Origin of the sequence: Kitasatospora sp. NPDC057015 (genome assembly GCF_042673745.1) — a bacterium.
Classification (GTDB): domain Bacteria; phylum Actinomycetota; class Actinomycetes; order Streptomycetales; family Streptomycetaceae; genus Kitasatospora.
In genome coordinates, this window is the sequence record NZ_JBHUSG010000014.1 from 1 (window position 1) to 57671 (window position 57671).

At 72.8% G+C, this 57671-nt stretch carries 44 protein-coding genes, 1 tRNA gene and 1 riboswitch; of the genes, 21 read left to right on the forward strand and 24 right to left on the reverse strand.

The genetic code is table 11. The features are described from left to right. Positions 1-59: 59 nt before the first annotated feature. Positions 60-485 (reverse strand): hypothetical protein, encoded by a 426-nt coding sequence (locus ACFTWP_RS16060; protein ID WP_380265154.1) that lies wholly within the window; start codon positions 483-485, stop codon positions 60-62. Positions 486-535: 50 nt separating this feature from the next. Between ACFTWP_RS16060 and ACFTWP_RS16065 the strand changes: the two genes are divergently transcribed. Together ACFTWP_RS16065 and ACFTWP_RS16070 are read left to right on the forward strand one after the other, a co-directional pair. Further along, on the forward strand, positions 536-1507 hold the full coding sequence (locus ACFTWP_RS16065; protein WP_380265155.1) for a diacylglycerol/lipid kinase family protein: 972 nt from the start codon (positions 536-538) through the stop codon (positions 1505-1507). Positions 1508-1879: 372 nt separating this feature from the next. Continuing rightward, positions 1880-2131 carry a WhiB family transcriptional regulator gene (locus ACFTWP_RS16070; protein ID WP_014138019.1) on the forward strand — a complete coding sequence of 84 codons (252 nt, stop codon included), beginning with the start codon at positions 1880-1882 and terminating at the stop codon, positions 2129-2131. 504 nt (positions 2132-2635) lie between these two features. On the opposite strand, the gene ACFTWP_RS16075 is transcribed toward ACFTWP_RS16070, so the two are convergent. The 7 genes from ACFTWP_RS16075 to ACFTWP_RS16105 all read right to left on the reverse strand — a co-directional run bounded on the left by ACFTWP_RS16075 (position 2636) and on the right by ACFTWP_RS16105 (position 12551). Then, positions 2636-4156, reverse strand: coding sequence for a sensor histidine kinase (locus ACFTWP_RS16075; RefSeq protein WP_380265156.1), 1521 nt, complete (start codon positions 4154-4156; stop codon positions 2636-2638). Positions 4157-4697: 541 nt separating this feature from the next. Continuing rightward, entirely contained in the window at positions 4698-5759 is a 1062-nt protein-coding gene (locus ACFTWP_RS16080; protein ID WP_380265157.1) for an SIS domain-containing protein, read from the reverse strand. A gap of 253 nt (positions 5760-6012) precedes the next feature. After that, positions 6013-7323 (reverse strand): extracellular solute-binding protein, encoded by a 1311-nt coding sequence (locus tag ACFTWP_RS16085; RefSeq protein WP_380265158.1) that lies wholly within the window; start codon positions 7321-7323, stop codon positions 6013-6015. 387 nt (positions 7324-7710) lie between these two features. After that, entirely contained in the window at positions 7711-9264 is a 1554-nt protein-coding gene (locus ACFTWP_RS16090; protein WP_380265159.1) for a glycoside hydrolase family 3 protein, read from the reverse strand. A 5-nt stretch (positions 9265-9269) separates the two neighbouring features. Further along, entirely contained in the window at positions 9270-10097 is an 828-nt protein-coding gene (locus tag ACFTWP_RS16095; protein WP_380265160.1) for a carbohydrate ABC transporter permease, read from the reverse strand. Then, on the reverse strand, positions 10094-11116 hold the full coding sequence (locus tag ACFTWP_RS16100; RefSeq protein ID WP_380265161.1) for a carbohydrate ABC transporter permease: 1023 nt from the start codon (positions 11114-11116) through the stop codon (positions 10094-10096). Before ACFTWP_RS16100 ends, ACFTWP_RS16095 begins: the two co-directional genes overlap by 4 nt. A gap of 166 nt (positions 11117-11282) precedes the next feature. Further along, positions 11283-12551 (reverse strand): extracellular solute-binding protein, encoded by a 1269-nt coding sequence (locus ACFTWP_RS16105; protein WP_380265162.1) that lies wholly within the window; start codon positions 12549-12551, stop codon positions 11283-11285. A gap of 335 nt (positions 12552-12886) precedes the next feature. On the opposite strand from ACFTWP_RS16105, the gene ACFTWP_RS16110 reads away from it, so the two are divergent. The 4 genes from ACFTWP_RS16110 (at position 12887) to ACFTWP_RS16125 (ending at position 16778) form a co-directional block, all read left to right on the forward strand. Then, a complete protein-coding gene (locus tag ACFTWP_RS16110; protein ID WP_380265163.1) occupies positions 12887-13675 on the forward strand; it encodes a GntR family transcriptional regulator in 789 nt (262 codons plus the stop codon). A 326-nt stretch (positions 13676-14001) separates the two neighbouring features. After that, complete coding sequence (locus ACFTWP_RS16115; RefSeq protein WP_380265164.1) at positions 14002-14295, forward strand: DUF3311 domain-containing protein; 294 nt, start codon at positions 14002-14004, stop codon at positions 14293-14295. Next, the gene (gene mctP / locus ACFTWP_RS16120) at positions 14292-15908 is read left to right on the forward strand and encodes a monocarboxylate uptake permease MctP (protein WP_380265165.1); all 1617 of its coding nucleotides are present in this window, start codon (positions 14292-14294) and stop codon (positions 15906-15908) included. Before ACFTWP_RS16115 ends, mctP begins: the two co-directional genes overlap by 4 nt. A 117-nt stretch (positions 15909-16025) precedes the next feature. Continuing rightward, positions 16026-16778 carry a histidine phosphatase family protein gene (locus tag ACFTWP_RS16125; RefSeq protein ID WP_380265166.1) on the forward strand — a complete coding sequence of 251 codons (753 nt, stop codon included), beginning with the start codon at positions 16026-16028 and terminating at the stop codon, positions 16776-16778. A 61-nt stretch (positions 16779-16839) separates the two neighbouring features. Here ACFTWP_RS16125 and ACFTWP_RS16130 read toward each other — a convergent pair whose 3' ends face one another. Next, positions 16840-17817, reverse strand: coding sequence for a helix-turn-helix domain-containing protein (locus ACFTWP_RS16130; protein ID WP_380265167.1), 978 nt, complete (start codon positions 17815-17817; stop codon positions 16840-16842). Between the two features lie 355 nt (positions 17818-18172). Between ACFTWP_RS16130 and ACFTWP_RS16135 the strand changes: the two genes are divergently transcribed. Continuing rightward, positions 18173-18667: a GNAT family N-acetyltransferase gene (locus ACFTWP_RS16135; RefSeq protein WP_380265168.1), complete on the forward strand. Its 495-nt coding sequence runs from the start codon at positions 18173-18175 to the stop codon at positions 18665-18667. A 69-nt stretch (positions 18668-18736) separates the two neighbouring features. Here ACFTWP_RS16135 and ACFTWP_RS16140 read toward each other — a convergent pair whose 3' ends face one another. From ACFTWP_RS16140 to ACFTWP_RS16150, 3 genes are all read right to left on the reverse strand, one after another. After that, positions 18737-20470 carry a hypothetical protein gene (locus tag ACFTWP_RS16140; RefSeq protein ID WP_380265169.1) on the reverse strand — a complete coding sequence of 578 codons (1734 nt, stop codon included), beginning with the start codon at positions 20468-20470 and terminating at the stop codon, positions 18737-18739. 96 nt (positions 20471-20566) lie between these two features. Continuing rightward, a complete protein-coding gene (locus tag ACFTWP_RS16145; protein WP_380265170.1) occupies positions 20567-21715 on the reverse strand; it encodes a LamG domain-containing protein in 1149 nt (382 codons plus the stop codon). Positions 21716-21838: 123 nt separating this feature from the next. After that, complete coding sequence (locus tag ACFTWP_RS16150) at positions 21839-23065, reverse strand: ricin-type beta-trefoil lectin domain protein (protein ID WP_380265171.1); 1227 nt, start codon at positions 23063-23065, stop codon at positions 21839-21841. 436 nt (positions 23066-23501) lie between these two features. Here ACFTWP_RS16150 and ACFTWP_RS16155 point away from each other — a divergent pair, with 436 nt between their 5' ends. The 6 genes from ACFTWP_RS16155 to ACFTWP_RS16180 all read left to right on the forward strand — a co-directional run bounded on the left by ACFTWP_RS16155 (position 23502) and on the right by ACFTWP_RS16180 (position 33611). Beyond that, the gene (locus tag ACFTWP_RS16155; protein WP_380265291.1) at positions 23502-24920 is read left to right on the forward strand and encodes a glycosyltransferase family 2 protein; all 1419 of its coding nucleotides are present in this window, start codon (positions 23502-23504) and stop codon (positions 24918-24920) included. Further along, on the forward strand, positions 24917-26008 hold the full coding sequence (locus tag ACFTWP_RS16160; RefSeq protein ID WP_380265172.1) for a glycoside hydrolase family 26 protein: 1092 nt from the start codon (positions 24917-24919) through the stop codon (positions 26006-26008). Before ACFTWP_RS16155 ends, ACFTWP_RS16160 begins: the two co-directional genes overlap by 4 nt. Further along, positions 26005-28203 carry a glycosyltransferase family 39 protein gene (locus ACFTWP_RS16165; protein WP_380265173.1) on the forward strand — a complete coding sequence of 733 codons (2199 nt, stop codon included), beginning with the start codon at positions 26005-26007 and terminating at the stop codon, positions 28201-28203. The genes ACFTWP_RS16160 and ACFTWP_RS16165 overlap by 4 nt, the downstream gene beginning before the upstream one ends. A gap of 41 nt (positions 28204-28244) precedes the next feature. Further along, a riboswitch (cobalamin riboswitch) is annotated at positions 28245-28406 on the forward strand. Positions 28407-28566: 160 nt separating this feature from the next. After that, positions 28567-31008, forward strand: coding sequence for a ribonucleoside-diphosphate reductase subunit alpha (locus ACFTWP_RS16170; RefSeq protein ID WP_380265174.1), 2442 nt, complete (start codon positions 28567-28569; stop codon positions 31006-31008). 47 nt (positions 31009-31055) lie between these two features. Next, positions 31056-32051, forward strand: coding sequence for a ribonucleotide-diphosphate reductase subunit beta (locus tag ACFTWP_RS16175; RefSeq protein ID WP_380265292.1), 996 nt, complete (start codon positions 31056-31058; stop codon positions 32049-32051). A 258-nt stretch (positions 32052-32309) separates the two neighbouring features. Continuing rightward, on the forward strand, positions 32310-33611 hold the full coding sequence (locus ACFTWP_RS16180; protein ID WP_380265175.1) for an acyltransferase family protein: 1302 nt from the start codon (positions 32310-32312) through the stop codon (positions 33609-33611). A gap of 114 nt (positions 33612-33725) precedes the next feature. Here the strand turns inward: ACFTWP_RS16180 and def are convergent, their stop codons facing one another. The 8 genes from def to ACFTWP_RS16220 form a co-directional block, all read right to left on the reverse strand. Next, positions 33726-34370, reverse strand: a complete 645-nt coding sequence (gene def, locus ACFTWP_RS16185; protein WP_380265176.1) for a peptide deformylase — start codon at positions 34368-34370, stop codon at positions 33726-33728. A gap of 135 nt (positions 34371-34505) precedes the next feature. Beyond that, positions 34506-35495 (reverse strand): tetratricopeptide repeat protein, encoded by a 990-nt coding sequence (locus tag ACFTWP_RS16190; RefSeq protein WP_380265177.1) that lies wholly within the window; start codon positions 35493-35495, stop codon positions 34506-34508. Between the two features lie 248 nt (positions 35496-35743). After that, entirely contained in the window at positions 35744-37051 is a 1308-nt protein-coding gene (locus tag ACFTWP_RS16195; RefSeq protein WP_380265178.1) for an HD-GYP domain-containing protein, read from the reverse strand. Between the two features lie 98 nt (positions 37052-37149). Beyond that, entirely contained in the window at positions 37150-38697 is a 1548-nt protein-coding gene (locus ACFTWP_RS16200) for an HD-GYP domain-containing protein (RefSeq protein ID WP_380265293.1), read from the reverse strand. Between the two features lie 401 nt (positions 38698-39098). Beyond that, positions 39099-39482 (reverse strand): mycothiol system anti-sigma-R factor, encoded by a 384-nt coding sequence (rsrA, locus tag ACFTWP_RS16205; RefSeq protein ID WP_380265179.1) that lies wholly within the window; start codon positions 39480-39482, stop codon positions 39099-39101. Next, complete coding sequence (locus tag ACFTWP_RS16210; RefSeq protein WP_380265294.1) at positions 39479-40222, reverse strand: sigma-70 family RNA polymerase sigma factor; 744 nt, start codon at positions 40220-40222, stop codon at positions 39479-39481. Before ACFTWP_RS16210 ends, rsrA begins: the two co-directional genes overlap by 4 nt. A gap of 277 nt (positions 40223-40499) precedes the next feature. After that, positions 40500-41159, reverse strand: a complete 660-nt coding sequence (locus ACFTWP_RS16215) for an alpha/beta family hydrolase (protein ID WP_380265180.1) — start codon at positions 41157-41159, stop codon at positions 40500-40502. 229 nt (positions 41160-41388) lie between these two features. Then, positions 41389-42144 (reverse strand): SOS response-associated peptidase, encoded by a 756-nt coding sequence (locus tag ACFTWP_RS16220; RefSeq protein WP_380265181.1) that lies wholly within the window; start codon positions 42142-42144, stop codon positions 41389-41391. A gap of 192 nt (positions 42145-42336) precedes the next feature. Between ACFTWP_RS16220 and ACFTWP_RS16225 the strand changes: the two genes are divergently transcribed. The 7 genes from ACFTWP_RS16225 (at position 42337) to ACFTWP_RS16255 (ending at position 49547) form a co-directional block, all read left to right on the forward strand. Then, positions 42337-43065 (forward strand): M50 family metallopeptidase, encoded by a 729-nt coding sequence (locus tag ACFTWP_RS16225; protein WP_380265182.1) that lies wholly within the window; start codon positions 42337-42339, stop codon positions 43063-43065. Between the two features lie 40 nt (positions 43066-43105). Then, entirely contained in the window at positions 43106-44437 is a 1332-nt protein-coding gene (gene aroA / locus ACFTWP_RS16230; protein ID WP_380265183.1) for a 3-phosphoshikimate 1-carboxyvinyltransferase, read from the forward strand. A 16-nt stretch (positions 44438-44453) separates the two neighbouring features. Then, complete coding sequence (rsgA, locus tag ACFTWP_RS16235; protein ID WP_380265184.1) at positions 44454-45509, forward strand: ribosome small subunit-dependent GTPase A; 1056 nt, start codon at positions 44454-44456, stop codon at positions 45507-45509. 207 nt (positions 45510-45716) lie between these two features. Beyond that, positions 45717-46040, forward strand: a complete 324-nt coding sequence (locus ACFTWP_RS16240; RefSeq protein ID WP_329497915.1) for a multidrug efflux SMR transporter — start codon at positions 45717-45719, stop codon at positions 46038-46040. A gap of 140 nt (positions 46041-46180) precedes the next feature. Further along, positions 46181-46978: a histidinol-phosphatase gene (gene hisN / locus ACFTWP_RS16245; protein WP_380265185.1), complete on the forward strand. Its 798-nt coding sequence runs from the start codon at positions 46181-46183 to the stop codon at positions 46976-46978. 305 nt (positions 46979-47283) lie between these two features. After that, positions 47284-49206, forward strand: a complete 1923-nt coding sequence (locus ACFTWP_RS16250; protein WP_380265186.1) for a nitrate- and nitrite sensing domain-containing protein — start codon at positions 47284-47286, stop codon at positions 49204-49206. Then, positions 49203-49547 (forward strand): DUF742 domain-containing protein, encoded by a 345-nt coding sequence (locus ACFTWP_RS16255; RefSeq protein ID WP_380265187.1) that lies wholly within the window; start codon positions 49203-49205, stop codon positions 49545-49547. Before ACFTWP_RS16250 ends, ACFTWP_RS16255 begins: the two co-directional genes overlap by 4 nt. 95 nt (positions 49548-49642) lie before the next feature. Here the strand turns inward: ACFTWP_RS16255 and ACFTWP_RS16260 are convergent, their stop codons facing one another. Then, complete coding sequence (locus ACFTWP_RS16260) at positions 49643-51121, reverse strand: catalase (RefSeq protein WP_380265188.1); 1479 nt, start codon at positions 51119-51121, stop codon at positions 49643-49645. A 125-nt stretch (positions 51122-51246) separates the two neighbouring features. Between ACFTWP_RS16260 and ACFTWP_RS16265 the strand changes: the two genes are divergently transcribed. Next, positions 51247-51657: a Fur family transcriptional regulator gene (locus ACFTWP_RS16265; protein ID WP_380265189.1), complete on the forward strand. Its 411-nt coding sequence runs from the start codon at positions 51247-51249 to the stop codon at positions 51655-51657. Positions 51658-51847: 190 nt separating this feature from the next. On the opposite strand, the gene ACFTWP_RS16270 is transcribed toward ACFTWP_RS16265, so the two are convergent. From ACFTWP_RS16270 to ACFTWP_RS16280, 3 genes are all read right to left on the reverse strand, one after another. Next, on the reverse strand, positions 51848-53836 hold the full coding sequence (locus ACFTWP_RS16270) for a tetratricopeptide repeat protein (protein WP_380265190.1): 1989 nt from the start codon (positions 53834-53836) through the stop codon (positions 51848-51850). 504 nt (positions 53837-54340) lie between these two features. Continuing rightward, positions 54341-54414: transfer RNA gene (locus ACFTWP_RS16275), tRNA-Met, on the reverse strand. Between the two features lie 96 nt (positions 54415-54510). Next, complete coding sequence (locus ACFTWP_RS16280; RefSeq protein WP_380265295.1) at positions 54511-57489, reverse strand: UPF0182 family protein; 2979 nt, start codon at positions 57487-57489, stop codon at positions 54511-54513. Between the last annotated feature and the right edge of the window lie 182 nt (positions 57490-57671).

Genomic DNA, 57671 nt, shown 5'->3' on the forward strand with positions numbered 1-57671 from the left:
CGCCGGCACACCCTCGGGTGTGCCGGCGTTCGCCGTCCCACGGGCCGCTCGGGGGCCGCTCAGCCCTCGCGCGGCGGGTACAGCACGGCGGTGACGGTCGGGTTCAGCAGTGCCCCGATGCCGACGATCCCGAGCAGGCCGACGACCACGGCGAGGGCGGCCATCACCCCGCCGGCCTGCCACATGTAGTAGGCGACCGGCAGGCAGATCGAGCTGGTCAGCACCGCCGGGCTCCGGCCCCAGCTGCGCAGCCGCAGCAGGCCCCGGGCGGCCAGCAGCGGCAGCACCCCGAGGAGCACGATCACCAGACCGCCGAACTCGCTCAGCCCCCGGTTGATCGGGTCGCCCACCAGCGCGGCGATCATGTCGTAGCCGCCCCAGACGACCAGGGCTGCGCCCTGCAGCGCGGCGATCGCCGCACCCACGGTCAGCGAGGTGGGGCGGGTGGCGGTGGCGGGCGTCGCGCCGGCGGTTTCTGCGGTCACCCAAGCAGGGTAGCCGCCGCCTCCCGCGTACCGACCCGTAGGCTGGGTTCATGCGCGCTCTCCTGGTCGTGAATCCGAAGGCGACCACCACCAGTGCCCGCACCAGGGATGTCCTCACCCATGCGCTGCGCAGCGACCTCAAGCTGGAGGTCGCCCACACCCAGTACCGGGGGCACGCCCGCGACCTGGCCCGCCAGGCGGCCGACGACGGCGCGGTGGACCTCGTGGTGGCCCTGGGCGGCGACGGCACGGTCAACGAGGTCGTGAACGGGCTGCTGGCGCACGGCCCGGGCGAGCGGGTTCCACGGCTCGCGGTGGTGCCCGGCGGCAGCACGAACGTGTTCGCCCGCGCGCTCGGACTGCCCAACCACCCGGTGGAGGCCACCGGTGTGCTGCTGGACGCGCTGGAGCAGCGCCGGGAGCGTCCGGTCGGGCTGGGCAAGGCGATGACCGAGGGCCTGCCCGACCGCTGGTTCACCTTCACGGCGGGGCTGGGCTTCGACGCCGGCGTGGTGGGCCGGGTGGAGGAGCAGCGCAGGGCGGGGCGCAAGTCCACCCACGCGCTGTACGTGGGCCAGGCACTGCGGCACTACGTCACCGAGCGTGAACACCGCCGTGCGGGCCCGGTGACCCTTGAAATTCCGGGCCGCGCACCGACCCCGGGCCTCGTCCTGACCATAGTCAGCAACACCTCGCCGTGGACCTTCCTCGGGAACCGGCCGGTCTACCCCTCCCCGCTCGCCTCCTTCGACACGGACTTGGACGTCTTCGGCATCACCCGGATGACGGCGTTCGGAACCGCTCGAACGGTCCGTCAGATCCTGCGGTCACACACGCCTTCGAAGGACGACGCCCAGGCCGTGGGCCCGATCGGCAGGCACGCCGTCTCCTATCACGACGTCCGTCACTTCACCTTGGTTTCACAGGAACCGGCCCCGTTTCAGGTCGACGGGGACCACCTTGGAGACAGGAGTCGCGTCAGTTTCACAGGCGTTCGGCGGGCACTGCGTGTGATTGTGTGACCGGAAGGGGGTTTCACCCTTCTTCTCGAACGCACAAGCCCCCTTCACTCCATAGAAGTACGGGCTGTGAGCTAGGCGACACCGAAGAATCAAAAATTCCTGCTCGAAGGGGGTTGTATCCGGGCCCGAGGTTTGCGAACCTCTACATGGCGATCGGGACGCATCGCAACGGCGGTAAACGTCAGAGTCTGACGAACGCAGCCGGGGCGCTTCCCCTGAATCACCCGAACCCCACCCCAGCACAGACCACCCGGGCCCGATGGGCCTTTGGTCCCTTTTGCTGTTGAGGGATTCGTGAAAGCGTTCACATTCACAAGCCCATCGATTGCGCCGGCCGGGCCACCGCCTGCCGGCAGGAGGAGTTGGACGACCATGGACTGGCGCCACCGCGCTGTCTGCCGCGAAGAGGACCCGGAGCTTTTCTTCCCGATCGGGAACACCGGTCCTGCTCTGCTGCAGATCGAGGAAGCCAAGGCCGTGTGCCGCCGCTGTCCCGTAATGGAGCAGTGCCTGCAGTGGGCTCTTGAGACCGGCCAGGATGCCGGCGTCTGGGGCGGTATGAGCGAGGACGAGCGTCGCGCGATGAAGCGCCGTGCTGCCCGCAACCGCGCCCGCACCGCCTGACCCGAAGCATGATCAGCCGTCGGGCCACCCGGCGGCCGCACGACCCGATCAACCCATGATCAAGGGCTTCCCTGCCTCTTCTGGCGAAGCCTTCCGTATGAGGGACCGCACTCCGGTGAGGTTCCGCGACGCCGAGCGGCCCAGGTACTTGATACTGCTCACTGAGAGCAATATTGTGGGCCTAGGGCGCTCACCGTGCGCAACGCGTCGGTGAACGTCGCATCACCCAGAGCCCCCGTTCCGGCCGACTCCCCCCGACGGCCGGAACGGGTTGAGAGGCCCTGTCGACCCACCCCCCCCGGTCGACAGGGCCTCGTTTTCGTCTCTGCGGCCGGGCGCCCACCGGCCCCCAGGGGCGCCCGACCACTCCGTGCGCGCCCCCAACTTCCTTTCGTCCACGTGCTGTTCACCCGCACGTGGGCGGCCGTCCGCCCGGTCGACCCGCACCCGCCGGGCCCGCGTCCGACCGGGCGACCCCGGCCGAACGCCCCCGGCCATCGCGGCTCAGCGCACGGGGATCTCCAGCACCACCTTGGTGCCGCCCTCCGGCGCCGCCACCATGTCGAAGGTGCCGCCGAGCTCGCCGGTCGCCAGCGTCCGGACGATCTGCAGGCCGAGGTTGCCGGCCTGCTGCGGATCGAACCCCTCGGGCATCCCCCGGCCGTCGTCCTGCACCGTGATCAGCAGGTACTCCTCCGGCTTCGCCCCGCCGTTCCAGCTGTCCGACCACCCCATGCCGGTGGCCGGCGCCCGCCCCCGCAGGGCGCTCACCTCCAGGTTCCCGGCGTCCTTGCCACCGAAGGCGTGCTCCAGCGCGTTCTGCAGCAGTTCGGTGAGCACCATCGCCAGCGGCGTCGCCACCTCGGCGGCCAGGATGCCGAAGCTGCCACTGCGCCGGGTGGCCACCCGCCCGTCCTGCGACAGCTCCATGACCATCGCCAGCACCCGGTCGGCGATCTCGTCGAACGCGACCCGCTCGTCCAGGGTCTGCGAGAGCGTCTCGTGCACGATCGCGATCGAGCCGACCCGGCGCACCGCCTCGTCCAGCGCGGCCCGCCCGGCGTCCGAGTCCATCCGGCGGGACTGCAGCCGCAGCAGGGCCGCCACCGTCTGGAGGTTGTTCTTCACCCGGTGGTGGATCTCCCGGATGGTCGCGTCCTTGGTCATCAGCTCCCGGTCGCGCCGGCGCAGCTCGGTGACGTCGCGGGCGAGCACCAGGGAGCCGGTCAGCACCCCCTTGGGCTTGAGCGGGATGGCCCGCAGGGTGACCACTCCCCCCTGCGCCTCCACCTCGGTCTGCCGGGGCGCCCAGCCGCTCGCCAGCTTCACCAGGGCCTCGTGCACCGCGCCGCGCGAGGGCGGCGCCAGTTCGGCAGTGGTCCGGCCCAGGTGGCTGCCGACCAGGTCGGTGGTCAGCCCGAGCCGGTGGTACGCGGAGAGGGCGTTGGGGCTGGCGTAGGTGACGATGCCGTCCGCGTCGAGCCTGATCAGGCCGTCGCCGACGCGGGGCGCGGCGTCCATGTCGGTCTGCTCCACGCCCGGGTAGGGGAACGACCCGGCCGCGATCATCTGGGCCAGGTCCGAGGCGCTCTGCAGGTAGGTGAGCTCCAGCCGGCTGGGCGTGCGGACGGTCAGCAGGTTGGTGTTGCGGGCGATCACCCCCAGCACCTTGCCCTCGCGCCGGACCGGGATCGACTCGACCCGCACCGGCACCTCCTCGCGCCACTCCGGGTCCCCCTCGCGGACGATCCGGCCCTCGTCGAAGGCGGCGTCCAGCAGCGGGCGCCGGCCGCGCGGCACCAGGTGGCCGACCATGTCGTCCTGGTACGAGGTCGGGCCCGTGTTGGGCCGCATCTGGGCCACCGAGACGTACCGGATGCCGTCCCAGGTGGGGATCCAGAGCACCAGGTCGGCGAAGGAGAGGTCGGAGAGCAGCTGCCACTCCGAGACCAGCATGTGGAGCCACTCCACATCGGCACCGGTCAGGGTGGTGTGGCGGCGGACGAGTTCATTCAGCGAGGGCACAGGGCCGAGCGTAGTGCCAGCGCCGCCGGCGGGCCCTGTCGGAGCCCCGCGCCATGTTGTCCAGACCAATTCCGGCACCACTCTGGACAAGCCAGATTGGTCTAGTCCACAATGAAGATGCACCAAGGAGAGGCCCCCCGCGCAAACTGCCCTGACCGCGCGCGGCCGCTCCTCGGTCGGACACCGCCGAGCGAGGACCCCGCACAGTTCTCGGTCACACCCGGCGTCCGACGACAGCTCCGGGCTGCGGTGCCGCATGGGTTGAGGGTCCCGTGTCGGCGCCGTGGCCCGTAGTGCTTTTCCCACCACCGCGACGTCCGACGACAGCTCCGGGCTGCGGTGCCATGGGCCCTCCCCCAGCCTCCGGCCGGGGGTACCCCCACCGTCGCCGGCGGCGAGGAGGGAGGGTTGAGGGTCCCGTGTCGGCGCCGTGGCCCGTAGTGCTTTCCGGTGGTGCCGCACTCGACGACGCGACCCCCGTCCACAGGCTGTGGACGGGGGTCGCGTCGTGACGGCCGCCGCGGGCCGGGCCCAGCCGGCCTCAGTGGGTCTCGGTGACCTTGGCGAGGGCGCGCGGAGCGTCCGGGTCCTGGCCGCGGGCGATGGTGACCTCGTACGCCAGCAGCTGCAGGGGCAGGATCTCCAGGATCGTCTGCACCTCCTCGGGGACGCCGGCGGGCAGGGCGAAGCCCGCGGAGGCCGCGTCGACCTGGTTCTGCTGGCCGACCACCACCAGGTCCGCACCGCGGCCGCGCAGGCGGTCCAGGACGGGCTGCAGGGCCTCCCCGCCCTTCCCGTCCGGCACGATCGCGATCACCGGGGAGACGTTGTCCACCATGGCCAGCGGGCCGTGCAGGAGGTCAGCGCCGGAGAACGGCGAGGCCGGGATGTAGGTGGTCTCCATCAGCTTGAGGGCCGCCTCGCGGGCGGTCGGGTAGCCGTAGCCGCGCGAGGTGATGACCAGCCGCTGGGCGAAGCGGTAGCGCTCGGCCAGGGCCTTGATCTCGCCCTGCCGGGCCAGGATGCCGGCGGCCAGCCCCGGCAGGGCCTTGGCGGCCGAACCGTCCCCGCCGCGCAGGCCCTCGACGAGGAGGTACAGCGCGAGCAGTTCGGCGGTGTAGGTCTTGGTGGCGGGCAGCGCCTTCTCCGGCCCCGCGAGCACGTCGATGTGGAACTCGGACACCTCGGCCAGCGGCGAGGCCGCGTTGTTGGTGACCGCCAGGGTGATCGCGCCGGCCTCGCGGGCCGCCTTGGTCGAGGCGACCAGGTCGGGCGAGCCGCCGGACTGGCTGACGGTGATCACCAGGACGTCCGTGAGGTCCGGCTTGGCGCCGTACGCGGTGGTGGTCGACATCGAGGTGAGGCCGGCGGGCTTGCCGAGCAGGATCTCGATCAGGTACTTCGCGTACAGCGCGGCGTTGTCGGACGTGCCGCGCGCGGTCAGCAGGACGAAGCGCGGGCTGCGGGCCGCGATCTCGGCGGCGATGTCCCGGATCCTGGGGGCGCCCTCGTCGAGGATGCGCTGCAGGACGGCCGGCTGCTCGGCCATCTCCGCCGCCATGATCCGGCCGGGGACGGCCGAGAGGGTCTGCGGGTCGGACATCTGGGGTGCCTCCGATGAGATGGTTCAACCCCGACCGGGCGGCTGCCCGGCGGGGACCTCTACGGCGGCGAGTCCGCACACTCGCTGCGGTGATTGCGCTGCAATCCTACGGGGGCGTTCCGGCCCGGCACATCCGAGAGCACCGTCCGGGGCTTCGGACGGTGCTCACGGACGGCGCCCCCGGTCGTGCCGGACGGCTCCAGGACGCGCCCGGGGTGCCCGGCCGAGGCCGGCCGCGCCGGGCGCGGGGGCGTCAGCCCGGGGTGTTGATGAGCTGGTTGATCTGGGCGTCGGCCTCCTTGGTGGCCTGGTCCACCGACTTGCCCTTGAAGATCGAGTTCAGCATGTTGACCAGCACGTTCTGCTTCTCGATCGCTCCCCAGCCCGGCGCCAGCGGGGTGAACCAGGCGTCCGGCACCGCGTTGGCCGCGGCCGCCGTGGCGGGCTTGCTCTTCAGCGGCTCCAGCTGGCTCAGGTTGTTCGGCAGGATGTCCTTGTCCGCGAGGTACTGCTCGGACTTGGTGCTGGTGAACATCCGGATCCAGTCCGCGGCGAGGTCCCGGACCGGCGACTTCGCGGTGACGGCCAGGTCGGAGCCGCCGATGAAGGAGGGCAGCGGCTTGCCGCCCGGGCCGGGCATGGTCGCCACCTTGACCGCGTCCTTGAGGGTCGGGTCGCCGGTGACGGGGGCGACGGCGCTGCCGGCCTCCCAGCCGTTGCCGTAGAGCACGGCGGCGTGCTTGCGGGCGAAGACGGTGCCCTGGGCGCTCTCGTTGACCGTCAGGTCGTTGTGGTTGTACTTCTGCACCAGGTCGACGAAGTGCTGGACGCCCTGCTGGGACTTGGGGTCGTTGAGCGTCCCGTGCCAGTTGCCGGCGCTGTCGAAGCGGGCGATGGCTCCGCCGTACGCGGCCACGTAGGACATCGCGGCGTACCAGTACGGGCCGGGCAGGTAGAGCGCGGAGAAGGTCTTGTCGGCCTTGTTCTTCTCCTGGACCTTGTCGAGCGCAGCCCGGAGGTCGTCCTCGTTCTGCGGGAGGTCCGCCGCGCCGGTGGCCTGCTGGAACATCGCCGAGTTGTAGATGCCCACCCGGGCGCCGGCGTAGTACGGCACGCAGAACAGCTTGTCCTGGTAGGTGCAGGTGTTGACCAGACCCCGGACCCAGTTGTCGGAGTTGTCGAAGGTGGTCTTGTCGACCGGTGCGAGCGCGCCGTTGAGGATGTACTTCATGGTCTCGGTGTTGCCGAGCTCGACCACGTCCGGCACGGTGCCCTGCTCCAGCGCGCCGTCCAGCTTGGCGACCTTCTGGGTCCACTCCTGGTAGGCCAGCTTCAGGGTGACCTTCGGGTACTTGGCCGCGAACTCGTCGTTGACCCGCTGCACCAGCTCCGGCCAGCTGGTCTGGGCGTCGTTCATCAGCCAGACCGTGACGGTGCCCGTCATCTCCTTCGGGTCCGCCGCCTTGGTGGCCCCGTCCTGCGCCGACCTGGCGCCCGAGCCACAGCCAGCGACCGACGCGGCGAGCGCCGCGATCCCGAACATCGCCATGAGCTGACGCTTCACGTCATCCTCCCGAGGGTGCAAAAAACCTGTGCCCACCGACGGCGTGATCGAGCCACCTGCTTCACCGAGGTGGGCAGCGCGGCGCCTGGGAGGGTCGATACCACATCCGGCCAGGATTGGTTCAGACCAGATTCCTGGAGCTTGGCCTAGACCACTCCAGGTGTCAACGCTCAAATGGCCTATGACAACCCGCCGTTGCAGACCTGTTGTGAGCCGTTGCCCGTAGTCGCCGGCTGATCACCATGAGTAGAACTTAAGGCAGGCTTAAGGCTCACTTGAGGGAACACCGTCACGCGACGATGGGAGGAAGGTCACACAGCGCCCAAAACGGGCCAGGGGCCGTCGGAGGAATCCTCCGACGGCCCCTGGCCTGAATGAGACGTTTCGTCAGCCAGCCGTCTGCGGCTGGCCGGTGAGCACCTCCACCGCGGCGAGTCCGCAGACCCGGGCGGCGCCGTGGGTGGCGATGTGCAGCGCTCCGACCGGAGCGGCCTGCGGGACGCCCATCTCGACCACCAGCGCGTCCGGACGGGCCGTCACCAGCCTGCCGAGCGCCGCGGACATCCAGTCGTGCCGGTGCACGTCACGGACCATCAGCACCAGCCGGCGGTCCTGGGCGCCCGCGAGCACCTCGGCGACCAGGGCGTCCAGCAGCTCGGGGGCGGCGTCGGCCGGGCCGAAGTTCTCCGCCCGGGTGCCGGGCAGCCGCGCGGCGAGCATGCCGGCCACGCCCCACGGGGTCTCGTCGCCGACCGCGACGTTCGCCTGCGGGGAGAACGAGGCCACGTACGGACGGTCCGTCACCGGGGCGACCGGACGGCCGGGGGCGCGGACCACCCGCAGGGCCCGCCGGGCGGCCTGCAGGCCGATCGACAGGTCCGGCTCCAGGCGCTCGCCCTGGGCCTCGATCCTGGCCCAGCTGCCGAGCCGGCGGACCCGGTCGGCGGCGTCGGCCAACCGCTCCTCGGAGAGCCGGCCGGTGCGCACCGCCGCCACGATCGCGTCGTGCAGGTGCAGGACGGTCTCCTCGTCGGCGTGCTCGCCGCCCACGCAGATCGCGTCCGCACCGGCCTCCAGGGCCAGCAGGGTGCCCTCGGAGGTGCCGTAGGTGTCCGCGATGGCACCCATCTCGATCGCGTCGGTGACGATCAGGCCGTCGTAGCCGAGCCCGCCGTCCTCCGGGCGCGCCCGCAGCAGGCCGCTGAGCACGGCCTTGCTGAGGGTGGCCGGCAGGCTCGGGTCCAGCACCGGGATCATGATGTGGGCGGTCATCACGGCCTTCGCCCCGGCCGCGATCGCGGCCTTGAACGGGACGAGGTCGCGCGAGCGCAGCAGGTCCACGTCGACGTCCACCACGGGCAGGCCGTGGTGCGAGTCGACGGCGGTGTCGCCGTGGCCGGGGAAGTGCTTGGCGCAGGCCGCCACGCCCACCGACTGGAGGCCCTCGACCCAGGCGGCGGTGTGCCGCGCGCAGAGCTCGGGGTCGGCGCCGAAGGACCGGACCCCGATGACCGGGTTGCCCGGGTTGGAGTTCACGTCCGCGGACGGCGCCCAGTTGTAGTTCACACCGCAGGCGGCCAGCGCCCGGCCGAGCTCGCGGGCCACGTCCCGGGTCAGCGCCGGGTCGTCGACGGCGCCGAGCGCGAGGTTCCCGGGCCAGGACGAGCCGGAGCCCGTCTCCAGGCGGGTGACGTCGCCGCCCTCCTCGTCGATGGCGACCAGGATGTCCGGGTTCTCCGCGCGCAGGGCGGCGGTGAGCTCGGCCAGCTGGGCGGTGTCGGTGACGTTGCGCCCGAACAGCGCGACCGAGCCGAGGCCCGCCGCCAGGTGCCGGCGGATCCAGTCGGGCGGCGTGGTGCCCACGAAGCCGGGCTGGAGCACGGCCAGGGCGTCGCGGTGCAGCTGGTCGTTGACCGTGCCGCTGGGGATCAGGATGCTCACGGTCGTCAGCCCTTCACGGCGCCGGCGGTCATCCCGCCGACGGCCTTGCGCTGCAGGAAGACGAACAGGATCAGGACCGGCACGGCGAACAGCGAGGAGGCCGCCATGGTCGCGCCCCAGTCGTCGCCGAACGCGCTGCGGAATCCGGTCAGCCACAGCGGCAGGGTCTGGCCGCCCTGCTTGTTCAGGATCAGGACCAGCGGGTACTCGTTCCAGGCGGTGATGAAGCCGAACAGCGAGGTCGACATCAGGCCGGGGGCGAGCAGCGGGAAGACCACCTTGACGAAGGCCTGGACCCGGGTGCAGCCGTCCACCATCGCGGACTCCTCCAGCTCCTTCGGCACGGCGGCGATGAAGCCGCGCAGCGTCCAGATCGTGAAGGGCAGCACCATCATCATGTAGAAGATGGTCAGCGGGAGCAGGCTGTTGAGCATGTCGTTGTCGCGGGCGATCAGGTAGACGGAGATCGTCATGACCTCCCAGGGCGCCATCTGGGCCGCCATGATCACCAGCACGAAGGTCTTGCGGCCGCGGAACTTCATCCGGGCGACGGCGAAGGACGCCAGGGTGGCGATCACCAGCGAGGCGAGCACAGCGCCGACCGTCACGACGAAGCTGTTGCCGACCATCGTCCAGAAGCCGTCGGCGTGCACGGCCCGGTCGAAGTGCTCCAGGGTGCCGTTCAGCGGCACGAACACCGGGGTCTTGCTGATGATGTCGGTGTTCTGCTTGAAGGCCGTGGAGACCATCCAGTAGACCGGGAAGATGAAGAAGACGAAGAGGACCACGGCGATGGCGTTGGGCCAGCTGCGTCCGATGATCGAGCGCCTCACAGCTCGTCCTCCTGCTTCAGAATGATCCGGAAGTAGTACGCCATGAGCGCGCCGAGCATCAGGATCGTCAGTACGGCGATCGCGGATCCGGTGCCGTAGTGGTTGTTGCTGACACCCTCGATGAAGGCGTAGACGGGGAGGGTCTCGGTGAGCCGCTGGGGCCCGCCCATGTTCATGGCGAACACCTGGGTGAAGGCCTTGAAGACCCAGATGACCTCAAGGAAGGTGGTGGCCAGGAAGAACGGCTTCAGGCTGGGGAAGATCACCGAGCTGAAGATCTTGAACGAGCCGGCGCCGTCCATCCGGGCCGCCTCGTAGAGCTCGGTCGGGATGGTGGTCAGGCCGGCGTACATGTTGAAGGCCACGAACGGGATCGAGCCCCACACGATCAGCAGGATGATCACGAAGAAGGTCGAGTACTGGCCGCTGAACCAGTTGTAGTCGAGCATCCCGTGGAAGCCGAGCTTGTCCAGGAGCCAGTTGACCACGCCGTACTTCTGGTCGAAGAGCCAGGTGTAGACGGTGGTGCTGGCGACGATCGGCATCGCCCAGGCCAGGATCAGGGAGGCGGAGAGGAAGAGCCGCATCCACTTGCCGAGGCGGTTGAGCAGCAGCCCGACCAGCGTCCCGCCGACCATGATCAGTACGACGTTGACGACGGTGAAGGCGATCGAGCGGCCCGTGGTGTGCCAGAACTCACCGTTGGAGAGCTGGTCGGTGTAGTTCTCGAAGCCGTTCCACTCCGTCAGGTGCTGCACGAGCTGGCGGCTGTTGAGGTTCTGGAACGAGACCAGGACCGTCTTGAGCAGCGGGTAGCCGAGCAGGAACAGGGTGGCCAGGACGGCCGGCAGCAGCAGCAGGTACGGCGCGCTGCGGGTCAGCAGGCTCGGACCGGCCGGGGGTCTGCCGTTCGTGGGGGTGCCGCCCGCGGCGGGCGGGGCGATCTGCTCAGTGGCGGCCATGTCAGCCTTCCCTGATTCCGGGGACCGTGTCTGCACCCGCTCCGAATGCACAGCCATCGTTCTCTCTTCCTAACCAACCGCACCATCGACGCGATGATGGCCAAGGGCACCTACGGGGGCATCCTCCTGGCCTCGCGCCGCCCCCCCCCCGCGCCGCGCGGGGGGGGGCGCGCGCCCCCGGCCCGGGGGGGGCGGGCGGCCCCCCCCCCCCCGCCGCTCAGTCTTACTGCTTCGCCGCGAGGCGCTTGGTGATCTCCTCGTCGTACTTCTTGGCCGTGGCGTCGTAGTCGCCACCCTGGAGCACGGCGGTCATGAACTCCTTGATCGGGTTCGGGTTGTTCTCGACCCCGGCCCAGGCCGCGATGTTCGGCGTGGTGGCGCCGTTGACGGAGGCCGCCAGGGCCGCCTTCGCGAAGTCGCCGACGACCTGGCTGTTCAGCGAGTTCTTGTTCGGGATGAGGCCGGAGGCCGCGACCTGGCCCTCGAACTTGTCCGAGAGCGCGATCTTCAGGAAGCCCTTGGCCAGGTCCTGGTTCTTGCTCGCCTGGGCGACGGCCAGGTTGGAGCCACCGAGGAACACGCCGGACGGCTTGTCGGCGGTCTTGCCCGGGAGCGGGAAGACGCCCCACTTGTCGGCGGTCATGTCCTTGGCCGCCGGGGCCTCCCAGCCGAGGCCGATCATGGAGGCGATGTCACCCTTGGGGAAGAGCGTCATCTGCTGCGGGTTGGCCTCGTCCTTGTCCTTCGGGGCGGACGAGAAGCTGGCGAGCTTCTGGTAGGTCGCGAACGCGGCCTTCGCCTCGGGGGAGGACAGGTTGCCGACGTACTTGTCGCCGTCCTTCTTGACGAGCTTGCCACCCTCGCTGGTGATCAGGCCGAAGTAGGTGTACCACTCCTGGCCCGGCAGGTAGATGGCCTGCGAGACGCCCGGGGTCGCCTTGAGCTTCTCGAGGTCGGCGTAGTACTCGTCCAGGGTCTTCGGCGGGGCGGCGATGCCGGCCTTGGTCCACAGCTCCTTGTTGTAGATGACGGAGCGGTTGGTGAAGTACCACGGGGCGGCGTACTGCTTGCCCTCCAGCACGGAGGACTCGTTCAGGTTGGCGGCCCAGTCGTTGCCGCCCAGGGTGGCCTTGTCCTTGGTGAGGTCGGCGAGGCCGCCGGTCGCGGCGTAGCCGGCCGTCTGCGTGTTGCCGAGCTCCAGGACGTCGACCGAGCCCTCGGAGAGCGCGGTGGTGACCTTGGGGCCGATGCCGTCCCACTTCTGGATCTGGATGTTGAGCTTGGCGCCCGGGAACTCCTTCTCGAAGTCCGCCTTGACACCGTCCTGCCACGCCTGCGACGCGGAACCGTCCATGAACCACGCGGTCAGGGTCTTGCCGTTGTAGTCCTTCGGCTTGGCCGCGTCATCGGCCTTCTTGCCGTCGGAGCCACAGGCCGCCAGGCCGACGACCATTGCTGCGACGCCGACCGCCGCGATGAGCTGACGCTTCACGCCATCCTCCTGAGGGATGCCAGGGTTTCCCCCCATCGGTGGCAACGGCAGACCCACGCAAAGCGGTAGGAATGGTGCCGCGGACCCATGGGACGGGTTGGGATTCATAGCTGCTGGCCTGCAGTGGTGTAGACCAACTGCCTGGAGCTTGGCCTAGACCAATGGGCGTGTCAACGGTCCTCGGACCAATCCGGAGCACCTGTTATCAAGCCGACACCGCTCATCGTTCATCGTGTGATGAGGTATTCGTTCCCCGGGCATACATGCAACGATGTGTGCCGTTGAACAAGATGGCGGCGCCGGTGCGGTTCCGCGAGGAGCAGGAGAGACGGCCGATGACCAGCGACGGGGGCAGCACAGCCCAGGTGAACGACCCCCAGGTGAAGAGCCTCCCGGTGCAGCCGGGCGTCTCCGGTGCCCGCGTTCCCAAGTACTACGGCCTCAAGCGGCACCTGCTCCAGCTCACCGAGACCCAGCCGGCCGGCACCCCGGTGCCCCCCGAGCGGGCCCTCGCCGCCCAGTTCGACACCTCCCGCACCACCGTCCGGCAGGCCCTCCAGGAGCTGGTCGTCGAGGGCCGGCTGGAGCGCATCCAGGGCAAGGGGACCTTCGTCGCCAAGCCCAAGGTCGCCCAGGCGCTGCAGCTCACCTCGTACACCGAGGACATGCGCGCGCAGGGCCTGGAGCCCACCTCCCGGCTGATCGAGGTCGGCTACATCACCGCCGACGACCGGCTCGCCCCGCTGCTGGACATCAAGCCCGGCGGGCGGGTGCTGCGGATCGAGCGCCTGCGCCTCGCCAACGGCGACCCGATGGCGATCGAGGTGGCCCACCTGTCGGCCAAGCGCTTCCCCGCCCTGCGCCGCAACCTGGTCAAGCACAACTCGCTCTACACCGCGCTGCGCGAGGTGTACGGGGTCACGGTGGCCGAGGCCGAGGAGACCATCGAGACCACGCTGGCCAACCCGCGCGAGGCCGGCCTGCTCGGCTCGGACCTCGGCCTGCCGATGCTCCAGCTCTCCCGGCACTCCTTCGACGCCGAGGGCGCCCCCGTGGAGTGGGTGCGCTCGATCTACCGCGGCGACCGCTACAAGTTCATCACCCGCCTGCAGCGTCCGGAGTAGCCCGCCCGGCGCCGGGCCCCGGCCCGTCGCGGGCCGCGCACGGCCGGACACCCCACGCACACATCGGCGCGCGGATCTCTTCCCGAGGTCCGCGCGCCGGCGCGTTCGCAGCGCGCGGACCAGGCGCGATGCGGCGGGGCGCGCCCCCGGCAGGGCCGGATGATGGGCGGGTTCCGTGAATCGGGTGACACAGGTCACTCCGTGCTCTACATTCCGCAGCTGTAGTGACTGCCGATCACCAGAGGTGCTGCTCGGCGGGTTCAGGGTGCCCCCGCACCCGGGACTGCGGCGCCGACGAGGTGACACCTCTTCAGCCGGAGCCGCAGATGTCCTCAGATCTCGAAGTCGAAGAACCACTACCCGAACGGCCGGCCGCACCACTGCCCGCCGTGACCCCCGAGCGCGTACTGGCCGGACTCAGCCTGACCGTCCCGGTGGTCGCCATGCTCTGGGTGTCCTCGTACACCAAGGCCGACCCGGAGGTCGGCGGCGTGCCGTTCTTCTACTGGTACCAGCTGCTGTGGGTGCCCGTCTCGGCCGTCTTCACCTTCGCCGCCTACCTGCTCATCAACCGCGACGAGAAGGCCCGCAAGGCCGCGAGGGCGGGTGGGCCGCGATGAACAACGGCGTGAACGTGACCGCCCTGGCGGTCTTCGTCCTCTTCTTCCTGCTGGTCACCGTGATGGGCTTCATGGCCTCCCGCTGGCGCAGGGCGGACAACGCCCTGCACCTCGACGAGTGGGGTCTGGGCGGCCGCAGCTTCGGCACCTGGGTGACCTGGTTCCTGCTCGGCGGCGACCTCTACACCGCGTACACCTTCGTCGCCGTCCCGGCCGCGGTGTACGCCACCGGTGCGGCCGGCTTCTTCGCGGTGCCGTACACGATCATCGCGTACCCACTGGTCTTCCTCTTCCTGCCGCGGCTCTGGTCGGTCTCCCGGGTGCACGGGTACGTGACGCCGGCCGACTTCGTGCGCGGGCGGTACGGCTCCAAGGCGCTCTCGCTGGTGGTGGCGCTGACCGGGATCCTGGCGACCATGCCGTACATCGCGCTCCAGCTGGTCGGCATCCAGGCCGTGCTGGACGTGCTGGGGGTGGGCGGCGGCGCGGGCAGCAACTGGTTCGTCAAGGACCTGCCGCTGTTCATCGCCTTCGGCGTGCTGGCCGCGTACACCTACTCCTCGGGGCTGCGGGCGCCCGCGCTGATCGCCTTCGTCAAGGACGCCCTGATCTACATCGTGATCATCGTCGCGGTGATCTACATCCCGATGCGGCTCGGCGGCTACGGGCACATCTTCGACACCGCCGCGCAGAAGTTCAGCGCGCCCAAGTCCGCCGGCTCGCTGGTCCTCGCCGAGAACAAGCAGTGGACGTACGCCACGCTGGCCCTGGGGTCGGCGCTGGCGCTGTTCATGTACCCGCACTCGGTGACCGGCGTGCTGGCCTCCAAGTCGCGCAACACCGTGCGGCGGAACATGGCGATCATGCCGGCCTACTCGCTGATGCTGGGCCTGCTGGCGCTGCTCGGCTTCATGGCCATCGCGGCCGGGGTGGGCAGCGGGGTGAAGGGCTTCAACGCGCAGCTCTCGGTGCCGCAGCTGTTCGAGAACATGTTCCCGGACTGGTTCACCGGGGTGGCCTTCGCGGCGATCGGGATCGGTGCGCTCGTGCCGGCCGCGATCATGTCGATCGCGGCGGCCAACCTGTTCACCCGCAACGTCTACAAGCAGTTCCTCAAGCCCGAAGCCACCCCGGCCGACGAGACCAGGGTCGCCAAGCTCGCCTCGCTGCTGGTGAAGGTGGGGGCCCTGGCCTTCGTCCTGACCATGGACAAGCAGGCCGCGATCAACCTGCAGCTGCTCGGCGGCCTGTGGATCCTGCAGACCTTCGTCTCGATCGTCGGCGGCCTGTTCACCCGCTGGTTCCACCACTGGGCGCTGTTCGCCGGCTGGGCCGCCGGCATGGCCTACGGCACCTGGAAGGCCTACGGCATCGCCAGCCCCGCGACCAAGCACTTCGGCGGCAGCGCGGCCGAGATCCCGGTGATCGGCGAGATCGGCTACATCGGCCTGACCGCCTTCGTGCTGAACCTCGCGGTGGCCGTGGTGCTGACGCTGGTGCTGCGGGCGCTGAAGGCCCCGGTGGGCGCCGACGAGACCCGGCCCGACGACTACGGCGCCGAGGCCGGCGACCCGAAGGTGCAGAACGCGCCGGTTCCCGCGGCGGCGCACTGATACGCCCTGCGCGCGCCCTGTGATCGCGCCGTCACCTCCGTGAACACTGGAGGTGACGGCGCGATCATATGTATGAACGGCTGTCCGAGAACTCGACGACCACGGGGAGAAGCGGACATGGCAGAACTCGGCACCACTCTCAACGGCCAGCACCGGAGCACGCCGGACCAGCGGCTGCCCTCCGTACTGATCGCCACCCGGCACGGCGAGTCCACCGCCAACGTGGAGTTCCAGCTCGCCGAGGCGGCGGGCGCGCTGAGCGTGCCGATCAACTGCCGGGACGCCGACATCACGCTCTCCATGCACGGCCAGCAGCAGGCCCACGCCCTCGGCCGCTGGTGGGCCGCCCTGCCCGCCGCCGACCGCCCGCGCAGCGTCTGGTGCTCGCCCTACGTCCGCACCGCGGAGACCGCCCGGATCGCGTTGGCCCAGGCCGCCGGGCTCGGCGCCGTCCCGATCTCGCTCGCCGTCCGCTTCGACGAACGCCTGCGGGACCGCGAACTGGGGATCCTGGAGATGCTGACCGCAGCCGCGATCGAGGCCAAGCACCCCGAGGAGGCCGCCCGGCGCCGCAAGATGGGCGAGCTGTACTACCGGCCGCCCGGCGGGGAGTCCTGGGCCGACGTCGCGCTGCGGGTGCGCAGCTGTCTGCGCGACCTGTGCGAGCAGGAGGACGGCAACCCGGTGCTGGTGGTCGCGCACGACTGCACCGTGCTGATGCTGCGCTACGCGGTGGAGCGGCTGACCGAGCAGCAGCTGCTGGAGCTGGAGCAGGTCCGCAACTGCTCCACCAGCGTCTGGCGCGCCCGGGCCGGCCGACTGCGGGCCGAGCAGTGGAACGGGACCGGCCACCTGGCGGCCGGCGGCTGAACCGCGCGGCGACCGGGGGGCCGGACCGGCGGGCGCCCGGGCGCCGCAGGAGCAGGGCCGGTCAGACCCGCAGGGCCGCCGCCTCGGCCGGCCAGCCGCCGGCGAAGGCCCGGCGGTAGGCCAGCGGGGTGGTGCCCAGCCGGCGGCCGAAGTGGTGGCGCAGGGTCGCGCCGTTGCCGAACCCGCAGCGGGCGGCGACGGCGTCGACCGGCTCGTCCGTGCCCTCCAGCAGGCGCTGGGCGAGGAGCACCCGCTGCCCGGTGAGCCAGCGGTGCGGGGTGGTGCCGGTCTCCTGCTGGAAGCGCCGGGCGAAGGTCCGCGGGGACATGTGGGCGCGGGCCGCGAGCTGGTCCACCGTCCACTCCTGGTCGAGGTGGTGGCGCATCCAGTCGAGCAGCCCGCCGAGCGAGTCGCCGTCCTCCTCGGGCAGCGGCCGGGCGACGAACTGCGCCTGGCCGCCCTCCCGGTGCGGGGCGACCACCATCCGGCGGGCGATCCCCCGGGCCACCTCGGCCCCCTGCACCCGGCGGACCAGGTGCAGGCAGGCGTCGATGCCGGCCGCCGTACCGGCCGAGGTGATCACCGGGTCCTCGTCCACGTACAGCACGTCCGGCTCGACGGTGGTGAGCGGGTGGCGGCGGGCGAGCTCGGCGGCGTACCGCCAGTGGGTGGTGGAGCGGCGGCCGTCGAGCAGCCCGGCCGCGCCGAGCAGGAAGGCTCCGCTGCAGATGGAGAGCACCCGGGCGCCGCCCTCGACGGCCGCCAGCAGGGCCTCGATCAGGGCCGGCGGGTAGGAGTCGCGCAGCCCGGTGGCGGTGACCACCACCAGGTCCGCCCCGGCCAGCCGTTCGGGGCCGTGCGGCACGTCGATCGTGAAGCCGGCGTGGGTGCGGTGCGGCCCCGGCGCGGCGCCGGCGATCGCGAACTCGTACACCGGCAGGCCCTCCTCGCTCCGGTCCAGGCCGAAGACCTCGCAGGCCACGCCGAGTTCGAAGGGATGGACCTCCTCCAGCACCACCACCACCACGTTGTCGAGCATGTCGTCCAGGATGCCGTGCCGGCCGGGCGGGCACCAGGGATTCGCTGGCAGTATTTCGATGTGATTGGGCATTCCTGCCACTCGTAGCGGACCGGGCCGCCCGCCAAGGTGGAGCCATGGACTCCTCGACGCTCACGGACACGCTCGCCCTCCTCGGTGCCGTCGGCGGCTTCGGCCTGCTCGGCGTGCTGGTCGGGCGCGACCAGGACCGCAACGGCCGGCACGGCCGCGACAACTGGCACCGGCCCACCGGCTATCCCGCCGACCCCGACCTCCCCGACCGGCTACCCGCCGCCGACCGGCCGGCCGACCCCCTCCCCGTCGCGGCCGTCCCGCCCTCCGGCAGACTGACGGCATGGACATCGTCATCCGCCGAGCCGTCGAATCGGACCTCGAAGCAGTCGGAGCCGTCACCCACGAGGCCTTCGTCGGCGACGGCCACAGTCCGGCCGACGGCCCCTACGCCGCCCAGCTCCTCGACGCCCGCCCCCGTTTCGAGCAGGCGGACCTCCTCGTCGCGGTCGATCCGGCAGACGGACGGCTGCTCGGCTGCGTGACCTTCGCGGTCGGCGGGACGGCGTTCGCCGACATCGCCGAACCGCACGAGGGCGAGATCCGGATGCTCGCGGTGGGCGGCGCGGCCCGCGGCCGGGGCGCGGGCGAAGGGCTGGTCCGGGCCGCGATCGCGCGCAGCCGGGAGCTGGGCCTGAGCGGGATGGCGTTCTCCACCCGGCCGTCGATGACCTCCGCGCACCGCCTGTACGAGCGGCTGGGCTTCCGGCGCGCCCCCGAACGCGACTGGGAGGTCCGCCCCGGCGTCCGGCTGCTGGTCTACGCGATGGACCTCTGACCGGGGCCGAGCCGCCCGCGCCGTGTCGCCCCGGGGCCGTCGGACCTCCCGACGGCCCCGGGGCGCGGGCTACTTCTTGTCGTACCCGGGCGCCACGTAGATGGTGTACTGCCCGTGCTCACCGCTCTTGACCACCGTGACCACGCGGTACCCGGCCTTCTTCAGCGTCGGCTGGATCGCCTTGTCCGTGGCGCCGGTCTGGGTGAAGTCCAGGACCACCACCTGCCACTCGTGCGCCTCGATGCCGGCCTGGATGGCGGGCACCCCGACCTGCTGCTTGCCGGTGTCCGGGTCCTTGCGGTAGACCGCCACCAGGTCGTGCCACTGCTGCCAGTTGCTCGACTCCCGCAGGTAGTACGCGGGGACGTTGTAGTTCTCGACCAGGTACTTGTCACTGCCCTTGCGGATGTACGGCTCCAGCGCCGCCACGAAGGACTTGGTGTTCGACCACTCGCCGTACATCGTCCGGCCCTGGGCGGCGCCCGCGTAGCCGAGCGGACCGATCACCAGGGCGGCGACCACGACGCCCGCCGTGACGTGCACCCGGCTCCGCAGCCCGACCACCACCCTGGCCAGCAGGGCGCCCACCACGATGCACGCGAACCAGGCGCCGAAGTCGACGTGCTTCTGCAGCGACAGCCAGGTGTGGATGCGGATCTGGTTCGCCGGGGCGAGGACACCGCCCACCAGCAGCACCGCGGCCAGGCACGCCTCGGACCAGGCGTTCTCACCGCGGCGGCGGGCGGCCACCAGCTGCACCAGCACCCCGATCAGGGCCAGCACCAGCAGGGCGCCCACCCACTTCGCGGCCTCCCCGGCCACGTACCCGTACGCGTCGTGCCCCGGGGCGCGCTTGAGGGTGGTGTGGTTGAAGCCGTTGACGTAGCTCTCACCGGCGATCAGGGCCGCGACGGCCAGCGCCACCACGAAGACCAGCATCGTCTGCAGTCCGCGCTTCCAGCGGAACCACAGGCGGGGGGCGCCGCCCGGCCCGGCGAGGACGGTGATGCCGAGCACCACCGGCACCCAGAGCAGCGCGGCGTACTTGGTGCAGCCGGCCAGCGCCAGCAGCAGGGCGGCGAGCACCATGCTCGGATACCCGCCGCCGGTGGTGAGCCGCACCGCGAGGTAGCCGGCCCAGGCGAGCAGCGCCAGCGCCATCGAGTCGTAGGTGGCCAGCCCGCCCAGGAACTGGGTGGGCCCGAGCGCGGCGAAGCAGGCCGCCGCGCAGAAGGCCGCGAGCGAGCCGTGCAGCCGCCGGGTGGCCAGGTGGACGGCCACCGTGGCGGAGAGCATGAAGGCCATGCTCAGCAGCCGGGCGGCGGTCAGTCCGCCGAACATGTCGGCCAGGGCCACGACCACCGGGTAGATCAGCGGCGAGCCGGAGAAGAAGGTCTCGTAGGTGGCCACCGGAGTTCCGCGCACCAGGTTCTCGAACTCCTGGTACCCGGCGTAGATGTAGGTGCCCTCGTCGACGAAGGCGGTGTTGCTGCCCAGCAGGTGGTACGAGAGGGCGCCCTGGACCAGCAGGACGGCGAGCAGCGGCAGCAGGTCGGCCCGCAGGGCGGGCCGGGGCGGGCCCGCCACCCGTTCCGGGGTCCGTCTGCGCCGGCCGGAGGAGGCCCCGGCGGCGACCGGGGACTCGGCGGCCCGGGGGCCGGGGACGCCGGGGCCGGCCGCGCCCGGCTGCCGCGCCCCCGGTGGGGGGAGTACCGGCCGCCGGGTGGATTCGGGCCGGATCCAACGGCCGTCGGCACTCATCTGGAACTGCTCCTCGTTCAGGACGTCGCGCCCGTACGGCACGCGTCGGGCTCGTCACGCGGGTGGGCGCCGGGGCGGATCGTCCGCCCCGGCGCCGTGGGTGTGCCCCGGCGGGCGATCGGGCCCGCCGGAGTCCGCTCAGCCGGTGAGCCAGGCCGCCGTCGGCGGGACGGCCGGCGGGGAGCTGGAGCCGGCGACGATCTTGACGATGTCGGCCTCCGGCAGCACCTGGTCCCAGGCCTGGATGTCCGCGACCGCCCCGTGCCAGGGGTCGCTCCACTGCGAGTTCGAGCTCAGCCGCCCGACCTGGAGCAGGTCGGCGCCGCTGCTCTGGACGCCCGTCGCCGGAGCGGACGCCTGGGCCGCGCCGTTGACGTAGAGGGTGATCTGCTTGGCCGAGGCGTCGTAGACGCCCGTCAGCAGCGCCCACTGGTTGACCGTCGCGTCGCCCTTGGAGTAGGCCACCGCGGATCCGCCGCCGGGCAGCTGGACCTTGAAGTACCAGAGGTTGCGGCCGTCGGAGCTACCGCGCCCGAGCGCGAAGGAGTAGTACGAGCCGTCACCCTGGCTGACCGCGCTGCGGGTTCCGGCCGGGACGTCCACGAACACCCGGGCGGAGACGGTGAAGCTCTTGTCGGTGTCGACGACGGCCTTGGCGCTCTGGGCGAAGGAGTTCTGCCCGCTGGGCAGCTTGAGGACCGGCCCCGGGAACCCGGCCACCGATCCCGTCTTGGCGTCGGCGCCCAGGCCGAGCGCGGTGGTCCCCTTGGCGGCCGGGAGCGAGCCGACGGTCGTCGGGCCGGGGATCGTGCGCGGCGAGCCGCTCGCCGTCTTGCCGGGGGTCTTGGAGCCCTCCGCCACCGGGCTCTTGGAGCCGTCGGCCACCGGACCGCCGCCGGTCGAGTCGTGACGCGTCAGCAGGAAGGCCGCGCCGCCGGCGCCGAGGACGACCACCACGGCCACCGCCGCGCCGATGATCCTGAGCCGCTTGCGCTTGCGCTGCTGCTGCTCGTTGCTGGCGGCCAGCGCCTCCCAGTCGGGCCCGGTGGGCGTCTGCGCGGGGAACCCGGCCTGCTGCCAGTACGGCTGCGGTGCGCCGAACGCTCCGGCCGGTGCCTGCTGCTGGGGCATGCCGGGGGCGGCACCGAACGCTCCGGCCGGCGGACCCGGCGGACCCGGCTGCGGCGGCACGCCGGGGCCGGCGCCGACCTCGCCGATCGGCGGCTGCTGCGGGGGCCACCCCGGGGTCTGGTCCGGCTCGCCAGTCGGTACCGGTCGATCGCTCATGTGTCGGAATGGTAAGGCATGGCTTGCGCAACTCCCATGGGGGGTGCTGCGGCGCCCGGCGGCGCCGCAGGAGCCTGCCCGTCAACTCGCGTCGCACCCGCGGCGGGAATGGCCGGACAGGCCCTAGGCCTGTCCGTTGTAGGGGAGTCTCCAGTGCTGCGAGACAGCGCCGTTGCACGTCTTGAGGGTCACCGCCGTGCCCGCCGCCAGGGAGTTGCCGGCGGTCGCGAGGCAGAGGCCCGACTCCAGGTGGACCAGGCTCTGCCCGCTGCCGGCCGCCCACCGCTGGGCGGCCGCGCCCGTGCACTGGGCCAGGGCCGCCGCGGTGCCGTCGGCCGAGGGTGCCAGGCAGGCGGCTCCGCCGCGGAGCGAACCGTCGTTGCCCACCGTCCAGTTCGTCGACACCGCCGGGTCACCGCAGGCGCCGACCGTCACCGGCGTGCCCGCCTGGCCGCCGCCGCCGTGCCGCAGGCAGATGCCGGGAGCCCCGGCCGGCAGCTCGCCGGCCGGCAGTCCGACCCGGTTGTGGAACGCGAACGACCAGGACCGCAGGCCCACTCCGCCGCTCCAGATCTCGAAGCCGGCCTGCACCCGGCAGAGGTAGGAGCCGGGCGGGACGTAGCCGCGCATCATCGCGTCCGCGGTGAACAGCCGCAGGTTCAGGCCGTGGGCGCTGTGGGTGGGCACCGTTCGCACGTAACTGATGACGCTGTGCGGGTTGGTGATGGGTGCCTGGAACACGTCGTACTCGGTGTCCCCGACCGTCAGGGCGTCGGTGACCTTCTTCCCGGCCGGCCGGACGCTGTCGGTGGCGTCCAGCCAGATCATCACCTCCGCGCTCTCGCCGGGCACGCAGTTGTCCGGGCTGGAGCCGTACCAGAGGTCGTAGGAGAGGTTGAAGGAGCCGGTCGCCTGGGCGGAGGCGTCCCAGTCGCTGGTCGCGTCGCCCAGCGCGCTCACCGGGACGGGCAGTCCGCTGGCCCCGGGGGCGGTGGAGATGTTGGGGTAGGCGCCGGGAGCGAGCGGGGTCTTCGGGGCGAAGTCGCGCAGGGCCGCCACGGTGAACCCGGTGTCCCCCGGGGTGTCCAGGCAGACCGCGCCGGAGGTGTTCCACGGGTTCGGCTCGATGATCTTCGTGCCGCCGTCGACCGGCCGCTTGGGGAAGGGCACCTGCGGGGAGGAGCAGAGGCTGACGGACCCGCTCTCCGTCGGCGCGGCCGCCGCCGTGGCAGCCGACCGCGCCGGCGCCGGGGCGGCCTGACTCGTGCACCCGACGAGCAACGCCGCCGCCGTGCCGTACGAGACCAGCGCCCGCACCCCCCACACCAACCGTGCGGTGCTGCCGTCCACGCCGCCCCTCCCTACTCCTCGTCGACCGCCCTCCGGCGGTGGTGAGCGCTCAACCTACCTGTGAACCCCCTCCACATCACGATCGGAACTCAATCCCGGTTGCAGGCGGCCGGCAGCCGGGCAGCCGAGATTTGGCAAGGGGACTTCCCGTACGATCCTGACGTCCGCGCGGCCGACCTCGAAGGCGGTTGCCGGGGGATTCAGCACACTTCCATACGGTTTCTGGGGAGGGAGCCACGTGACTGTCACCGAGGGTACCCAGCTCGCGGGCAGCCGAAGGGCAGCCACCTCACGCCGGAAGGGCCGTCAGGAGCCGCCGGGGCGCCGCGCGCAGCGCGGCCTGCTGCCGCAGCCGCCGGACAACGCGGAGAAGTACTCGTACACCCGCAGCCACCTGTGGGTGCTGACGTGCTTCTCGCTGCTCAGCTTCGGCTGCATGGTGGCCAGCGAGGTGGGTCTGCTCCGGGCGACGCCGTGGTTCTGGGTCTTCGTCCCGTTCCTGGTGTTCACCGTGGGCTACTACCTGATATCCCGGTGGGTGCACGGGTTCAACCAGACCTTCGACCTCAAGGGCCACCGCGCGCTGGTCCGCGGCTGGCGCCCCGAGCGCTACCCGACGGTCGACGTCTTCCTCCCGGTCGCCGGCGAGCCGATCGAGGTGCTGCACAACACCTGGACGCACGTCGCCCGGTTGCGCGACCAGTACCCCGGCGAAGTGACGCCGTACGTGCTGGACGACAGCGACAGCCCCGAACTCGCGCAGATGGCGGTCGACTTCGAGTTCGTCTACGGCACCCGCAACAACCGGGGCTGGTTCAAGAAGGCCGGCAACCTCCAGTTCGGGTTCCGCAATTCCGACAGTGAGTACATCCTGATCCTGGACGCGGACTTCGCCCCCCGGGCCGATCTGCTGGATGAGCTTCTCCCCTACATGGAGAACGACCCCCGGCTCGGAATAGTTCAATCCCCGCAGTACTTCCGCATCCTCGACTCGCAGAACTGGATCGAGCGCGGCGCGGGCGCCGTCCAGGAGCTCTTCTACCGGACGGTCCAGGTCTCCCGTCAGCGCAACGACGGCGCGATCTGCGTGGGCAGCTGCGCCGTGTACCGGCGCGCGGCGCTGGACCAGAACGGCGGCACCACCCTGATCGGGCACTCCGAGGACGTGCACACCGGGTTCGACCTGCGCCGGCTCGGCTGGGACCTCCTGTACGTGCCGATCGCCCTGGCGGCCGGGGTCTGCCCCGACAACGTGGGCGGGTTCTTCAACCAGCAGTACCGGTGGTGCACCGGCTCGATGAGCCTGCTGGGCAGCCGGAAGTTCTGGGAGACCAAGCTCCGGCCGGTGACCCGGATGTGCTACATGTCCGGGTTCTTCTACTACATCCACACGGCGCTGTTCACCATCGTCTCCCCGCTCATCCCGATCGTGCTGCTCGTCATGCGCCCGGACCTGATCCGCTGGGAGAACACCGCCCTGGTGCTCCCCGGCCTGGTGTACGCCACGCTGGTGTTCCCGCTGTGGCACCGCAACCCGTACCGGCTCGAAGCCTGGGCCGCCCGGATGATGTACGGCTGGGCGCACGTCTTCGCCATCTGGGACATCCTGCGGCGCAACCGGATGGCCTGGCAGCCGACCGGCTCCAGCGGTGCCAAGAAGAACAAGACCCGGCGGTTCTGGACCGGGGTCATCGCGTGGAGCGGCGGCACCGCCGTGCTGTGGGTGGGCGCGGGCATCTGGCGGATGCTCACCATGGGGCCGCTGAACTTCGCGCTCGTGCTCGCGTCCGGCCTCTTCTACGCCGTCATCGTGGGCCGGGTCCTCGTCCAACCGCGTCCCACGGAAGCTGTGTGATCACCGTGTCCGCCCGCCGTACCCGGCGCCTCGCGCGCCGTTCGCCCGCGCTGCTCCCGCTCCTGGCGGCAGGTCTGCTGCTGCTGAGCGGCTGCGGCCCGGCGGACCCGGGCTTCGCCCTGCCCGCGGAGGCCGCCGCGGCGCCCGCGGCCACCGGCGGCCCCTCCCCCGACGCCACCGCGGCCGCGGCCCCGGCCGCCACCACGCGGCCCCGGGCGCAGGCCACCGACATCCCGTACGACGTCACCCCGCTGCTCAGTCCGGACCACAAGTACCTGGGCGCCGCGCTGCCCGGCGTGCCCGAGTCGATGGACGCGCTGGGCGGCTACACCGCGGCGATCGGCAAGCAGCCGAACGTCCTGGAGTACTACGCGGGCTGGGGCGACGGCTTCGACACCGCGGGCGTCCGCCGGATCTACGACGCCGGCGCGCTGCCGTACATGGCGTGGGAGCCGCACTCCCCCTCCATGGCGGCGATCGCCGCCGGCGCGACGGACGACTACGTCAAGGACGTGGCCAAGGCCGCCGCCAAGCTCAACCTGCCCATCGCCATCAGCATCGCGCACGAGATGAACGGCGACTGGTACCCCTGGGGCCGACAGGCCAGCAGCGCCGAGGAGTTCGTCGCGGCCTGGCGCCACGTCCACGACCTCTTCGACCGGGCCGGCGCGACCAACGTGATCTGGGTCTGGAGCCCCAACATCACCGACCCCGCCCCCAACACCCGGCTGGCGCCGTACTACCCCGGCGACACCTACGTGGACTGGGCCGGCATGACCGGCTACTTCACCCTCACCGGGCCGAAGACCTTCGAGACGCTGTACGGGCCGACGATGGCCGAGATCCGTACGTTCAGCCAGAAGCCCTTCTTCATCAGCGAGACCGCCTCCCAGCAGGGCAACCGCCAGCGCGCCGACGTCAACCAGCTCTTCTCCGGGCTGGAGGCGCACGAGGACGTCGTCGGCTTCGTCTGGTTCAACATCGTGAAACGCGCGGACTGGCGGATCGAGGCCGTCCCGCCCTCGCTCGCGGAGTACAAGAAGCGCGCCTCCGACCCTCGCTACGGCTTCGACATCCGGAACCCATGATGCCCTCAGAGACCGACTCCTGGTTCACGCCGCAGACGCCGGCCCAGCCCCCGTACGAGGAGGAGCCGCAGGCCCGGTACGCCCGGCCCGCGGAGCACGACCACCGCCGGCCCCGGGCGGGCGCGGACGCTCCGGTCGCGCCCGGGTACGGCCGGGAGTCCGCCGACGCCGGCGTCTACCTCCCGGCCGATCCCGACCCGGCCCACCCCGGCCACCCGGACGGCCCGGCCGACCCGGCCGACCCGGCCGTGGCCGTGGCCGTGGCCGACCCCCGGCAGGCCGGAGAGGCGCCGCGGGCCCCGGAGGCCCGGGAGGCCCTGGAGGGCGACCGGCCGGCGCCGGGACGCCACGCCGGGCCGGGCCACCCCGACGCCGAGCGGCACCCCCGCGGCCGGCGGGGCGCCGCGCCGGACGGGGCCGCGGCAGCGGAGGCGTACGGCGAGGCGCAGGCGTACCCGCGCGAGCAGGCCCACCCGCGCGAGGACGAGCACCGCGAGGCGCGGTACGCGGGAGCGGAGGCGTACCCGCAGGAGGCCCGCCCGCACGAGGCGTACCCGCGCGAGGCCCGCCCGCACGAGGACGAGCACCCCGACGAGGAGCACGCCGGAGCCGACCGGCCCGTCGAGCCGGTCCGGTACGCGGGCGAGGGCGACCAGGCCGTGGCGCTGGCGCCGTACCGAATACCGCAGGTCCCGGCCACCGGCTGGGACCACGCCACCAGCCCCCGGCGGCGGTGGATCGGCCGCGGGCTGCTGTTCGGCGTGCTGGCCGTCCAGGCGGCGCTCTCGCTGCGCCTGCTGGGTGCCGCGCACCCCGACGAGGCGGTCGCCATGATCGTCGGCCGCCAGCAGCTGGACCACCTGCTCAACGGCGCCGCGGTGACCACCGACCTGGTCGGCCAGATCCCCGGATCGCCGTGGCTCTACCCGCCGCTGGCCGGGGCCGCCGCCAACGCCAGCGGCATCTTCGGCGCCCGGCTGCTCAGCCTGGTCTTCGCCCTGGTGGCGACCGCCCTGCTCTACTCGATCACCAACCGGCTCTTCAACGAGCGCGCGGCCATCTGCGGGGCCGGGGCGTACGCGGTGCTGCAGTCGACCGTGGTGGTCGGCTTCTACGCCGCCCCGGACGCGCTCGCCGTCCTGCTGGTCGCCGGCGCGACCTGGATCGTCGTACGGACCAGCCGCGCACCCGTCGCCCTCGTCCTGCTGGCGGCGCCGGTCGCGGCCCTCGCGGTCGCGGTGGAGTACGCCTCGGTGTTCGCGCTGCCCACCGTGGTCGCCCTGGCCCTGATCACGGCCTGGCCGTACCGGGGCCGCGGCCCCGCCGTGCTGCGGGCGGCCCTGCTGGCCGTGGGCACGGTCGCCGTGCTGCTGCCCTTCGGCCTCCTGTCCGACGTCGTCTCGTGGACGCCCGCGCGCGGCCAGGGCACCCAGGGGATCGGCTCGATCCTCACCGCCGCCGCGCAGTGGGGCGGTCTGTTCACGGTGCTCGCCGTGGCCGGCGGGGTGGCGTACGTCCGCCGCGAGCGGATGAACGAGTCGCCGGAGACCGATGCCGTCACCGCCTCGCGGCTCCGCCGGATCGCGCTGACCGTGGCCCTGTGCGGGACGGCGCTGCTGATCCCGGCCCTGCACGCCTACCTGCAGACCTCCGCGGTGATGTTCCGGCACATCGGCTTCGGGATGCTCTTCGCGGCCCCGCTGGCCGGCGTGGGCATCACCCGGCTGGTCGGCGCGCACTTCCGCAACCCCCAGCTGGGCATCCTGGTGTGGGTGGTGCTGCTGGCCCTGGGCCTGGAACAGGCCGCGCTGCGGTTCCAGAACGGGCCGGACTCCGGCCGGCTGCTCAGCGTCCTGCGGGTGCACGCCGATCCGAAGGGCCGCTACCTCACCGAGGTCGACGGGCTGCCGGAGTACTACCTGGGCGCCGTCACCAGGGCCGACCAGTGGGTCTCGGCCCGCAAGGGCACCGACTACGTGGATCCGGCCGGGGTCGCGCACCACGGGGACGAGGGCACCGTCGCCGCGATCCGGGACGGCTGGTTCAGTCTGGTCGTCCTCGACAGCACCGCGCCGGTGGCCACGGACCGGGCCGTCGCGGCCGCCCTGGGCAGCAGCGGGCGCTACCGGCTGATCGCCCAGTTCACCTCGCCGACGGGTGATTCCGATACGTACAAGGTGTTCCTGAGGCTCTGAGCGGGGTGGTGGCGGGTGTGCGCGTACGACACGCCCGCTACTACATATGGTGCCGCGATAGTCAGCCGCCACTAGATGTATGCTCACTCCTGCTGTCGAACGCAGGGGAACCCGGTGGAAGTCCGGGACTGCCCCGCAGCGGTGAGCGGGCTGCCCGAGCGGCCCCGCGAGTCCGATGACCTGCCGACGGCGTGCCACAGGGCTTCCCCGCAGTCGCCGTGCAGCACAGCAGTTTCGTCCGGGCCTCGCGGGTGGGCCGGGGGGTGGTTCGCGCGCGCCGTGAGGTGTTCCGCGCTGCGCTCCCCTGCGCCCATACGGCCCGGCAGCCCCCTCGCCGACCGCCGCCGCCAGGAGAGAAGCGCCTTGACCATCGCTGCCTCAGTCGCCCTGCCCGCCCAGGGTTCCAGCCCCGCCGTCCCGTCCGACCCGACGGTGTCCGACCCCGGTGGAGCGCTCCTGCGCCTCCTGACCGACCGCAGTGCCGACCTGCCCCAGGTCGACCCCGGCCACGTCGCCGCCGCCGCCCTGCGCGGCCGGCACGCCGGCTCCGACTTCGCGGAGCTGCGCGGGCTGGCCGTCGAGGCCGCCGCGTCGATGATCGCCGAGGACCCGCAGTACTCGAAGCTCGCGGCCCGGCTGCTCGCCCTGGAGATCCAGGACGAGGCCGTCGGCCAGGGCGCCGTGTCCTTCTCCGCCTCGATCGTCGTCGGCCATGCCGAGGGCCTGATCGGCGACACCACCGCCGCGTTCGTCGCCAAGCACGCGGACGAGCTGGACGCCCTGATCGACCAGCGGGGCGACGACCGCTTCGAGTACTTCGGCCTGCGCACCGTGCAGTCCCGCTACCTGCTGCGCCACCCGATCACCCGCAAGGTGATCGAGACCCCGCAGCACTTCCTGCTCCGCGTCGCCAGCGGCCTGGCGGTCGGCGACGACGGGCAGTCGGTGCGCGAGGTCTCGGAGCTGTACGCGCTGATGAGCGCGCTGTCCTACCTGCCGTCCTCGCCGACGCTCTTCAACTCCGGCACCAAGCACCCGCAGATGTCCAGCTGCTACCTGCTGGACTCGCCGCTGGACAACCTGGACTCGATCTACTCGCGCTACGCGCAGATCGCCCGGCTCTCCAAGCACGCCGGCGGCATCGGCCTGTCCTACAGCCGGATCCGGTCGCGCGGCTCGCTGATCCGCGGCACCAACGGCAAGTCCAACGGCATCGTGCCGTTCCTGCGCACCCTCGACTCCTCGGTGGCGGCCGTCAACCAGGGCGGCCGGCGCAAGGGCGCGGCCTGCGTCTACCTGGAGACCTGGCACGCGGACATCGAGGAGTTCCTGGAGCTCCGCGACAACACCGGCGAGGAGGCGCGGCGCACCCACAACCTGAACCTCGCCCACTGGATCCCGGACGAGTTCATGCGCCGCGTCAACGCGGGCACCGACTGGTCGCTGTTCTCCCCCGCCGACGTGCCCGAGCTGGTCGACCTGTGGGGTGCCGACTTCGACGCGGCGTACCTGAAGGCCGAGGCCGAGGGCAAGGCCCAGCGCACCATCCCCGCGCAGACGCTGTACGCCCGGATGATGCGGACCCTGGCGCAGACCGGCAACGGCTGGATGACCTTCAAGGACGCCTCCAACCGCGCCGCCAACCAGACCGCCGTCCCCGGCCGGACCGTCCACTCCTCGAACCTCTGCACGGAGATCCTGGAGGTCACGGACGACTCCGAGACCGCCGTCTGCAACCTCGGCTCGGTCAACCTGGGCGCCCACGTGGCCCCCGGCGCCTCCCCCGCCGATCTCGTGGGCGCGATGGACTGGGACCGGCTGGACTCGACCGTCCGCACCGCCGTCACCTTCCTCGACCGCGTGGTGGACATCAACTTCTACCCGACCCCCGAGGCCGGCGCCTCCAACTCCCGCTGGCGCCCGGTGGGCCTCGGCGTGATGGGCCTGCAGGACGTCTTCTTCCAGCTCCGGCTGGACTTCGACTCCGCCGAGGCCAAGCGGCTCTCCACGCTGATCGCCGAGCGGATCATGCTGGTCGCCTACGAGCGCTCCAGCGAGCTGGCCGAGCAGCTGGGCCGGCACGAGGCGTACGCGGAGACCCGCGCCGCCCGCGGCCAGCTGCACATCGACCACTTCGAGACGGCCCCGCACTGGGCGGAGCGCTGGGACGCGCTGCGCGCCCGGATCGCCACCACCGGCCTGCGCAACTCGCTGCTGCTGGCGATCGCGCCGACCGCGACCATCGCGTCGATCGCCGGCGTGTACGAGTGCATCGAGCCGCAGGTCTCCAACCTCTTCAAGCGCGAGACCCTCTCCGGCGAGTTCCTCCAGGTCAACCCGTACCTGGTCCGCGAGCTCAAGGAACTGGGCGTCTGGGACGCGCAGACCCGGGACGCGCTGCGCGAGGCCAACGGCTCGGTGCAGGAGCTCAACTGGCTGCCGGCCGAGGTCCGCTCGCTGTACCGGACGGCGTGGGAGCTCCCGCAGCGCGCGCTGATCGACCTGGCCGCCGCCCGGCAGCCGTACATCGACCAGAGCCAGTCGCTGAACCTCTTCATGGCCGCGCCCACCATCGGCAAGCTCAGCTCGATGTACGCGTACGCCTGGAAGGTCGGCCTGAAGACCACGTACTACCTGCGTTCGCGCCCGGCCACCCGGATCGCCCAGGCCGCCACCGGCACCGCCCGCGCGGCCGCCCCGGTGCCGGTCGCGGTCACCGCGCCGACGTCCACCCTCACCCCGGAGGAGGAGGCGGCGCTCGCCTGCTCCCTGGAGAACCCCGAGTCCTGCGAGGCCTGCCAGTGAGTTCCCCCACGCCCGAGACCGGCGTCGACGCGCCCGGCCGCGAGAAGATGCTGCTCGACCCGGGCTTCGAGCTGACGCTCCGCCCGATGCGCTACCCGTCGTTCTACGACCGCTACCGCGACGCGATCAAGAACACCTGGACCGTCGAGGAGGTGGACCTGCACTCCGACGTCGCCGACCTCGCCAAGCTCAGCGAGGGCGAGCGGCACATGATCGGCCGGCTGGTCGCCTTCTTCGCGACCGGTGACTCGATCGTCGCCAACAACGTGGTGCTGAGCCTCTACAAGCACATCAACTCGCCCGAGGCCCGGCTCTACCTGTCCCGGCAGCTGTTCGAGGAGGCCGTGCACGTCCAGTTCTACCTGACGCTGCTCGACACCTACCTGCCCGACCCGGACGACCGCGCGGCCGCCTTCGACGCGGTGGAGAACATCCCCTCCATCCACCAGAAGGCGCAGTTCTGCTTCAAGTACATGAACGCCGTCGACCACCTGGACTCGCTCCAGACCAAGGACGACCGGCGCGCGTTCCTGCTGAACCTGATCTGCTTCGCGGCCTGCGTCGAGGGCCTGTTCTTCTACGGCGCCTTCGCGTACGTGTACTGGTTCCGCAGCCGCGGCCTGCTGCACGGCCTGGCCACCGGCACCAACTGGGTGTTCCGGGACGAGTCCATGCACATGGACTTCGCGTTCTCCGTGGTGGACACCGTCCGCCAGGAGGAGCCGGACCTCTTCGACGACGAGATGGCCAAGCAGGTCACCGAGATGCTGGAGGAGGCCGTGGAGGCCGAGCTCCAGTTCGCCCGCGACCTCTGCGGCGAGGGCCTGCCCGGCATGAACACCGAGTCGATGCGGGAGTACCTGCAGGCCGTCGCCGACCAGCGGCTGGCGCGGCTCGGCATGCCGATCCGCTACGGCTCCAGCAACCCCTTCGGGTTCATGGAGCTGCAGAACGTCCAGGAGCTGACCAACTTCTTCGAGCGCCGGGTCTCCGCCTACCAGGTCGCCGTGGAGGGCACGGTCGCGTTCGACGACGACTTCTAGGAGTCGGCCGACGGCCGACGCCCTTCGACCGGGCGCGGGCCCGTCCGTCGAGGACGGCGGGCCGGCGCCCGGTGAGCGCCCCGGACGGCGGAAGGCCGTCCGGGGCGCTCGTCCCGAACGGGCCCGGAGCGGGCCGGCGGGAGCCGGCGCGGGCCCGGGAGGGCCGCTACCACCGTTCGGGGTTCGCCCGGACGTTCGAGGGTGTGATGATTGCGCTAATCTCCTCGAATGTCCCTCACAACCCCGGCCCCTGCCCCAGTGACAGCGGGCAGCGAGGCCGCGCCGGCCGCGCCGGCCGCCGGCGGCTCCGCGAAGCCGAGGCTCGGCTGGCTCGACGCACTGCGCGGATTCGCCGCCCTGGCCATCGTGGTGCAGCACTTCGTGCAGCTCGTCATGCCCGAGGTGTTCACCCGCACCGCCGAAAAACTCGACCTCGGCTCCTACGGCGTCTTCCTGTTCTTCCTGGTCAGCGGCTACATCGTGCCCGCGTCCCTGGAGCGCAAGGGCAGCGTGCGGGGGTTCTGGGTCAGCCGGCTGTTCCGGATCTACCCGCTCTGCGTGATCGTGGTCGGCGGCGGGGTGGTCGCCTGGAAGCTGGGCGCGTACACCGACGCCCTGCTGCCGGTCAGCTGGTTCTCGCAGGAGCACCCGGCGATCGCCGCGCTGGGCAACGCCACCATGCTGCACGACTTCCTCGGCGTGGGCGGCACGCTCTTCGTGATGTGGACCCTCTCCTACGAGATGATCTTCTACCTGCTGGTCGCCTCGCTGTTCGTCCTCGGCGCGCACCGGCGCAGCGCGGAGATCTCCACCGCCTTCGCCGTCGTCGCGGTGGCGGCGGTCGGCGCCTTCCCGTTCATCACGCTCTCCCACCAGGTCGCCGACATCCGCCGGGCGGTCGTGGTGGCCGCCGTGGTGATGGCCGTGGGCATCTTCGCCATGATGAGCCGCCTCAAGGCCCTCGCGGTGGCCGGCGCCGTGCTGACCGGCGCGCTGGCGCTCGGCCTGCTCTCGGCCAACGGGCGGATGCCCGGCTGGTTCAGCATGACCATCCTGGCGACCATGTTCGCGGGCACCGCGATCTACCGCGCCGAGCAGGGCCAGATCAGCCGGATCAAGTGCGCCGTCGCGGCCGCGGTCACGATGGCCGCGATCCTCTACGTCGGCGGCCGCTACGGCGAGACCGGCGCGCGGACGCCGCACTTCCAGTGGCAGTGGCTGACCACCATGGTCGCCGCCTGGGCGACCTTCGCGCTCGCGATGTCCCTGCGCCGGTTCCGGATGCCCCGGGTGCTGACCTGGCTCGGCTCCGTCAGCTACTCCGTCTACCTGGTGCACGCGGTGCTGCTCTGCGTGCTGCTCAAGGTGATCAGCCCCACCGCGGTCACCTCGCTCTCGCTCGGCACCCGGGCCGTGCTGGGGATCGGCTTCTGCGCCGTCGTCCTCGGCGCCAGCCAGGTCACCTTCCGCCTGGTCGAGAAGCCGGCCCAGCGGATCGGCCACCGGGTGACCAAGGCGGTCGAACGGATCGGGGCGAAGCGGGCCGGGTCCGACGCCTAGGGGCCGACCGGCGGGACCGGGCGAGGACGTCCGGGGACCCGGTCCGCGGCCCGTCCCGGTGAACGGCGCGGGGGCCGGTACGAATCCGTACCGGCCCCCGCGGCGTACCCGCCGTCAGTCGTTGGGAACCGTCGCGTACTTGGGCGTGCCCTCGGCCATCTGCTTCAGCGCGTCCTTGCGGTCGCGCTTGGAGAGCCGGTCGATGTACAGCTGGCCGTACAGGTGGTCGGTCTCGTGCTGCAGGCAGCGGGCGAAGAAGCCGGTGCCCTCGACCCGGATCGCGTTGCCGTCCTTGTCCTGGCCGGTCACCGCCGCGAAGTCGGGGCGCGCCAGCTCGGCGTACGCGGTGGGGACGGACAGGCAGCCCTCGTTGCCGTCGTCCAGCACCCGGCGGCCGGCCGGGAGTTCCTCCAGCACCGGGTTGACCACGTGGCCGACGTGGCGCACGTTGTCGTCGTCCGGGCAGTCGTAGACGAAGACCTTGGCGTCCACCCCGATCTGGTTGGCCGCCAGGCCGACACCCTCCGCGGCGTACATCGACACGAACATGTCGTCGATCAGCGCGGAGAGTTCGCCGTCGAAGGCGACGACGTCCTTGCACTCGTGGTGCAGAACGGGGTTCCCCACCACGGTGATCGGGCGGGCGGTGCCCTTGGAGAGGTCCGGCTCCTCGCCGACCACCTTCAGCGGAGCGGACGGCGCCTCGCCGTGCTCGTGCTCGTGGTCGTGGTCGTGCGTGTGGTCGTGCTGCTCCGCCATCGATTCTTCCGCTTCCCATGGGTCTGCCGAGGTGTCCGCTCAAGGGTACGGCCCCCGCAGGACGCACATCCCTTACACCCGGGAACATCCGCCCCGGGTGCCACCGGCGCACCGGGCCCCCGACCGCCCACGGGTCTAACAGACCTCTTCGAGGTCGCGGTACGCCCTGCTGCCCGGGCTCGCCGACACCCAGCGGTCGAGCAGCCCGCGGACCAGCCCGGCGGGGGCGGCGATGCCGCACTCGCGCTCGACCAGCCAGGCGAGCCCGCCGGCGCCCTGGCTGAGGTGGCTGAGGTGCCCGGGGTGGGCGGCGTCGCCGTCGTCGTGCGGGTCGTGGTGGGCGGTGCGGCCGTCGTCGGCGGGCATCCTGCTCTCCGAGCAGGCGCGGCAGAGCAGCCGGACGGAGGAGGTCCAGTCCTCGGCGGCGTAGCCGGCGTCGGCGACCAGGCGCTCCAGCGCGTCCCGGTCGGCGGCCGTGGCGGCGTGCAGCAGCACCACGAAGGTCGGCACCGGGGACGGCGCCCAGAGTTCGATCTCGTCGAAGACGGGATAGGCAGCGCCGTCCGCGACCCGCTCGCCGTGCGGGGCGCCGTCGTGCAGCACCACCTCGCCCCAGCGGCGGCCGGAGGACGGCAGCGGGATGGACAGCACCTCGATCCGGGCCGGGTCGAGCCGGCGGCCCCAGACCACCTCGGACTCGCCCTCCGGGGAGAGCCGCACCGGGGTGGTGCCGAGGTCCAGGCTGACCGGCCCGTCCATCGGCGCGCCCGCCCGGCCGGGCAGCTTGAGCCCGTACGCCTGCCAGGCACGGTGGGCCAGCGGCCAGTCCTGCAGGGCGGTGGCGGTGATCCCGAGGTTCCACCAGTCGGCGGCGCCGTGCTCGCGGTCGAGCAGGGCGACGGCCCGCAGGCCGGCGGCTCTGGCCTGCTCCCAGTCGCGGCGGAACTTGTGCAGCAGCGCCAGGTTGAACCAGGAGTCGGAGAGCCACGGCTCCAGGTCGGCGGCCATCACGAGCAGCGCTCCGGCGTCCTCGTACCGGCCGTCACCGATCAGCGTGAAGGCCCGGTCGGTCGTCTGCCGCCAGGTGGCGGACGGCCGGTGCCGTGTCCGGTGGAAGATCCTCACGTTCGTCCCTGCCGTTGTCGTCCGCTGAGTCCCGCTGGTCACGCTCAGCTCCGCTGAGCCCTGATGTCCTGCTGCCCCGCTCGTGGCCCGGGCCGAGGTCCCGCACCGCAAGTCCCGCACCGCGGGGCCCGGACCGCAAGCCCTGCGCCGTGAACCCCGGGTGTGAACCCCGTGCCCCGGATCGGGTGTTCCACGCTACGACCGCATCCAACCACGGTCACCACGGGGCGCGCTCCCCGCGGCCCGCATCAACCGGGCTCGCGGGCCCTGCTGCCCATCCGTGCCAGGGCCTCGACCACCCTGGGGTCGTACGCCCGGCCCCGCTCCAGCCTGAGCGCCTCCAGTACCTCGAGCCGGCCGGCCGGGTCGGGCAGGCCGCGTCCCCGGGCGGCCGTGAGCAGGTCGTCGTGGGCGTTGGCGACCCGGATGATCCGGGCGGCCAGCGGCAGCGAGCGGTCGTAGCCGCCGTCCGGGCCGTGGCAGGGATCGGCCAGCCGGGCGACCTGCTCCGCGACCCGGCGCGGCACCCCGGTGCGGCTGATCACCTCGCTGCCCAGCCGGGCGATCCGCTGCTGCTCCGCGGGGGGCAGCAGCGCGGTGGCGCCGTCCGGGACGGGCTCGACCAGCGACAGCTGGCCGATGTCGTGCATCAGGGCGGCGTACTCCAGCAGGGCGAGTTCCCGGGTGCCCAGACCGAGCTCGCGGCCCAGCTCGCAGGCCGTGTCGGCGACCCGGCGGGCGTGACCGGGCGTGGTGTAGCCGGCCACCTCGGTGGCCCGGGCCAGGCTGGCGATGGTCTGCCCGGTGGTGGCCCGGATGGCCGCCGCCCGGCGGAAGGAGACCTGGGCCAGCAGCAGCGGCGCGCAGAACACCGGCAGCGCCCAGAGCCCGATCTCGCCGGCCGCCAGGCTGACCAGCATGCCGGTGGCCACGATGGCCGAGCCGATCCCGGGCAGGGCCCGCAGCTCGTCCTCCAGCGCGGCGGGGAACCGCAGGCCGGTACGGGCCCGGCGCAGGGCGGCGGCGAGGGTCGCGTCGCAGAGCGCCACCAGGGCGGCGACGGCGGCCAGGAACACCCCGTACGAGGGCCCGGCCGCCGGGAGGCGGTCGAGCAGGCCGCCGTTGTACAGCGGCTGGAAGACCGCGGCGGCGAACCCCACGGTCAGCAGCCGGCGGGCCGCGGTGTCCCGCCGGACGGGATCGGCCCAGCGCCGCCCGCGTCGTCGCAGGGCCGCGGGGAGGGCTCCGGCCAGCGGCGGGGGCAGGGCCGGGGGCAGCGCGGCGAGCAGGCTGCCGGCCCCGGCGACGGCGACCACCTGCAGCACCCCGTGGGTGGTGGGCAGGCCGCGCAGCGGCCCGAGCAGGGCGTACGCCAGAGCGGCGGCGGCCCCGATCGGTGCCTGTTCGCGGTCGCCGGGCAGGGTGATCCGCACGCATTCGCCGACCGCGACCAGGGCGAGGAAGGCGAGCGCCACCCGGGGCTGGGCCACCCCGGCGACGGCCGTCCCGGCCAGCGCGGCGACCAGCAGCGCCCCGGCGGCGGTGTGCACGATCACCGGCACCGGGCCGGGCCGGCGGGCGGCCCGCGGTGCCGCGTGCGCCGCGCGGTGCGGCGGCCGGTGCCCCGATCGCCGCACCGGCCGGTACGGGCGGCTCATGTCGGCCCGGACAGCGGCACGTTCTCCCCCTGCTGGGGAAGGCGCGGCGGCTCGCTCCGGGGCGGCTCCCCCGCTCGGGGCGCAGCCACGGCGGGCTGCCCGGCGCCGGCGTCCCCGGCGGGCCCGGACTCGCCGTCCCGGGGCGCCCCGCGGGCCGGCTCGGGGACGCCGAGGGGGATGTCCGGCACCTCACCGGTGCAGCCGCCGGGCGGCGGCAGCGCGGGCTGCCAGCCGTGCTCGCCGACCGCGACGACCAGGGCCCGCACCATCACCGGGTCGAACTGGCTGCCCGCGCAGCGCTCCAGCTCGGCGACGGCCTCCGAGACCGGCCGCCCTCGCCGGTACGAGCGGGTGGAGGTCATCGAGTCGAAGGCGTCCGCGACCGAGATGATCCGGGCGAACTCGGGGATCCGCGCCCCGGTCAGCCCGCTCGGGTAGCCGCGGCCGTCCATCCGTTCGTGGTGGTGCAGGATGCCCGCGTGCGCCTCGCCGAGGAAGGCGATGCCGCGGACGAGTTCGTGTCCGTACACGGGGTGCACCTCGACGGCCCGGCGCTCCTGCTCGGTCAGCGGTCCGTTGCGCCGCAGCAGTTCGGTGGCGACGCCGAGCTTGCCGACGTCGTGCAGGATCCCGGCGAAGCGCAGGGTCCGCAGCCGCTCCGACTCCATCCCCAGCTGGCGGGCGATCAGCACGGCGGCGCGGCCGACCCGTTCGCTGTGCCCGCGGGTGTAGGCGTCCTTGATCTCGACCGCCTGCACCAGGGCCTGGACGGTCGCCTGGTGGGCGTCGCGTTCGTGGTGGCCCTGGGCCAGCACCCAGGCCGAGATGGTCAGCGGCAGCAGGGCGAGCAGCGCCGCGAAGGCCCCGTACGGGCCCTGCCAGAGGACGGCGACCATCAGGCCGCCGGCCGCGTGCACCAGGACGGGCAGGCCGATCGCGGCCGTGGCGCCCCGCAGCAGCACCGCCGGCGGCCGGCGCTCGGCCAGCGCCAGCATGACGCCCACCAGCACGCTGTTGACCAGGCAGAACACCGCGACGGCGGCGAACGCGGGCAGGAGCGCGCCGGGGAACCGCGAGCCCAGCAGCAGCCTCGGTCCGGCCAGCAGGTGAAAGGCGCCGGCGGCGGCGAAGGCGGAGAGCGCGAGCTGGGCGGCGTTCCAGCAGCGGCGGGCGGCGCCGGGCGGGGCGGCCCGGGCGGCGAGCGCGGCCGGTGCGGCGACCAGCGCGGCGGCGGCGGGCGGGAGCATCAGCAGGCCGGCGAAGAGCACCGGGAAGAAGGCGTAGGCGCCCGGGCGGGCGGGGGCGCGGCGCGACGGGGGCCGGCGGCCCAGCAGTCGGGCCCGCAGCCGCAGCAGCGCCCGTAGGCAGGGGGTCGGCAGGCCCTGGGCGACGGACTCCCAGCAGGCGTGCAGGAAGGCGAGGAGCGCGACCTTGGGCCAGTCGACCGGGGCGCCGAGCCACCGGGGCAGTACGGCGGCGCCGGCCGGCAGCAGCGGCAGGGCGCAGCAGTACACGACGAGCGGCAGGGTCAGGGCCGGCAGCATGACGAGGTAGCGCACGGCCGCGGCCGGCAGCGCCGGATCTCCGCCGGTCGGGTCCGTGTTGTCCGTGGCGATCTCGACCTCCCCCGCCGTCCTGGTACGCGCCACCCGCCCCCGACGCGTCGGGCGGCGCGGCGGCGGGTGTCGTCAGGAGGATAGGCCTCTGCTCCGGCGTGGGGACGCATGATCGCGGAATGGCCCTGCTGGCGCAGCCTCAACTCACCCGAACGAGTGAAACCAGTGGTCAGAGGTCGGCGGCGGGAACGGAACGAGGGCCCGGGAGCGTACTCCCGGGCCCTCGCCGACACTCGGACGCACCTCGGCGCGCCGGTACGTGACCGGCCGTCACCGCCGCGCCGGTGGGCACCGGACGGCGGAGCGGGGTCAGAACGCCGAGCCGGCGATCACTCCGCCGCGCTGCCGGCCTCGGCGGCGGCGTACGGCGCCGACCGGGGCTGCTCCTCGACCGCCGCCCCGGCGGTGGTCTCGACCGTGGTCTCGACCGTCACCACCAGGGCCTCGCCGGAGCGCTGCCCGGCACGGATCGAGTCGATCCTGGCCAGCACCTTGCCCCGGAGGTCGGCCGGGGTGTCGTCGCAGCCGCAGGACCGCTTGATCAGTGCCTTGATGGCCTGTTCGAGGCCGTACTTCTCCAGGCACGGCGAGCACTCGTCGAAGTGCACGCGCAGCTTGGCGCAGTCGCCCTCGGCCATCTCGTTGTCGAGGAATTCGTAGAGGTGGTCGAGGACCTCGCCACACTCGGTGTCGTGCGGATCGCCGCAGCTCATGAGCCCGAGCCCTTCGCTTCCTGCCCTGCCCCGGTGCCGGCGGGGACGAGCCCACGGTCGCGGGCGTAGTCCTCCAGCATGCCGCGCAGCTGACGGCGGCCACGGTGCAGTCGGGACATCACCGTACCGATGGGTGTACCCATGATGTCCGCGATCTCCTTGTAGGCAAACCCCTCGACATCGGCGAGGTAGACGGCGATGCGGAACTCCTCCGGAATGGCCTGGAGGGCGTCCTTCACGTCGCTGTCGGGGAGGTGGTCGAGTGCCTGGGTCTCCGCCGAACGCAGGCCGGTCGACATGTGCGACTCGGCCCGGGCGAGCTGCCAGTCCTCGATCTCCTCGGCCGCCGTGCGCTGGGGCTCCCGCTGCTTCTTGCGGTACGAGTTGATGAACGTGTTGGTGAGGATGCGGTACAGCCAGGCCTTGAGGTTGGTGCCCTCACGGAACTGGTGGAACGACGCGTACGCCTTGGCGAACGCCTCCTGGAGCAGGTCCTCCGCGTCGGCGGGGTTGCGGGTCATCCGCAGCGCCGCCGAGTACATGGGGTCCAGGAAGCCCAGGGCGTCGCGCTCGAAGCGCTCCCGCCGGGCCTCCTCGCTCTCCTGCGCGGACACCCGGAAGGTGTCCTCACCGATCGCCTCGGCCAGCTCCTCGCCGGTGAGCGCCTCACCCGCGGGCACGCCCTCGCGCGGGTCCGCACCCGGATCGGCCTCGTGCTCGGTCCCGACGACCGGACCCACCTCCTCGGCAATACGGGCATGACCCACGGTGGGCCGTCCCGAAATGGAGGATATCGGGCTGACGGGCTTCTCGCCCGCGACGAGCCACTCGGACCAGGACGGGACGAAGCCGTTCTCGACCGCGCGCTCGTCAGGCCGCTCGGGGCACACGATCGAACCCATCTGCACTGCCTTTCCACCGGGACTGAAGCTGACGAGGGTGTTAACCACGTCGTCCCCGCCCGCATTCCCGGGCGGCGCGGCCGCCCCGGGAGGCTCCGCCCGCCCCGGCCGCGGGTCAGGCCGGCCGCGCGACCAGTCCCAGGACCCAGCCGCCCACCGCGTCGGTGACGCTCTCCAGCACCTCGTCCTGCCCGACCGGCGCCCGCTTCGGCACCCGGAATCCGTGACTGCCGTACGGGATCGACACCAGCCGCTGGTCCGCCGGCAGCTCGGGGAACTCCGCGGGCCCGCCGAAGGGGTCCGCCACGCTCTGCACCACCAGGGCCGGCAGCCCGCACTGCAGCAGCTCGTCGGCCCGGCTCCGCTCCGGCCGGCCCGGCGGGTGCAGCGGGAAGGCCAGCGCCAGCACGCCCACCGCCCCGCTCCGCGCGCCGGTCCGGCAGGCGACCCGGGCGCCGGCGCTGCGCCCGCCGGCCACCAGTGGCAGCCCGTGCCCCGCCAGCACCTCGGCGACCGGGAGCCAGCCCGCGTCCAGGGTCTTCGGCGCGGGGGCGAGCCGCCTGCCCGCCACCCGCCAGGGCTGCTCGACCAGGGCCACGGTGATCCCCAGCGGCGGCAGGGCGACCGCGAGCGCCTGAAGGTCGAGGGCCTCGATCCCGCCGCCGGCGCCGTGGCCGAGGGCGAGCAGCGCCTTCGGCGGGCCCTCGGCCGGGGCGTAGGTGATCCGGGCGTCGCCGGCCGGGGTGGGGACGAGGACGGGGTCGGTGGTCTGCATGGGGGGCTCCGTACCGGGGGGTCGCTGGTCGTACTGCCGCGCTGGTCGTTCCTGCGCTGGTCGTTCCTGCGCTGGCCGTCCTGCGCTGGTCGTTCCTGCAGTGGCCGTCCTGCGCTGTCGGACAGTTGCTCGGGCGGACGGCTGCTCGGGCGGACAGCTGCTCGGCGGGCCGGCGGCGGGCCCGGAGCCTGCGAAGGGCCCGGCTCCGAGCAGCATGGTTCGGAAGGGTTCAGAAGAGCGTGGTGACGAGCTCCTCGGGGTCCAGCGGGCGGACCAGCTCGGGCCCGTCGTTGCGGATGCTGCCGACGGCCGCGCCCACCGGCTGCGCGAGCAGCGCGCCCGGGGGCGGTGGTATCAGCAGCGGACGCAGTTCCTCCGGGTCGTCCAGGCCCGGGTCGAGCCAGTCGTCGAAGGCGGCCGGGTCGAGGAAGAGCGGCATCCGCTCGTGGATCGGGGCCAGTGCCTCCTCCGCCGCGGTGGTGACGATGCTGCAGGTCACCAGCCAGGCCTCCGGGTGCCCGGCGGGGCGGGAGCGGTCGCGCCAGAACTCGTAGACGCCGGCCAGGGCGAGCACGGCGCCGTCCGCCCGGCTGACGAAGTACGGCTGCTTGCGGGGTCGGCTGCCGCCGCCCGGCAGCGTCTGCCACTCGTAGTAGCCGTCGACCGGGACGATGCAGCGCCGGGAGGCGAAGGCCTGCCGGTAGGACGGCTTCTCGTGGATGGTCTCGGCCCGGGCGTTGATCATCTTGACCGCCGACTCGGGGGACTTCGCCCAGGCGGGCACCAGGCCCCAGCGCAGCACCCGCAGCTGGCGCACCGGCTTCGGCGGGCCGCCCTTCGGCAGGCGCTCCAGCACCGCGAAGGCGGGCCGCGTCGGCGGGACGTTCCAGCTCGGGGCGAGGGTCTCGGTGGGATCCCAATGCTCGACGCCGAAGGCGGCGACCAGGTCCTCGGGCCGGGTGGTGGAGGCGAAGCGACCGCACATGCCGTCAGCTTGCCACGCGGACCCCTCTCACCACTTCCTCATCCCGGGATCAGAACCGACGGCTATCCGGGCGACGTCCCGGCATGGGAGGCTGCCAGCTCGGCAGGGCCCCGGCTCGACCCGGGTGGACCCCGTCACCGCCGAGCCGGGCACCGCCCGTGACGAGCACGACCGGAGGCGAGACCCGCAGGCATGGACGGACACAGCATCGCCGAGGTGTGGGACCGCGTCCTCGGCACCCAACCCGCGCCACCGCAGTGGATCGCGCTCGGCACCGCCGGCCTGGCCCTGCTCGCGGTGCTGCCGCACCCGGTGTGGCGGATCACCCGCAACGTGGTGACCATCGCCCACGAGGGCGGTCACGGCCTGACCGCCCTGCTGACCGGGCGCCGGCTCTCCGGCATCCGGCTGCACTCGGACACCTCCGGCCTGACCGTCTCCTCCGGCCGGCCCACCGGCCCCGGCATGATCCTCACCGCCGCGGCCGGCTACACCGCGCCGTCGCTGCTGGGCCTGGGCGGCGCCGCGCTGCTGGCCGCCGGCCACATCACCGCGCTGCTGTGGATCTCGATCGCGCTGCTGGCCGGCCTGCTGATCATGATCAGGAACGCCTTCGGGCTGCTCTCGGTGGTGGCCACCGGGGCCGCGTTCTTCCTCGTCTCCTGGTACGGCGACAGCGAGCTCCAGGCCGGCTTCGCCTATCTGGGCATCTGGTTCCTGCTGCTCGGCGGGGTGCGCCCGGTGGTCGAGCTGCAGCGCAAGCGCCGGCACGGCGGCGCGCGCGACTCGGACGCGGACCAGCTGGCCCGGCTGACCCGCGTCGGCGCCCTCGTCTGGGTGACCGTCTTCCTGCTGGTGGCGCTCGCCTGCCTGGGCCTGGGCGGCAGCTGGCTGGTCGGTCCCGTCCCGCCATTCGGGTAGGCGCGAGGGCCGTTCCCGTGCGGCCCCTAAACTGGCCCCTATGACCGACACCCTGTGGCCCGCCCCCGTCGCGACCACCGCCGTTGACGCGACCGTCACCATTCCCGGCTCCAAGTCGGTCACCAACCGGGCGCTGCTGCTGGCCGCGCTGGCCGGTGAGCCCGGCTGGGTGCGCCGCCCGCTGCGCAGCCGCGACTCCCAGCTGATGGCCGACGGCCTGCGGGCGCTCGGCGTCGGCATCGAGGAGACGGTCAACAACGCGACCGGCGGCAGCGGCGGCGGCGAGGCCTGGCGGGTCATCCCGGCGCCCGTGCTGCGCGGCCCGGCCCGGATCGACGTCGGCAACGCCGGCACGGTGATGCGCTTCCTGCCGCCGCTGGCCGTGCTGGCCGACGGCCCGGTGCACTTCGACGGCGACCCGCGCTCCTACGAGCGCCCCCAGCACGGCGTGATCAACGCCCTGCGCGCGCTGGGCGCCCGGATCGACGACGGCGGGCGCGGCTCGTTCCCGCTGACCGTGCACGGCTCCGGCGCGCTGGACGGCGGCCCGGTCGAGCTGGACGCCTCGTCCTCCTCCCAGTTCGTCTCCGCGCTGCTGCTCTCCGGCGCCCGCTACAACCAGGGCGTGGAGGTGCGCCACGTCGGCGGCCCGGTGCCCTCGCTGCCGCACATCCGGATGACCGTGGAGATGCTGCGCCTGGCCGGCGTCCAGGTGGACGCCCCGGAGGACGGCGGTGAGAAGGACGTCTGGCGGGTCACCCCCGGCGCCCTGCTCGGCCGCGACATGGTGGTCGAGCCCGACCTCTCCAACGCCGCGCCGTTCTTCGCCGCCGCGCTGGTCACCGGCGGTCGGGTGACCGTCCGCGACTGGCCGACGCACACCACCCAGCCGGGCGACCAGCTGCGCGAGATCTACACCCGGATGGGCGGCTCGTGCCGCTTCACCGACGAGGGCCTGGAGTTCACCGGCACCGGCAAGATCCACGGCATCGAGGCCGACCTGCACGACGTCGGCGAGCTCACCCCGGTGATCGCGGCCGTGGCGGCGCTGGCCGACTCCGAGTCCCACCTGTACGGCATCGCGCACCTGCGCCTGCACGAGACCGACCGCCTGGCCGCGCTCGTCAAGGAGATCAACGACCTCGGCGGCGACGTCTCCGAGACCGAGGACGGCCTGCGGATCCGCCCGCGCCCCCTGCACGGCGGCGTCTTCCACACCTACGAGGACCACCGGCTGGCCACCGCCGCCGCCGTGGTCGGCCTGGCCGTCGAGGGGGTGGAGGTGGAGAACATCGCCACCACCGCCAAGACCCTGCCGGACTTCCCGCAGATGTGGCTCGACCTGCTCACGGGAGCGGCGGCGGGGGCCTGAGCGGAGACTTGAGCACATGCGCCGCTACGGCAAGGACGCCGACGAGGACGACATCCGCAACCGCCCGGGCCGCAAGGGCTCCCGGCCACGGACCCGGATCCGCCCCACGCACGACGACGCCGCGGAAGGGATGATCCTCACCGTCGACCGCGGCAGGCTGACCTGCCTGGTCGACGCGGGGACGAAGAACGAGCGCGAGATCGTCGCGATGAAGGCCCGTGAGCTGGGCCGCAAGGGCGTGGTGGTCGGCGACGTGGTCAACATCGTCGGCGACCTCTCCGGCGAGCCGGACACGCTGGCCCGGATCGTCCGGGTGGAGGAGCGCACCTCGGTGCTGCGGCGCACCGCCGACGACGACGACCCGTACGAGCGGATCGTGGTCGCCAATGCGCAGCAGCTGGCCATCGTCACGGCGCTGGCCGACCCGGAGCCCCGCCCGCGGCTGATCGACCGCTGCCTGGTGGCGGCGTACGACGCCGGCATGGAGCCGATCCTGGTGCTCACCAAGTCGGACCTGGCGCCGGCCGCGCCGTTGCTGGAGGCCTACGCGCCGCTCGGCATCACCTATGTGGTGACCAGGCGGGACGAGCTGGCCACCGAGGGCGCCGAGGCGGTCCGGGCCCACCTGCGCGGGCTGTCGACGGTGTTCATCGGGCACTCCGGGGTGGGCAAGACCACGCTGGTCAACGCCCTCGTCCCGCTGCACCAGCGGAGCACCGGCGTGGTCAACGCGGTGACCGGCCGGGGCCGGCACACCACGGTCTCCGCGCTGGCCCTGCGGCTGCCCCCGCCGCCGGGGGTCAAGCCCGGCTCGAAGAAGGCGCTGGACCCGGGCTGGGTGATCGACACCCCGGGCTTCCGCTCCTTCGGGCTCTCGCACATCGACCCGTCCCGGGTGATCCACGCCTTCCCCGACCTGGAGCCGGGGACGGTGGACTGCCCGCGCGCCTGCAGCCACGACGAGCAGGACTGCGCGCTGGACGCCTGGGTCGCGGACGGCCACGCCGAGCAGGCCCGGCTGTACTCGCTGCGCCGGCTGCTCTCCTCCAAGGACACCAGGGACGGCGACTGATCCCCGACCCGGCGCGGGCCCGCCCGGGCTCCCGCGGCCGCCGGCGCGCGCCCGTCCGGCGGGGCGGTTCACCTCCCCGACGGCGGTGCGCCGGCGGATCGCCCCCGGATTGCGGTGCGCCGTGAGGTGTCGGAGCACGCCTCTCTGGTGATCATAGGAAAGTCGGCCGGTACGGCCCGACACGTCGATCGACAGGGAGTCAGCGCGATGGCATGGGCCTTGGTGATCCTCGCCGGCCTGCTGGAGACAGGTTTCGCGATCAACCTGAAACTCAGTGAGGGCTTCACCAAGCTCTGGCCCACCATCGGCTTCTGCGCGTTCGCGCTCGGCAGCTTCGGCCTGCTCACGCTCTCCCTCAAGAGCCTTCCGGTCGGCAGCGCCTACGCGGTCTGGACGGGCATCGGCGCGGCCGGCACGGCGATCTACGGCATGGTCTTCCTGGAGGAGTCCTCCTCCACCCTCAAGCTGGTCTCGATCAGCCTGGTGATCGCCGGCGTGGTGGGCCTGCAGCTCAGCGGCAGCGGCCACTGATCCCGCCGGCGCGCCCGCCGCCGCGCCCGGCCGCAGCCCGGCCCGCACGCGGCTCCCGGCCCGGCCCGCGCCGGGCGACACGCCTGTCCGAGGTCCGGGCGAGACTGTCGGGAACCCGGGCGCCTCGCTACTGTTCGACCATGGCCGACTACCACGACGATCTCCGCCTCGCCCACGTCCTCGCCGACTCGGCCGACTCGATCACCCTGGAGCGCTTCCGGGCGCTCGACCTCAAGATCGAGACCAAGCCGGACCTGACGCCGGTCAGCGACGCCGACAAGGCGGCCGAGGAGCACGTCCGCGGGGTGCTCCAGCGGGCCCGCCCGCGCGACGCGGTGTTCGGCGAGGAGTTCGGCATGCAGGGCTCCGGCCCGCGCCGGTGGGTGATCGACCCGATCGACGGCACCAAGAACTACATCCGCGGCGTCCCGGTCTGGGCCACCCTGATCGCCCTGCTGGAGACCGGTCCGGACGGCGAGGAGCGGCCCGTCGTCGGCATGGTCTCCGCCCCCGCGCTGAACCGCCGCTGGTGGGCCGCCGAGGGCCTCGGCGCGTACGCCGGACGCAGCCTGGCCAAGGCCTCCCGGATCCACGTCTCCGGCGTCTCCCGGCTGGCCGACGCCTCGTTCTCCTACTCCTCGCTCACCGGCTGGGAGGACCGCGGCCGCCTCGACCCGTTCCTGGACCTCACCCGGGCCTGCTGGCGGACCCGCGCGTACGGGGACTTCTGGTCGTACATGATGGTCGCCGAGGGCTCGGTGGACATCGCCGCCGAACCCGAACTGAGCCTGTGGGACATGGCCGCGCCCTGCATCGTGGTGCAGGAGGCCGGCGGCCGCTTCACCGGGCTGGACGGCGTGCCCGGCCCGGGCGGCGCCGACGCGGTGGCGTCCAACGGCATCCTGCACGACGAGGCGCTGCGCCGGCTCGGCGTCTGACGGCCGCCCCCGCGGGCCGGGCTCGTCGGCGCACCCGCCGCCGGGCCCGGCCCGTCGGCGTGCCAGCGCCGCCCCGCACCGCCCGACACGCAGGCCCCCCGCCGACTGTCTGACGACCGTGTTTCGGCAGCTGGTCCGCCGGATTGCCGACTGCTCATCAACTACTCCCCCGCAGCGCTGAGTTCAGCGCAACGGCCCGGCAATCCCCGCCCCCTACGCTCGACGGGCCCAGGCCGGCTCCCACGCCGCGCCCCATTCCCCCGTGCGCCACCCACGCCGGGCCGCTCGCCTAGGGGACTCCCGACGTGCGTACGATCCGCAGCATCCGACACCGGCTGGCCCTGCTGCTCGCACTGCCCACCGGCGCGCTGGTGGTCCTGGCCGCGCTCGGCACCGCCGGCCAGGCCGCCCGCTTCACCGACGCCGGCCGGACCGACGACCGGGTGGCCCTGGCCGTCGCCACCGAGGACCTGGTCCACCGGCTGCAACGCGAACGCGGCCTGACGGCCGGACTGCTCGGCGGCGACGAGAGCTTCCGCGCCCAGCTGGGCGGCGGGCGCGACGCGGCCGACCAGGCCCGCCGGGCCCTGGACCGACTGCTGGCGGCCGAACCACCCGGCGCCGGCGCCGTCCGCTCGGCCCTCGGCGCGCTCGGCCGGCTCGCCGACCTGCGCGGCCGGGCCGACACCGGCGCCGCCACCCGGGCCGAGGCGCTCGGCTTCTTCACCTCCGCCGTCACCGGGCTGACCTCCGCCGCCTTCGCCGGCCTCGACTCCTCCGGCGACGACCGGCTCCAGGCCTCGCTGGCCACCCTGCGGGCCCTGTGCGAGGCCACCGAGGCGGCCGCACTGGAGCGCGGCACGCTCAACGGGGTGCTCGCCGCCGGCTCCTTCAAGGGGGCGGACTACCCCTCGTTCGTCCGGATCATGGCGGTGCGCGACGCCGCCGTGGCCCAGGTCCCCCGGACGGCGACGCCCGCCCGGACGAGTTCGCTGGACGCCGCGCTGCGCACCCCCGCCGCGGTCACCGTCGCCGGGATGGAACAGCTGGCCCTGGCCGGCCACGCCGCGGACCGCCTGGGGGTGGCCCCCGGCGACTGGTGGCGCGCGGCCAGCACGGTGGTGGACGACCTGCAGCGGGTCCAGGGCGAGGCGGCCGCGGAGAGCCGCGAGCGCGCGGCGGCGCTCCGCTCGGCGGCGCTGCGCGCGCTGCTGCTGGACGCCCTGCTGGCGCTGACCGCGGCCCTCGGCGCGGTCGCCCTCGCGCTCGCCGCGGCCCGCTCGATCACCCGCCCGCTGGCCGCACTGGCCGCGGACGCCGGCCGGCTCGCCGACCGGGTGCTCCCGGAGGCGGTGGCGCGGATCCACGAGGCGGGGCCCGAGGAGGACCTGAGCGCCCTGGCCGTGCTGCCCGCACCGGCCCGCAAGGACCGGGTCGACGAACTGGCCGAGGTCACCCAGGCGCTGGACCTGGTGTGCGCCACCGCGCTGCGCCTGGCCGTGGAGCAGGGCGTCCTGCAGCGCAACAGCACCGAGTCGCTGGCCAACCTGGGCCGCCGCAACCAGGCCCTGGTCACCCGTCAGCTGGGCTTCCTGTCCGCCCTGGAGCGGGAGGAGCGCGACCCCGGCGTGCTGGCCGACCTCTTCGAACTGGACCACCTGGCGACCCGGATGCGGCGCAACGCGGAGAGCGTCCTCGTACTGGCCGGCGAGCGCAGTCCGCGCCGCTGGGCCCGGCCGGTGCCGACCGGCGACGTCGTGCGGGCGGCGCTCGGCGAGGTGGAGGACTACCGCCGGGTGGTGCTGCGCCGGCTGGACGAGGCCCTGGTGGACGGCGGCGCGGTGGCCGAGGTGGCCCACCTGCTGGCCGAGCTGATCGAGAACGCGCTCGCCGCCTCCCCGTCCGACACCGACGTCGAGGTCTTCGGCCGGCTGAGCGGCGCCGGCTACCTGGTGGCCGTGGCCGACCACGGCTCCGGGATGGACGAGGGCGCCCTGGCCCGGGCCAACGCCCGGCTGGCGGGCGGGGAGAGCTTCCTGGTGGGCCGCACCCAGCTGCTCGGCCACTACGTGGTGGGCCGGCTCGCCGTCCGGCTGGGCGCGCGGGTGCGGCTGGCGCCCTCGCCGGTGCGCGGGGTGACGGCGACGGTCCTGCTGCCCGGCACGCTGCTGGCGCAGCCCGGGCCGGCGCTCCCGCAGGAGCGGCGGCAGCCGAGCGAGGCGCTGTGACGGGCGGCGAGGAGTACGAGACGGGCGAGGTGGTCCGGCCCTTCGTCGTCACCGCCGGGCGGACCCGCCCGGTCGGCGGCGAGCTGCGGCTGGAGACCCTGGTCTCGGCGCCGCCGTCGGCCCTGACCGCCCCGCTCGGCTTCGAGCGGCACCGGATCGTCGAGCTCTGCCAGTACCCGCACTCGGTCGCCGAACTGGCCGCCCTGCTGCCCGTGCCGATCGGGGTCGCCCGGGTGCTGGTGGCGGACCTCGCGGCGGAGCGGTACGTACGGGTCCACCCGGCCGACGACCCGTCGGTGACGCTGCTGGAGCGGATCAGGGACGGTCTGCTGAGGCTCTGACCGGGCGGCGGGGCGGGCACCGGGCCCGGTCATGGGTGCGGGCCCCGGGCCAGTGTGGTGGCAACTGGTCCCGGGGCCCGCTGTTCGTGGGGCCGTTACTGCTGCTTGCGCAGCTCGCGGACGGCCGCCTCCAGGCGCCGGCCGTAGTCGGCGTCGGCCCGGCGGAAGTTCTCGATCGCCCGCTCGACGATGTCGTCGCGGTCGGCGGAGACGTTGGCGATGAAGCCGGCCAGGTTGGCGATCAGGCGGACCTTCTCGTCCTCGCCGATCAGCCGGTAGAGGTTGCCCGCCTGGACGAAGTCGTCGTCCTCGCTGTGCGAGGGCGCCTCGGTGTTGCCGGTGACGCCGGTGACCGGGATCGCGGCCCAGAGCGGACGGCCGGTCTCGACCGGGCCGCCGAAGCTGTTCGGCTCGTAGTTCTTCTGACGGCCGTGGCGGCCGTCGTAGAGGTAGCCGTCGCGGCTGTTGGTCCGCGCCTCGGCGGCGTGCGGACGGTTCACCGGCAGGTGGTCGGCGTTGACGCCGACGCGGTAGCGGTGGGCGTCCGCGTAGGCGAACAGGCGGCCCTGGAGCATCTTGTCCGGGGACGGGCCGATGCCGGGCACGAAGTGCGACGGCGAGAAGATCGACTGCTCGACCTCGGCGAAGACGTTGTCGGGGTTGCGGTTGAGCTCCAGCTTGCCGAACTCGACCAGCGGGTAGTCCGCGTGCGGCCAGACCTTGGTCAGGTCGAAGGGGTTGAAGCGGTAGGTCGCCGCGTCGGCGGCCGGCATGATCTGGACGCTGACCGTCCAGCTCGGGAACTCGCCGCGCTCGATCGACTCGCGCAGGTCGCGCTGGTGCGAGTCGGGGTCGGTGCCCGCGAGGACGGCCGCCTCCTCGCTGGTGAGGTTCTTGATGCCCTGGTCGGTCTTGAAGTGGTACTTCACCCAGAAGTACTCGCCGGCCTCGTTCTGCCACTGGTAGGTGTGCGAGCCGAAGCCGTCCAGGTGGCGGTACGAGGCCGGGATGCCGCGGTCGCCGAAGAGCCAGGTCACCTGGTGGGTCGCCTCGGGCGACAGGCCCCAGAAGTCCCAGACGTTGTCGGCCTCCTGCGAACCGGTGTAGGGGTCGCGCTTCTGGGTGTGGATGAAGTCCGGGAACTTGATGGCGTCCTTGATGAAGAACACCGGGGTGTTGTTCCCGACGAGGTCGTAGTTGCCGTCCTCGGTGTAGAACTTCAGCGCGAAGCCGCGCGGGTCGCGGACGGCGTCCGCCGAGCCGAGGTTGCCCGCGACGGTGGAGAAGCGCAGGAAGGTCTCGGTCTCCTTGCCCTGCTCGGACAGGAACTTCGCCCGGGTGTAGGCGGTCACGTCGCCGGTCACCGTGAAGGTGCCGTAGGCGGCGGCGCCGCGGGCGTGCACCACGCGCTCCGGGATGCGCTCGCGGTTGAAGTGCGCGAGCTTCTCGAAGAGCAGCTGGTCCTGGATCAGGGCCGGGCCGCCTATGCCCGCGGTCTCGGTGTTCTGGTTGTCGGCTACGGGCGCGCCCGCCTCCGTGGTCAGCGTGGGCCGCAGCTCGTCCTGGGCAGTCATCGGGGAGACCTCCGCGTTATCCGGTCGTGACGGGCTTCAGCCTAGCTTGGACTTTGTCTAAGTCAACACTGGAACCAAGTTCGGACGTATTCCGAAGCCTGGGGGCCCTTGCTACCCTTGCCCCCATGAGTGACCTGCTGGAACGACTCCGGATGCGCGGCTGGCGCCTGACCGCACAGCGGCGGGTCGTGGCCGAGGTGCTCGACGGCGACCACGTCCACCTCACCGCCGACGAGGTGCACGCCCGCGCCGTCTCACGGCTGCCCGAGATCAGCAGGGCCACCGTCTACAACACGCTCGGCGAACTCGTGAGCCTCGGCGAGGTGATGGAGGTCGCCACCGACGGGCGCGCCAAGCGGTACGACCCCAACGCCCACCACGCGCACCAGCACCTGGTCTGCTCGGGCTGCGGCGCGATCCGCGACGTCCACCCGCTGGGCGACCCGGTGGCCGCGCTCCCCGCCGACCAGCGCTTCGGCTTCACCGTCTCGGGCGCCGAGGTCACCTACCGCGGGCTCTGCCCCGACTGTCGCTAGCCGGTCGCACGACCGGCGCCCCCGCCATCGCGGCCCACCGGCCCGACGGGCACCCCCACCGGCCGGTGCCCGACCCCACCGGCCGGACCCGCACCGACCTCCCGCCGGCCCGCACCGGCCGCGCCGCGGCACCGCCTCCCGGCCGGCCCGACGCAGGGCCGAACCGCCCCCGGGCCGCCCCGCCGCCGCCTCAGGCGCTGAGCTCGGCGTGCAGCGCGCCCAGCAGCCGGCCCGCCCGCTCCGCCACCTCGGCCGGACCGTAGTCCGCCGCCCGGCGGCACCAGTTCTCCGCCTGCACCGGCTCCCCGCGGCGCAGGGCGAGCAGTGCCAGCCGCAGCGCGGCCCGGCCGTGCCCGGCGTCCGCCGCCCTGGTGTACCAGAGCATCGCCTCGGCCTCGCTGTCCTGCCGGGCCAGCAGCAGGCCCAGGTTGAAGGCGGCACTGCGGCTGCCGGCCTCCGCCGCCCGGCGGTACCAGCTCTCCGCGATCTCCAGCGCGCCGCGCTCGGCGGCCCGCACGCCCATCCGGACCTGCGCCCGGCGGTGGCCCGCGTCGGCCGCGACGGCGTACCAGTGCTCGGCCTCGGTGTCGGCGTCCCCGCGCCGGTCGAGCAGCGAGGCGAGCCGGAAGGCCCCCTCCGCCGAACCGCCGCCGGCCGCCTGGCGGTAGCGCTCCAGGGCGCCCGGCAGGTTGCCCCGCTGCTCCTGGACCACGGCCAGCTGGAGGGCGGCCTCGCCGTGCCCCTCGGCTGCGGCGCGCGCGTACCACTCGTGCGCCTGCTGCTGCTCCCCGCGCCCGGCGTGCAGCACACCGAGGTTGAAGGCGCCGTCGACGCTGCCCGCCTCGGCGGCCTTGGAGAACCACGGCTCGGCGCCGGACTCGTCGCCGCGCTGCAGCAGGACGACGGCCAGCGCGTTGCAGGCCTCCCGGTGCCCGGCGTAGGCCGCCCGCCGGTACCACTGCTCGGCCTGCTGGTCGCGGCCGGCGCCGGCGCAGAGCAGGCCGAGGTTGAAGGCGCCGTTCTGGTCGCCGGCCTCCAGTGCCACCCGGTACCAGTGCTCGGCGGTGACGGCCTCGCCGCGGCCCGCGTGCAGCGCGCCGAGCGCGTTGGCCGCGTTGCCGTCGCCGGCCTCGGCCGCCTCCTGCCACCACTCGGCGGCGGCCGTGAGGTCGCCCGAGTCGCGCATCAGGAAGCCCAGCGCACAGGCCGCCCTGGCCTCGCCGTTCTGCGCGGACTGCCGGTACCAGCGGGCCGCCTCCTCCATCAGTGCGGGATCGCCCTGGGCGCGCTCCTCCAGCAGCACGCCCAGACGCAGCGAGGCGCGGGCGTGGCTGCGGGCGGCGGCGGTGCGGTACCAGGTCTCGGCGGTGTCCTTGTCCCCGGCCGCCTCGCGCATCCGGGCGAGGCGGTAGGCGGCCTCGCGGTGGCCGGCGTCGGCGGACACCCTGAACCAGCGCTCGGCGCGCACGTCGCGCCGGTGCTCCATCAGGTCCCCCAGCGCGTAGGCCCCCAGCGGGTGCCCGTGGTCGGCGGCGAAGTGCAGCCAGTACTCGGCCGCCTCCTCCTCGCCCTGGTCGCGCAGTTGCAGGCCGAGGGCGTGCGCGGCGGGCGCGCTGCCGGCCACGGCGGCCTGGCGCCACCACTGGGCGGCCTCGGCCCGGTGGCCCTGCTGGTGCAGCAGCACGCCGAGGTTGTTGGCGGCGGCCCGCAGCCCGGCGGCGGCGGCCGCGCGCAGGTACGGCTCGGCGTCCTCCAGCTCCCCGCGGCGCAGCAGCAGGGCGCCGAGCCGGCTGGCGGCGTCGGTGTCGCCGTCGTCGGCGGCCTGGCGGTGCCGGCTCTCCAGCGCGGCCTGCTCGCGGGCGGCGAGGGCGCGCTCGAAGGTGGCGCCGTCGAGCCCGCCGCCGTCCTGGTCCGGGTCCTCACCGCCGGGTGCGTCGGCCGGCCGGCCGGTGTAGGGGCCGATGCCGGCGGCGAACTGCTGGGCGGAGACGTGCACGAGGCTGTCCGGGCCGTAGCCGGCCGGCGGCCGGCGATCCGCCAGGCCGCTGGTGCGCTGGGCCGGCAGGGCGCCCGGGAGGCCGTCCGCCGCCTCGGGGTCGGGGCTCTGCGCCCAGCCCTCGGTGTCCGGTTCGGTCGTGACGGGCTTGTTCCCTGGTCCGTTCTTTCCGATCAGCTTCATGCCGACTCCCGCTCCCCCAGAGTGTCGCGGCATCCTCCCCCAGCCTCCGGCCGGGGGGACCCCCAGGGGGCGCGCCGGACCGGACGGCCCGTCAACGGCCTCGCTCCGTCCCCTGTGTGTTCCATCGTCGCATCACCCGCAACCCGCGTACACCTGCCCCGGCCAATTTTGGTGGAGCGGGCCGAAGCCGGCGGGGATTGCTTCAGTGCTTTGTCGATTTCCCGACACTTCGACCTCACAAACCCCCACCCACCCCCTGATGACGAGCCCCCACCGTCCGGGCGGACGGTCCGACCCGGAGGCCGGCCGCGGTCGACACCCTTGGCGACACCCGGTCGACTCCCCCGTCCGGCCGAGTGGTCCGGACCGGCGAGCAACGCTCGATAGTACCGAAGGCCCCCGTCAGCGGGGCGGCGGTCGGCCCGGGACACCCCGGGCCGGCACCCAACCGGGCGCACAACACCGAAGGCCCGGAGGAAAGATCCTCCGGGCCTTCGGCCTTTGTAGCGGGGACAGGATTTGAACCTGCGACCTCTGGGTTATGAGCCCAGCGAGCTACCGAGCTGCTCCACCCCGCGTCGGTAACTGAACTCTAGCACGATCACGAAGGGGGCCGTGCACCGCGCCGGACGGACTGCCAGGCGCGATGCACGGCCCCGTGCCGTGGCGGCGCCCTACGGGGTGGCCCCCGGCGAGGGCGTGGCGGCCGGAGCGGGCGAGGCCGCCGGGGTGGAACCCGCGGCCTTCTGCTCGGCCGCGATGGCCGCGGTCACCGCGTCCTGCAGGGCCTTCTGGGCCTGGCCGTACTTGACCCAGTCACCGGCCTTGAGGGCCTCCTGACTGTCGGTGATCGCCTTCTGGGCGTCCTGCAGCGCCTTCTGCACCACCGGGTCGCTGCTCCCGGCGGACGGCGGCGTGGTCGGGTTCGTCGGCGTCGTCGGCGTCGTGGGCGTGGTGGGCGTGGTGGGCGTGGTCGGGGTGGTGGGCGTGGTCGGGGCCGTCCCGGTGGAGACGCCGGCGAAGACCTTCTTCAGCGCCTCCTCCAGGGTGTTCTCGAAGGCCACGTTGTCGTTGCCGTACACCGCGAGCACCTTCTGCAGCACCGGGTACTTGGCGCCGCGGCCCTTGACGTACACCGGCTCCACGTTGAGCAGGCCGCCGCCGACCGGCAGGGTGAGCAGGTTGCCGTACTCCAGCTGGGAGTCGCCGCCGCTCTTCAGCAGCGTCAGCTGGTTGGCGACCTCCGGGCGGGAGTTGAACTGGGACTGCACCAGGTTCGGCCCGAGCGTCTTGCTGTCGCCCGGCACCTTGAGGATGCGGATCTTCCCGTACTCCGGGCCCGGGTCGGCGCTGACCGCCATGAAGGCCGCCAGGTTCTCCCGCCCGCTGGGCACGAAGGTGGTGGTCAGCGAGAAGCTGGCCGCGGTCACCGCGGGGTCGGGCATCCGGACGGTCAGGTAGTACGGCGGCTGGACCTGCTTGGTGTCACTGGTCGGGTCGACCGGGATCTGCCAGATGTCGGTGCCGTTGAAGAACGAGCCGGCGTCCGTCACGTGGTACTGGCCGAGCAGCTCGCGCTGCACCTTGAACATGTCCTGCGGGTAGCGCAGGTGCGGCATCAGGGTGGCGGGGATGTCCGTCCGCGGCTTGACCGTGTCCGGGAAGGCCTTCATCCAGGTCTTCAGCACCGGGTCGGCGTCGTCCCACTGGTAGAGCGTCACCTCGCCGGTGTACGCGTCCACGGTGGCCTTGACCGAGTTGCGGATGTAGTTGACCTTGTTGGCCGCGGTCAGCAGCTCGCCGCGCTGGTTGGTCAGCGAGTCCTTGGTGACCGCACCCAGGGTGGTCTTCGAGGCGAACGGGTAGCCGTCCGAGGTGGTGTAGCCGTCCAGCACCCAGACCAGCTTGCCGTCCTGCACCACGGGGTACGGGTCGGCGTCGATGGAGAGCCAGGGCGCGACCTTCTCCACCCGCTCCTTGGGGGTCCGGTCGTAGATCACCTTGGCGCCGTCGGTGATGGCGCCCGCGTAGAGGATCTGCGGCTCGGCGAACTTCACCGCGTACGCGGCCCGGGTGAACGGGTTGTTCAGCGAGACTCCGCTGCCCCCGGTGTACTGGTAGAGCTTGTCACCGCTGTCGGTGGTGTAGTCGATCTCCTGGTTGGCGCCGCCGACGATCGAGTACGTGCCCGTCTTCTCGCCGTAGTAGATCCGCTGCTGGTAGTCGCCCAGCGAACCGGTGGCCGGCAGGCTGGACTCGGTGAAGACCGGCTGGCCCTTGTCGTTGACCTGGTTGCCCTTGGCCGCGACCGCGCCGTAGCCGTGGGTGAACTTGAAGTGGTCGTTGATCCAGTTGCGCTTGTCGCCCTGGACGCCGCTCAGGTCGAGCTCCCGCAGGCCGATCACGGTGTCCTGGGCGGAGGCGCCGTTGCCGTAGCGGTCCACGTCCAGGGTGCTCGGGAAGGCGTAGTAGGAGCGCTGCTGCTCGATCGACTGGAAGGTCGGCGAGACCACGTTCGGGTCCAGCAGCCGGATGTCCGCGATGGTCTGGGCGTCCGGCTTGAGGGCGTCGGCGGTGGTGGTCGCCTGCGGCGTGTACGGCTGCGTCTGGCTGCTCGCGATGCCGTACGCCTGCCGGGTGGCGTCGATGTTCTTCTGGATGTACGGCGTCTCCTTGGCCTGCTCGTTCGGCTTGACCTGGAACTGCTGCACGATCGCCGGGTAGACCCCGCCGATCAGCACCGCCGAGAGCGCCATCAGCCCGAAGCCGATCAGGGCCGGCACCCAGGTGCGGCGCAGCGGCGTCAGGAAGAACAGCACGGCGCAGATGATCGCCACGAAGAACAGGATCGTCTTGGCCGGCAGGAAGGCGTTGGCGTCGACGTACCGCAGGCCCGTCCAGCCGTCCACGCCCTTGTAGGAGCCGGTCTTGACCGCCAGCGCGTACCGGTCCAGCCAGTACGCCACCGCCTTCAGCAGGACGAAGACGCCGAGCAGGACGGCCAGGTGCCCCTGCGCGCCGACGCTCGCCCGCCGGCCCGGGCCCTGCAGCCGCAGACCGCCGTAGAGGTAGTGCACCAGGACGGAGGCCAGCAGCGCGACGATCACCGCGCTGAAGGCGAAGCCGAGCATGAACTCGTAAAACGGCAGCTCGAAGGCGTAGAAGGAGACGTCCAGGTTGAACTGGCTGTCCTTGACCCCGAAGGAGGTGCCGTTGGTGAACAGCAGCCAGGTCCGCCACTGGCCGGAGGCGGCGGCGCCGGCGATCAGGCCGATCACCAGCGAGACGCCGATCAGCACCCAGCGCTTGTACGGGGCGATGCCGGACCGGTAGCGGTCCAGGCTCTGCTGCTCGACCGACATCGCGGACAGCGGCGGACGCAGGCGGTGGGCCAGCCAGAGGTTGGTGCCGACGAAGAGGGCCACCAGCAGGCCCACCACGGCGAACAGCCCGACCTTGGTCCACAGCTGGGTGGTGAAGACCGAGGAGTAGCTGACGGACTTGAACCAGAGCCAGTCCGTCCAGAACCCGGCGAACATGACGAACAGCAGGAACATCACCGCGAGCACGCCCACCGTCAGCAGGAGCACCCGGGTGCGCCGTGAGGGTGGGCCGACTCTCGGCCGGAAGCCCGGTCCTGAGCGGTCGGGCATCTGGAACACCACGGTGGCACCTCGGCTGTGTCGTCTCGAATCGTTCGGTCCTCCATGCAACTTAATCAGTCTTTACCTGAGTTCCCAGGCTTTGCTGTCGGTTCGGTACCGGTTCCGGGCACGCGGACGGGGCCGCGGCGGGAGACGGCTCGGGGTCGCGGGCCGGCGGGCGCCCGGGCCCG

Coding starts and splice junctions, on each gene's coding strand:
- ACFTWP_RS16065 (WP_380265155.1), top strand. CDS start 536: ATGCGCGCTCTCCTGGTCGTGAATCCGAAGGCGACCACCACCAGTGCC.
- ACFTWP_RS16070 (WP_014138019.1), top strand. CDS start 1,880: ATGGACTGGCGCCACCGCGCTGTCTGCCGCGAAGAGGACCCGGAGCTT.
- ACFTWP_RS16080 (WP_380265157.1), bottom strand. CDS start 5,759: ATGTCCGACCCGCAGACCCTCTCGGCCGTCCCCGGCCGGATCATGGCG.
- ACFTWP_RS16100 (WP_380265161.1), bottom strand. CDS start 11,116: ATGGCTGTGCATTCGGAGCGGGTGCAGACACGGTCCCCGGAATCAGGG.
- ACFTWP_RS16110 (WP_380265163.1), top strand. CDS start 12,887: ATGACCAGCGACGGGGGCAGCACAGCCCAGGTGAACGACCCCCAGGTG.
- ACFTWP_RS16115 (WP_380265164.1), top strand. CDS start 14,002: ATGTCCTCAGATCTCGAAGTCGAAGAACCACTACCCGAACGGCCGGCC.
- mctP (WP_380265165.1), top strand. CDS start 14,292: ATGAACAACGGCGTGAACGTGACCGCCCTGGCGGTCTTCGTCCTCTTC.
- ACFTWP_RS16125 (WP_380265166.1), top strand. CDS start 16,026: ATGGCAGAACTCGGCACCACTCTCAACGGCCAGCACCGGAGCACGCCG.
- ACFTWP_RS16130 (WP_380265167.1), bottom strand. CDS start 17,817: ATGCTCGACAACGTGGTGGTGGTGGTGCTGGAGGAGGTCCATCCCTTC.
- ACFTWP_RS16135 (WP_380265168.1), top strand. CDS start 18,173: ATGGACATCGTCATCCGCCGAGCCGTCGAATCGGACCTCGAAGCAGTC.
- ACFTWP_RS16145 (WP_380265170.1), bottom strand. CDS start 21,715: ATGAGCGATCGACCGGTACCGACTGGCGAGCCGGACCAGACCCCGGGG.
- ACFTWP_RS16155 (WP_380265291.1), top strand. CDS start 23,502: ATGGTGGCCAGCGAGGTGGGTCTGCTCCGGGCGACGCCGTGGTTCTGG.
- ACFTWP_RS16165 (WP_380265173.1), top strand. CDS start 26,005: ATGATGCCCTCAGAGACCGACTCCTGGTTCACGCCGCAGACGCCGGCC.
- ACFTWP_RS16175 (WP_380265292.1), top strand. CDS start 31,056: ATGCTGCTCGACCCGGGCTTCGAGCTGACGCTCCGCCCGATGCGCTAC.
- def (WP_380265176.1), bottom strand. CDS start 34,370: ATGGCGGAGCAGCACGACCACACGCACGACCACGACCACGAGCACGAG.
- ACFTWP_RS16200 (WP_380265293.1), bottom strand. CDS start 38,697: ATGCTGCCGGCCCTGACCCTGCCGCTCGTCGTGTACTGCTGCGCCCTG.
- rsrA (WP_380265179.1), bottom strand. CDS start 39,482: ATGAGCTGCGGCGATCCGCACGACACCGAGTGTGGCGAGGTCCTCGAC.
- ACFTWP_RS16215 (WP_380265180.1), bottom strand. CDS start 41,159: ATGCAGACCACCGACCCCGTCCTCGTCCCCACCCCGGCCGGCGACGCC.
- ACFTWP_RS16220 (WP_380265181.1), bottom strand. CDS start 42,144: ATGTGCGGTCGCTTCGCCTCCACCACCCGGCCCGAGGACCTGGTCGCC.
- ACFTWP_RS16225 (WP_380265182.1), top strand. CDS start 42,337: ATGGACGGACACAGCATCGCCGAGGTGTGGGACCGCGTCCTCGGCACC.
- aroA (WP_380265183.1), top strand. CDS start 43,106: ATGACCGACACCCTGTGGCCCGCCCCCGTCGCGACCACCGCCGTTGAC.
- rsgA (WP_380265184.1), top strand. CDS start 44,454: ATGCGCCGCTACGGCAAGGACGCCGACGAGGACGACATCCGCAACCGC.
- ACFTWP_RS16240 (WP_329497915.1), top strand. CDS start 45,717: ATGGCATGGGCCTTGGTGATCCTCGCCGGCCTGCTGGAGACAGGTTTC.
- hisN (WP_380265185.1), top strand. CDS start 46,181: ATGGCCGACTACCACGACGATCTCCGCCTCGCCCACGTCCTCGCCGAC.
- ACFTWP_RS16260 (WP_380265188.1), bottom strand. CDS start 51,121: ATGACTGCCCAGGACGAGCTGCGGCCCACGCTGACCACGGAGGCGGGC.
- ACFTWP_RS16265 (WP_380265189.1), top strand. CDS start 51,247: ATGAGTGACCTGCTGGAACGACTCCGGATGCGCGGCTGGCGCCTGACC.
- ACFTWP_RS16270 (WP_380265190.1), bottom strand. CDS start 53,836: ATGAAGCTGATCGGAAAGAACGGACCAGGGAACAAGCCCGTCACGACC.
- ACFTWP_RS16280 (WP_380265295.1), bottom strand. CDS start 57,489: ATGCCCGACCGCTCAGGACCGGGCTTCCGGCCGAGAGTCGGCCCACCC.